The sequence below is a fragment of the Streptomyces sp. NPDC048565 genome (assembly GCF_040650935.1).
GTDB lineage: Bacteria > Actinomycetota > Actinomycetes > Streptomycetales > Streptomycetaceae > Streptomyces.
In genome coordinates, this window is the sequence record NZ_JBEZIH010000019.1 from 108872 (window position 1) to 165113 (window position 56242).

General features: G+C 69.7%; 48 protein-coding genes and 6 pseudogenes (1 of these 54 only partly in view). 30 read left to right on the forward strand and 24 right to left on the reverse strand.

Annotated elements, in window-relative coordinates:
• Positions 1 to 404: 404 nt before the first annotated feature.
• The 4 genes and pseudogenes from AB0C75_RS22955 to AB0C75_RS22970 all read left to right on the forward strand — a co-directional run bounded on the left by AB0C75_RS22955 (position 405) and on the right by AB0C75_RS22970 (position 2921).
• A pseudogene (locus AB0C75_RS22955) lies at positions 405 to 1012 on the forward strand (SDR family oxidoreductase).
• Positions 1013 to 1110: 98 nt separating this feature from the next.
• A pseudogene (locus tag AB0C75_RS22960) lies at positions 1111 to 1471 on the forward strand (NAD(P)-binding domain-containing protein); the annotation flags it as partial.
• Between the two features lie 573 nt (positions 1472 to 2044).
• Positions 2045 to 2395, forward strand: a complete 351-nt coding sequence (locus tag AB0C75_RS22965; protein ID WP_362893552.1) for an antibiotic biosynthesis monooxygenase family protein — start codon at positions 2045 to 2047, stop codon at positions 2393 to 2395.
• 100 nt (positions 2396 to 2495) lie between these two features.
• Positions 2496 to 2921 carry a DUF4267 domain-containing protein gene (locus AB0C75_RS22970; RefSeq protein WP_362893553.1) on the forward strand — a complete coding sequence of 142 codons (426 nt, stop codon included), beginning with the start codon at positions 2496 to 2498 and terminating at the stop codon, positions 2919 to 2921.
• A gap of 420 nt (positions 2922 to 3341) precedes the next feature.
• On the opposite strand, the gene AB0C75_RS22975 is transcribed toward AB0C75_RS22970, so the two are convergent.
• Positions 3342 to 3950 carry a TetR family transcriptional regulator gene (locus AB0C75_RS22975; RefSeq protein ID WP_362893554.1) on the reverse strand — a complete coding sequence of 203 codons (609 nt, stop codon included), beginning with the start codon at positions 3948 to 3950 and terminating at the stop codon, positions 3342 to 3344.
• A gap of 94 nt (positions 3951 to 4044) precedes the next feature.
• Between AB0C75_RS22975 and AB0C75_RS22980 the strand changes: the two genes are divergently transcribed.
• On the forward strand, positions 4045 to 5088 hold the full coding sequence (locus tag AB0C75_RS22980) for an NAD(P)-dependent alcohol dehydrogenase (protein ID WP_362893555.1): 1044 nt from the start codon (positions 4045 to 4047) through the stop codon (positions 5086 to 5088).
• 293 nt (positions 5089 to 5381) lie between these two features.
• Here AB0C75_RS22980 and AB0C75_RS22985 read toward each other — a convergent pair.
• Positions 5382 to 5573: pseudogene (locus AB0C75_RS22985) on the reverse strand (transposase family protein); the annotation flags it as partial.
• 161 nt (positions 5574 to 5734) lie between these two features.
• Here AB0C75_RS22985 and AB0C75_RS22990 point away from each other — a divergent pair.
• Positions 5735 to 6844, forward strand: coding sequence for a hypothetical protein (locus tag AB0C75_RS22990; RefSeq protein WP_362893556.1), 1110 nt, complete (start codon positions 5735 to 5737; stop codon positions 6842 to 6844).
• A gap of 146 nt (positions 6845 to 6990) precedes the next feature.
• Here AB0C75_RS22990 and AB0C75_RS22995 read toward each other — a convergent pair whose 3' ends face one another.
• A complete protein-coding gene (locus tag AB0C75_RS22995; RefSeq protein ID WP_362893557.1) occupies positions 6991 to 8100 on the reverse strand; it encodes a galactosyldiacylglycerol synthase in 1110 nt (369 codons plus the stop codon).
• Positions 8101 to 8280: 180 nt separating this feature from the next.
• Between AB0C75_RS22995 and AB0C75_RS23000 the strand changes: the two genes are divergently transcribed.
• From AB0C75_RS23000 to AB0C75_RS23020, 5 genes are all read left to right on the forward strand, one after another.
• Positions 8281 to 9132, forward strand: coding sequence for an SDR family oxidoreductase (locus tag AB0C75_RS23000; RefSeq protein ID WP_362893558.1), 852 nt, complete (start codon positions 8281 to 8283; stop codon positions 9130 to 9132).
• Positions 9133 to 9180: 48 nt separating this feature from the next.
• On the forward strand, positions 9181 to 10044 hold the full coding sequence (locus AB0C75_RS23005) for a DMT family transporter (RefSeq protein WP_362893559.1): 864 nt from the start codon (positions 9181 to 9183) through the stop codon (positions 10042 to 10044).
• Positions 10038 to 10838 carry a polysaccharide deacetylase family protein gene (locus AB0C75_RS23010; RefSeq protein ID WP_362893560.1) on the forward strand — a complete coding sequence of 267 codons (801 nt, stop codon included), beginning with the start codon at positions 10038 to 10040 and terminating at the stop codon, positions 10836 to 10838. The genes AB0C75_RS23005 and AB0C75_RS23010 overlap by 7 nt, the downstream gene beginning before the upstream one ends.
• A 112-nt stretch (positions 10839 to 10950) precedes the next feature.
• Positions 10951 to 11613, forward strand: a complete 663-nt coding sequence (locus AB0C75_RS23015; protein ID WP_362893561.1) for a response regulator transcription factor — start codon at positions 10951 to 10953, stop codon at positions 11611 to 11613.
• Positions 11610 to 12881, forward strand: coding sequence for an ATP-binding protein (locus AB0C75_RS23020; protein ID WP_362893562.1), 1272 nt, complete (start codon positions 11610 to 11612; stop codon positions 12879 to 12881). The genes AB0C75_RS23015 and AB0C75_RS23020 overlap by 4 nt, the downstream gene beginning before the upstream one ends.
• 161 nt (positions 12882 to 13042) lie before the next feature.
• Here AB0C75_RS23020 and AB0C75_RS23025 read toward each other — a convergent pair whose 3' ends face one another.
• Entirely contained in the window at positions 13043 to 14275 is a 1233-nt protein-coding gene (locus tag AB0C75_RS23025) for an ROK family transcriptional regulator (RefSeq protein ID WP_362893563.1), read from the reverse strand.
• Between the two features lie 206 nt (positions 14276 to 14481).
• Here AB0C75_RS23025 and AB0C75_RS23030 point away from each other — a divergent pair, with 206 nt between their 5' ends.
• The 5 genes from AB0C75_RS23030 to AB0C75_RS23050 are packed head-to-tail and all read left to right on the forward strand — an operon-like array spanning position 14482 to position 20909.
• Positions 14482 to 15969: a sulfatase-like hydrolase/transferase gene (locus AB0C75_RS23030; RefSeq protein ID WP_362893564.1), complete on the forward strand. Its 1488-nt coding sequence runs from the start codon at positions 14482 to 14484 to the stop codon at positions 15967 to 15969.
• A complete protein-coding gene (locus AB0C75_RS23035; protein WP_362893565.1) occupies positions 15966 to 16823 on the forward strand; it encodes an ABC transporter permease in 858 nt (285 codons plus the stop codon). Before AB0C75_RS23030 ends, AB0C75_RS23035 begins: the two co-directional genes overlap by 4 nt.
• A gap of 2 nt (positions 16824 to 16825) precedes the next feature.
• Positions 16826 to 17608, forward strand: a complete 783-nt coding sequence (locus AB0C75_RS23040) for an ABC transporter ATP-binding protein (RefSeq protein WP_362893566.1) — start codon at positions 16826 to 16828, stop codon at positions 17606 to 17608.
• Positions 17605 to 18636 carry an aliphatic sulfonate ABC transporter substrate-binding protein gene (locus tag AB0C75_RS23045; protein WP_362893567.1) on the forward strand — a complete coding sequence of 344 codons (1032 nt, stop codon included), beginning with the start codon at positions 17605 to 17607 and terminating at the stop codon, positions 18634 to 18636. Before AB0C75_RS23040 ends, AB0C75_RS23045 begins: the two co-directional genes overlap by 4 nt.
• The gene (locus AB0C75_RS23050) at positions 18633 to 20909 is read left to right on the forward strand and encodes a DUF4838 domain-containing protein (protein WP_362893568.1); all 2277 of its coding nucleotides are present in this window, start codon (positions 18633 to 18635) and stop codon (positions 20907 to 20909) included. The genes AB0C75_RS23045 and AB0C75_RS23050 overlap by 4 nt, the downstream gene beginning before the upstream one ends.
• A 161-nt stretch (positions 20910 to 21070) precedes the next feature.
• On the opposite strand, the gene AB0C75_RS23055 is transcribed toward AB0C75_RS23050, so the two are convergent.
• Together AB0C75_RS23055 and AB0C75_RS23060 are read right to left on the reverse strand one after the other, a co-directional pair.
• Positions 21071 to 21283: a hypothetical protein gene (locus AB0C75_RS23055; RefSeq protein ID WP_362893569.1), complete on the reverse strand. Its 213-nt coding sequence runs from the start codon at positions 21281 to 21283 to the stop codon at positions 21071 to 21073.
• Positions 21284 to 21305: 22 nt separating this feature from the next.
• On the reverse strand, positions 21306 to 22325 hold the full coding sequence (locus AB0C75_RS23060) for a YafY family protein (protein ID WP_362893570.1): 1020 nt from the start codon (positions 22323 to 22325) through the stop codon (positions 21306 to 21308).
• Between the two features lie 64 nt (positions 22326 to 22389).
• On the opposite strand from AB0C75_RS23060, the gene AB0C75_RS23065 reads away from it, so the two are divergent.
• From AB0C75_RS23065 to AB0C75_RS23075, 3 genes and pseudogenes are all read left to right on the forward strand, one after another.
• Positions 22390 to 22791, forward strand: a complete 402-nt coding sequence (locus tag AB0C75_RS23065; protein ID WP_362893571.1) for a nuclear transport factor 2 family protein — start codon at positions 22390 to 22392, stop codon at positions 22789 to 22791.
• A 21-nt stretch (positions 22792 to 22812) separates the two neighbouring features.
• A pseudogene (locus AB0C75_RS23070) lies at positions 22813 to 23223 on the forward strand (nuclear transport factor 2 family protein); the annotation flags it as partial.
• A gap of 199 nt (positions 23224 to 23422) precedes the next feature.
• Positions 23423 to 24034 (forward strand): chloramphenicol phosphotransferase, encoded by a 612-nt coding sequence (locus tag AB0C75_RS23075; protein ID WP_362893572.1) that lies wholly within the window; start codon positions 23423 to 23425, stop codon positions 24032 to 24034.
• A 128-nt stretch (positions 24035 to 24162) separates the two neighbouring features.
• On the opposite strand, the gene AB0C75_RS23080 is transcribed toward AB0C75_RS23075, so the two are convergent.
• Entirely contained in the window at positions 24163 to 25005 is an 843-nt protein-coding gene (locus AB0C75_RS23080; protein WP_362893573.1) for a helix-turn-helix transcriptional regulator, read from the reverse strand.
• Positions 25006 to 25218: 213 nt separating this feature from the next.
• On the opposite strand from AB0C75_RS23080, the gene AB0C75_RS23085 reads away from it, so the two are divergent.
• Both AB0C75_RS23085 and AB0C75_RS23090 read left to right on the forward strand, forming a co-directional pair.
• On the forward strand, positions 25219 to 25440 hold the full coding sequence (locus AB0C75_RS23085) for an Atu4866 domain-containing protein (protein ID WP_362893599.1): 222 nt from the start codon (positions 25219 to 25221) through the stop codon (positions 25438 to 25440).
• Entirely contained in the window at positions 25437 to 26294 is an 858-nt protein-coding gene (locus tag AB0C75_RS23090) for an oxidoreductase (RefSeq protein ID WP_362893574.1), read from the forward strand. The genes AB0C75_RS23085 and AB0C75_RS23090 overlap by 4 nt, the downstream gene beginning before the upstream one ends.
• A 135-nt stretch (positions 26295 to 26429) precedes the next feature.
• Here the strand turns inward: AB0C75_RS23090 and AB0C75_RS23095 are convergent, their stop codons facing one another.
• On the reverse strand, positions 26430 to 26744 hold the full coding sequence (locus tag AB0C75_RS23095) for a hypothetical protein (RefSeq protein WP_362893575.1): 315 nt from the start codon (positions 26742 to 26744) through the stop codon (positions 26430 to 26432).
• Between the two features lie 401 nt (positions 26745 to 27145).
• Complete coding sequence (locus AB0C75_RS23100) at positions 27146 to 28084, reverse strand: helix-turn-helix domain-containing protein (protein WP_362893576.1); 939 nt, start codon at positions 28082 to 28084, stop codon at positions 27146 to 27148.
• Between the two features lie 210 nt (positions 28085 to 28294).
• Between AB0C75_RS23100 and AB0C75_RS23105 the strand changes: the two genes are divergently transcribed.
• The 4 genes from AB0C75_RS23105 to AB0C75_RS23120 are packed head-to-tail and all read left to right on the forward strand — an operon-like array spanning position 28295 to position 30215.
• Entirely contained in the window at positions 28295 to 28984 is a 690-nt protein-coding gene (locus AB0C75_RS23105; RefSeq protein ID WP_362893577.1) for a DJ-1/PfpI family protein, read from the forward strand.
• A 60-nt stretch (positions 28985 to 29044) separates the two neighbouring features.
• Positions 29045 to 29380 (forward strand): hypothetical protein, encoded by a 336-nt coding sequence (locus tag AB0C75_RS23110; RefSeq protein ID WP_362893578.1) that lies wholly within the window; start codon positions 29045 to 29047, stop codon positions 29378 to 29380.
• On the forward strand, positions 29377 to 29844 hold the full coding sequence (locus AB0C75_RS23115) for a DUF2269 family protein (protein WP_362893579.1): 468 nt from the start codon (positions 29377 to 29379) through the stop codon (positions 29842 to 29844). The genes AB0C75_RS23110 and AB0C75_RS23115 overlap by 4 nt, the downstream gene beginning before the upstream one ends.
• 2 nt (positions 29845 to 29846) lie before the next feature.
• Positions 29847 to 30215, forward strand: a complete 369-nt coding sequence (locus tag AB0C75_RS23120; RefSeq protein ID WP_362893580.1) for a hypothetical protein — start codon at positions 29847 to 29849, stop codon at positions 30213 to 30215.
• Between the two features lie 321 nt (positions 30216 to 30536).
• Here AB0C75_RS23120 and AB0C75_RS23125 read toward each other — a convergent pair whose 3' ends face one another.
• Complete coding sequence (locus AB0C75_RS23125) at positions 30537 to 31238, reverse strand: alpha/beta hydrolase (RefSeq protein ID WP_362893581.1); 702 nt, start codon at positions 31236 to 31238, stop codon at positions 30537 to 30539.
• A gap of 213 nt (positions 31239 to 31451) precedes the next feature.
• On the reverse strand, positions 31452 to 32624 hold the full coding sequence (locus AB0C75_RS23130) for an MFS transporter (RefSeq protein WP_362893582.1): 1173 nt from the start codon (positions 32622 to 32624) through the stop codon (positions 31452 to 31454).
• A 185-nt stretch (positions 32625 to 32809) separates the two neighbouring features.
• Between AB0C75_RS23130 and AB0C75_RS23135 the strand changes: the two genes are divergently transcribed.
• Positions 32810 to 33382, forward strand: a complete 573-nt coding sequence (locus AB0C75_RS23135; RefSeq protein ID WP_362893583.1) for a TetR-like C-terminal domain-containing protein — start codon at positions 32810 to 32812, stop codon at positions 33380 to 33382.
• A 124-nt stretch (positions 33383 to 33506) separates the two neighbouring features.
• On the opposite strand, the gene AB0C75_RS23140 is transcribed toward AB0C75_RS23135, so the two are convergent.
• Positions 33507 to 35000 (reverse strand): carboxylesterase family protein, encoded by a 1494-nt coding sequence (locus AB0C75_RS23140; protein ID WP_362893584.1) that lies wholly within the window; start codon positions 34998 to 35000, stop codon positions 33507 to 33509.
• A gap of 90 nt (positions 35001 to 35090) precedes the next feature.
• On the reverse strand, positions 35091 to 36005 hold the full coding sequence (locus AB0C75_RS23145; RefSeq protein WP_362893600.1) for an MBL fold metallo-hydrolase: 915 nt from the start codon (positions 36003 to 36005) through the stop codon (positions 35091 to 35093).
• A gap of 213 nt (positions 36006 to 36218) precedes the next feature.
• Between AB0C75_RS23145 and AB0C75_RS23150 the strand changes: the two genes are divergently transcribed.
• On the forward strand, positions 36219 to 39044 hold the full coding sequence (locus AB0C75_RS23150) for an AAA family ATPase (protein WP_362893585.1): 2826 nt from the start codon (positions 36219 to 36221) through the stop codon (positions 39042 to 39044).
• A 57-nt stretch (positions 39045 to 39101) separates the two neighbouring features.
• Here the strand turns inward: AB0C75_RS23150 and AB0C75_RS23155 are convergent, their stop codons facing one another.
• The 5 genes from AB0C75_RS23155 to AB0C75_RS23175 form a co-directional block, all read right to left on the reverse strand.
• Positions 39102 to 39677, reverse strand: coding sequence for an XRE family transcriptional regulator (locus AB0C75_RS23155; protein ID WP_362893586.1), 576 nt, complete (start codon positions 39675 to 39677; stop codon positions 39102 to 39104).
• Positions 39677 to 40366, reverse strand: a complete 690-nt coding sequence (locus AB0C75_RS23160; protein ID WP_362893587.1) for a metal-dependent hydrolase — start codon at positions 40364 to 40366, stop codon at positions 39677 to 39679. The genes AB0C75_RS23155 and AB0C75_RS23160 overlap by 1 nt, the downstream gene beginning before the upstream one ends.
• A 270-nt stretch (positions 40367 to 40636) precedes the next feature.
• Positions 40637 to 40981, reverse strand: a complete 345-nt coding sequence (locus AB0C75_RS23165; RefSeq protein ID WP_362893588.1) for a hypothetical protein — start codon at positions 40979 to 40981, stop codon at positions 40637 to 40639.
• The gene (locus AB0C75_RS23170) at positions 40971 to 41708 is read right to left on the reverse strand and encodes a dienelactone hydrolase family protein (protein ID WP_362893601.1); all 738 of its coding nucleotides are present in this window, start codon (positions 41706 to 41708) and stop codon (positions 40971 to 40973) included. The genes AB0C75_RS23165 and AB0C75_RS23170 overlap by 11 nt, the downstream gene beginning before the upstream one ends.
• Before the next feature lie 488 nt (positions 41709 to 42196).
• Positions 42197 to 42832, reverse strand: coding sequence for a TetR/AcrR family transcriptional regulator (locus tag AB0C75_RS23175; RefSeq protein WP_362893589.1), 636 nt, complete (start codon positions 42830 to 42832; stop codon positions 42197 to 42199).
• A gap of 150 nt (positions 42833 to 42982) precedes the next feature.
• On the opposite strand from AB0C75_RS23175, the gene AB0C75_RS23180 reads away from it, so the two are divergent.
• The gene (locus tag AB0C75_RS23180) at positions 42983 to 43741 is read left to right on the forward strand and encodes an SDR family oxidoreductase (RefSeq protein ID WP_362893590.1); all 759 of its coding nucleotides are present in this window, start codon (positions 42983 to 42985) and stop codon (positions 43739 to 43741) included.
• 54 nt (positions 43742 to 43795) lie between these two features.
• Here AB0C75_RS23180 and AB0C75_RS23185 read toward each other — a convergent pair.
• From AB0C75_RS23185 to AB0C75_RS23200, 4 genes and pseudogenes are all read right to left on the reverse strand, one after another.
• Positions 43796 to 44460: pseudogene (locus tag AB0C75_RS23185) on the reverse strand (NAD(P)-binding domain-containing protein).
• Positions 44461 to 44679: 219 nt separating this feature from the next.
• Positions 44680 to 45060, reverse strand: a complete 381-nt coding sequence (locus tag AB0C75_RS23190) for a nuclear transport factor 2 family protein (RefSeq protein WP_362893602.1) — start codon at positions 45058 to 45060, stop codon at positions 44680 to 44682.
• A 27-nt stretch (positions 45061 to 45087) separates the two neighbouring features.
• Positions 45088 to 46011: pseudogene (locus tag AB0C75_RS23195) on the reverse strand (SDR family oxidoreductase); the annotation flags it as partial.
• Between the two features lie 90 nt (positions 46012 to 46101).
• Positions 46102 to 46725 (reverse strand): NAD(P)-binding domain-containing protein, encoded by a 624-nt coding sequence (locus AB0C75_RS23200; protein WP_362893591.1) that lies wholly within the window; start codon positions 46723 to 46725, stop codon positions 46102 to 46104.
• Positions 46726 to 46919: 194 nt separating this feature from the next.
• Here AB0C75_RS23200 and AB0C75_RS23205 point away from each other — a divergent pair, with 194 nt between their 5' ends.
• Positions 46920 to 47831, forward strand: coding sequence for a LysR substrate-binding domain-containing protein (locus AB0C75_RS23205; protein ID WP_362893592.1), 912 nt, complete (start codon positions 46920 to 46922; stop codon positions 47829 to 47831).
• Positions 47832 to 48994: 1163 nt separating this feature from the next.
• The gene (locus tag AB0C75_RS23210) at positions 48995 to 49858 is read left to right on the forward strand and encodes a methyltransferase domain-containing protein (protein ID WP_362893593.1); all 864 of its coding nucleotides are present in this window, start codon (positions 48995 to 48997) and stop codon (positions 49856 to 49858) included.
• A gap of 346 nt (positions 49859 to 50204) precedes the next feature.
• On the opposite strand, the gene AB0C75_RS23215 is transcribed toward AB0C75_RS23210, so the two are convergent.
• Both AB0C75_RS23215 and AB0C75_RS23220 read right to left on the reverse strand, forming a co-directional pair.
• On the reverse strand, positions 50205 to 54257 hold the full coding sequence (locus AB0C75_RS23215) for a beta-ketoacyl synthase N-terminal-like domain-containing protein (protein ID WP_362893594.1): 4053 nt from the start codon (positions 54255 to 54257) through the stop codon (positions 50205 to 50207).
• Positions 54258 to 54311: 54 nt separating this feature from the next.
• Positions 54312 to 56242, reverse strand: partial view of an SDR family NAD(P)-dependent oxidoreductase gene (locus AB0C75_RS23220; protein WP_362893595.1) — the final stretch only. The gene runs 9871 nt beyond the window's last position; only the last 1931 of its 11802 coding nucleotides appear in the window; its start codon lies beyond the right edge, outside the window; the stop codon is at positions 54312 to 54314.

Genomic DNA, 56242 nt, shown 5'->3' on the forward strand with positions numbered 1-56242 from the left:
ACAGCAAGTCACCCTGAAGGAGTTCGACTTCACCGCCCACTCCAAGCTCCCAGCCGCCCCGGACCATCGCGCGCTTCCGACTGGCCGATGACAGCTTCGGCGAACATTGCTACCCGGCCGCCGCCTTCTCGCTTCCCCGGTCCCGGTCTGTCGCAGGGAGGGCGTTGTCGATGAGGACGGCGGCGATGGCGGCGGCGGTGGGGAAGGACTCGGCGTTGAGGACTCGGGTGCGGGCCGAGGCGCCATCGAGGAGCAGCGCCAGTTGCTCGCCGAGCTGTTCGGGGCTGGCGGCGCCGGCCTCACGGGCCGTTTCGGCGAGCCGCGCGGCGATGGCGAGCTTGTAGTCACGTGCTGTTCGTCGAGGAAGGGGTCATGTCTTCATCACGGGTCGGCGGCAGGAAGCGCTGGACGAAGCCATCAAGGTGATCGGCCGGAACGTGACCGCAGTGCGGGGTGACGCGGCCGACCTGGACGACCTGGACCGTCTGTACGAGACGGTCGAGCGGGAAAAGGGCTCGATCGACGTGCTGTGGGCGACTGCGGGTATGGGCGAGCAGGGCAAGCTCGGCGAGATCACCGAGGAGCAGCTCGACCGCGCGTTCTCCCTGAACGCGCGCGGCACGCTGTTCACGGTGCAAAAGGCACTGCCACTGCTCAACGACGGCGCCTCGATCTTCATGACCGGATCGAACGCCTCGCTCAAGGGCTTCCCCGGGTGGAGCGTGTACGCGGGGAGCAAGGCCGTGCAGCAGGCGTGGGCCCGTGTGTGGCTGAACGAACTGAGGGACAGGCGGATCCGGGTGAACGTGCTGCCCCCGGCCAGGTCGCCACCGCCAAGCAGGAGGAGTTGTTCGACGAGGAGACGAAGCGGCAGTTCGAGTCCCTGATCCCACGGGGCGAGATGGGCCGCCCCGAGGAGGTCGCGACGGTCGCGCTGTTCCTCGCCTCGGACGACTCAAGTTATGTGAACGGGCTGGAACTGACCACCGACGGCGGCACCACGGTGATCTGAACGAACACCCAGGCATGTGCTGTGCGTGCACCCCCGCCCACAGCTCGGCAGAAACGAATCACAGCGAAAGTTCGAGAACAGAGAAGAGGGTGAACCTCATGAGCAGCATCAGCATCATCGGTACCGGGGAACATGGCCCGTACCATCGGCGCGCTGGCGGTAGCGGGTGGCAACACCGTCGAGGTCATGGGCCGCGATCACTCCAAGGCCGCTGACCTGGGCAAGGCTCTCGGCGGCGGCGCCACGACGGGGGAGTGGGGCGCCGTCCCGGACGGGGACATCGTCATCGTGACCCTGCTGTTCGACAGTGTCGTTCCGACCGTCGCCCACTACGGAGACGCCCTTGCGGGCAAGGTCATCGTCGACATCAGTAACCCCTTCAATTCCACGTTCAACGGGCTGGCTCACCGCGAGGTCACCTCGGTCGCTCAGGAAGTCGCCAAGGTTGCCCCGGCCGGACGCCCGCCTGCCAGGCGGGCGTCGGTGCAGCCCTGTCATGGCACATCGGATCGCGTACCGCGTAGGCGATGTCTCGATGTCTCGACGATGCAGGTCATCCAGCTACGGAAGTGCCTAGGCGGCGCTCACTGCTGGTACGGCGCGCACACGGTGCCCGTCCACCGTCCGGCTGCTGCTCCTGCGCCTGCTCATGCTCAAGCCCCGCGCCCGCGGGGTCGACGCTGCCGACGGCAGGCCGCCGCGCTGCGGGCGGCAGCGCGGCGGAATCGGAAGACCGGTTGAGTTCCGGACAGAGCGCCGACTGCGTGCTCGCGGTCTGCCCGTTCGCGCCGCTTGCGGTCCTGTACCGACATAATCGGATCCTAGCGTCACTAGACAATCGAGCGACAGTAGGTCTAGCGTTGCATCGTCACCTAGCGGCACTAGGTGCAAGGATTTCATGTCAACGCACCGAGGTCGTCGGCGTGATGGTGGGGGTGGAGTTCTCCGTTGCCTTCGTCATCAACCGATCCTGCGCCTGCTGGTGGCTACCTCCGTCCACCCACTGACCGACAGCGAGAGGAAGTACCGAAGATGGCCAAGCTGCAGAGCCTCGACCCGCAGACGCCGATGTTCGCGCAGTTCAAGGAGGAGACCGGGCCCATCGTCCTGGCCAATACCTTCTTCGTCCCGAAAGAGGCAACTGAAGCGTTCCTGCCTCTCTTTCGGAGGCAGGCGGAGTTCATGAAGGCTCAGCCGGGGTTCATCTCTCTGCGGATGCACAAGGGAACGGCGGGCAGTCAGCTTCTGATGAACGTCGCGGTCTGGGAGTCGACCGAGGCGCTTGCCACAGCGTTCGGCAGCCCGGAGTTCCAGCGTATGGCTGGCGAGTTCCCCGACGACGTCGTCTCGTACCCACACATCTTCGAGCAGATCGACGTATGACACGACGGCTCCAGCCGGGGGAGGGCAGCCGGAGGCGCATTGCCCCTCCGGCTACAGCTACCGCTCACCCAGCTGACGAAGACCCGCAAGGAGAAGAACGATGCAGCTCAAGAAGATCAACACCGTCCTGGCCGCCGTCTTAATTCTCTTCATCCTCTGGTTCGGCACGGAGTTCATCCTGAGCCCGGAGACGACGGCGCCGACCTTCGGTCTGCCTGGCTGGCCGTCCGGCGACGGCGGCGGCTTCCTGGTCATCAAGGGGATCCGCGATGTCGTCCTGGCCCTGGTCCTGGGCGTCCTGCTGGTGACGGGGCACCGCCGGGCGCTGGGCTGGGTGCTGTTGGTGGAGGCCCTCGCCGCGTACGGCGACATGACCACGGTGCTGGCCCACCACGGCTCCGTGTCCACCGCGCTCGGCGTCCATGGCCTGACCGCGACGGTGATGGTGGCCAACGGTCTGCTGATGATCCGCGAGACCCGCAAGGGCGCGGCCGTTCCGGAGATGCCCACCCCGCGGCCCGCCTGACGCCGCCTCACGCGTGTCGGTAGTTGTACACGCGGGCACCCATCGGTGCCCGCCGGGAAGGTGAGGCGTACGGTCTCCGTCCAGCGGGCCGGCGGGTGGGCGGCCCGGTCCCGCTACGACACCGGACGTCTTGTGGTGCGGACATCAAAGTGAATGCCACAGGCCGCCGACCTGTTCGGCGTGCCGCGGGGCGATCGAGGGGCTCGGGCGGGCGGTACGGACCTCGTTCGTCTGCGGCTTCTCGCGGACATCGACGTGCGCCAGGAGATCCACGTGGGTTGTAGGTGGTGGAGAGCCGGAACTCCGCGAACAAGGACTTCTTCCACCGCAAGGGCGGCGATCTGGCGTGGGGCCTGGGCTCCGGTCCTGGTCGGAGCCCAGGCAATGTGCGTGAACGTCACCAGGGGATGTCGGTGGCGGTCAGGAGGAGGATGCGTCTCCTCCGCCGGTCGCGATGGCGCTTCGGACGCAGTCGCGCAGCAGGGCGCGGCGCTGGTCGTGTACGGCATCGGGTTCTTGGCTGCTGGCCGCGTAGACGTTGCTGACCGGTGACCAGGCCATGGACATGGCGATCACCATGGCCATGATGTCGAACGGGTCACCCGCCCGGACCCGCCCGGCGGACTGGGCCTCGGTGATGGCCGTGAGCTTCCGGTCGTCGTAGTGCTGGTGGGTCTCGACGAGGTGCCCGGCAGGCCGGCGCTCCAGTCGTGTCCAGGTCGCCAGCCGGATGAGGTCGGGGCGGCGCAGGTACTCGTCGTAGAGGCGGACGGCCCACTCCGCGAGATCGTCGGCGTCGATGGGTACGACGTTGGTGATCCGCTCCAGCGAGCTGAGGAAGATCGCATCGAAGAGGCGCTCCTTGTCGCCGAAGTAGGCGTAGAGCTGTGCCTTGTTGGTGCGCGCTGCCGCCACGACGCGTTCGATGCGCGCTCCGGCGATGCCGTGCTGGGCGAACTCTTCGGTCGCGGCGTCCAGGATGCGCTGGTAGGTCGCGGCGCCTCGCGAGGTCTGGGGCTGTTCCGGCATGCGCCGATCCTACCAAACAGAAAAGTTGGTTTGCCTCTGGAGTGCGGTCGCGCATACGCTGCAATAGACAGAACAGTCTGTTTTAGGAGTCAGTATGCGAACGACCACCGGATGGCAGGCGGCCGGCCCGACGGCGCCGCTGCGGCGCACCCCGCTGGAACGCCGTGACCTGCGCCCGGATGACATCGCGGTGCGGGTCGACTACTGCGGCGTATGCCACACCGACCTGCACGCCCTGCAGGCGTACGACCAGCAGACAAATGCGCCCCTGGTACCCGGTCACGAATTCACCGGCGTGGTGACCGGGACCGGCCCCGAGGTGACCACCTTCTCGGTCGGGGACCACGTCGCGGTGGGCAACATCGTCGACTCCTGCGGCGTGTGCGCCATGTGTGAAGCCGGACAGGAGAATTTCTGCCACTCCTTCCCAACTCTGACCTACGGCGGCACCGACCGGCAGGACGGGGCGACCACCCTGGGCGGCTACTCCCGCGAGTACGTCGTGCGCGACGCCTTCGCCTACGCGCTCCCCTCCGGCCTCGACCCGGCCGCAGCCGCCCCGCTGATGTGCGCCGGAGTCACCGTCTGGGAACCCATGCGCTCCCTCGGCGTGGGTCCCGGCAGCCGGGTCGCCGTGGCCGGCCTCGGCGGCCTGGGCCACCTCGCGGTCAAGATGGCCGTGGCACTCGGCGCCACCACGACCGTCATCAGCCGCACCCAGGACAAGCGCGACGACGCGCGCAAGCTCGGCGCCCACGACCTCGTCGCGTCCACCGACACCCAACAGATGGCCGCGGCACGCGACACCTTCGACGTCGTCATCGACACCATCTCCGCCCCTCATGACCTCGCCCCGTATCTGAAGCTGGTGGCGATGGACGGCACCCTCAGCCTCCTCGGGTACCTGGGCCCCGTCACCGTCGAGGCCATGGACCTGCTCATCGGCCGCAAGAAGCTCAGTTCCGCGGGCAGCGGAGGCCGCCCGGCGACAGCCGAGATGCTCCAATTCTGCGCCGACCACAGCATCGCCGCCGACATCGAAATACTCCCGTCGTCGCAGGTGGACACGGTGCTCGACCGCCTCCGGCGCAACGACGTCCGCTACCGCTTCGTGCTCGACATGTCCGACCTGGACTGAAAAGACGGCGGTCCCCGGATGAAGCCGACGCGCGTTCTCGATCACGGCCTCCCTGTTCCGTCATGATTCCGCGCCTCGGTTATGCAGTCGTGCAGCCGGTTGCGCACGTCCCGCAGGTCCGTCATCTGCCGGTCGAGGCGGTCGCGTTCGGCCGCGAGCAGCTCCAGCAGTGTGCCGCTTCGCTGTCGCTTCCGCCACCGAGCTCAACCTCGGTGAAGCGTCCCTGGTGGGTGCTCGGGTGGTGGTCACTGAACTCTTCTCGGTAACGCCTCGTGACGTTTTGTGATCTTCGTTCAGGCGGTGCGGCCGTGCTCGAGCTGGAGCAGGACGAGGGCGGCTCGGGCGATGCGGGTGATGGCCGCAGGGTCGAGGCTGACCCTGCGCAGGGCCTTGAAAGTGACCTTCAGCAAGGCGTTGGCACGTTCGGCGACAGCGTGGACGCCTCGGATCACGGCGTTGAATGCCTGGTCGGGCTGGGCGAGTTCACTGCCGTGATCTTCGCAGACCCGTTCCTACCAGGGCTTCACTCGTGCCTGACCCCGAGTCACCATCCCGCCGTCCGGCAAGACCGGCCGACCCGCCGTGCCAACACCGCCTGCACACTTCTCTGACCTCTTCCTGACATCGCGTGACTACTGTCCTGCGCATGCGTATACCATCTCGTCGCCCATGCGGTCAGCAGGGCAGCACCCGCAGGACCCTCCGCCGCGCGATCGGGGCCACCGTCACAGTGTCGGCGGCCGTCGTCGCGCTGGTCACGCCGGCCGCGGCCGCCAACGCCGCACCGCACAACCCGTCGTCCAGCAGCGGCGGCGCGGATGGACCGGACGCCACCACCCCCCACGCCGGCGCCACGACCGCACAGGATCGCAACCGGATCGACGCCTACTGGAGCCCTGAGCGGCTGAAGCTGGCGGGCGCTGTGGTCCCCGAGATCACCCCCATACCCGAGGACGACGACACGCCGGACGACCCGCGGCCGCTTCCCGCGAACACGCCGGACTCCGGGTCCGTGTGGACTCACGGCGGCGCGGTGGAGAAGAACGTCGGCCGCCTGTTCTTTACCTTCTCCGACGGCTACGACGGCAGTTGCACCGCGACGGTCGTCACGAGCGCCAACCGCAGTACCGTCATCACGGCAGCACACTGCCTGAGAGGCGTCGGCGCGCCTTCCGACGACGACACCTGGAACCACAACTTGTACTTCGTGCCCGGCTATCGCAACGGAACGAAACCGCTCGGCGGCTTCAGTATCAGGACCATGGCCACCTCTTCCCGCTGGAACGCCGATCCGAACGCCACCGCACCGTCGGACGTCGCTGCCGCCGGCTACGACACGGGGCTCCTTGTGGCGAACCCCGCGGCCGGGGGGCACCCGATCGAGGACGTCGCCGGAAGCCAGCGAATCGGGTTCGACCAGCCCGTCAAGGACGAGTTCGTCCACACCTTCGGGTACCCGAAGGACGGACTCAATAACCCCGGGGACAAGTACGTCGGATCCCGCATGATCCACTGCGCGGGCACGAGCCACCCCGGGCCCAAGGCTCCCCTGCTGTGGGGTGAGACCTGCGACATGTCAGGTGGCTCGAGCGGTGGCCCTCACCTGGCCCACTTCGACACCCGCACCGGCACCGGCACCGTCGTGGGCGTCACCACCACCGACGAGGAACTCGCGGGCGGGCAGACCCCCACGCTCTACGCCACGCGCCTCGGTGACAGCGCCCACCGTCTCTACGACTGGGCGCAGTCGCGTTAGGACTCCGCTGAAGCACGGTTCGGCTTCTGCCGCCGGGGACCCGCACTATGGGCGGTCCCGGCGGCGTGCGGTCGAGAACAATGATTGCCGCCTCGCTTCCACTTGTTTCAGGCAATGCGAGGGAGACCGCCCGTGTGGGGCGGAGTTCAGCGGGCCACCAGCCGGGCCGCGTCCGCGGTGAAGACCGCACGCCCGGCGGCAATCCTGCGGTCCCGGTCAGGGCCGGGGCGTGCCAGTCGGTCCAGTGAGTCGAGCAGCGTGATGTCGTCGACGACGTATTCGGTGATGCCCGTGTCGGCCATCTCGCGCACGCCCTCTGCCCCGTGGCCCGGAATCGGGCGGTATCCGATGACCGGTACCCCGGCGGCCAGGGCCTGCGTGGCCGTCTGCCCCGCGGCATTGTCGACCAGCGCGCTGGATGCCGCCATCAGGTCGGGCAGGTCCTCGATCCAGCCCAAGGCCAGGACGCCGGGGACTCGGGAGGCGCGGGCCCGCAGCTTGTCGTCCTTGCCGCACAGCAGCACCGGCAGGTGGCCTGCTCCGGCAAGCAGGAGCGCGGTGCCGGTCAGCCTCTCGCCCACACCCCAGGCACCGGCTGATACCAGCACCACGGGCCGGCCCGGGCCCCGTCGCGCCAACTCCCGTGTCCAGCGGTCCGGCGGACGGCCCGTGTGTGTGCGGCCGGCGTCGGTGAAGGCCCGGGGTACGACCGGCCCGCACACTTTTGCCGGGCGTCCGGTCGCGGCGCGTACTCGTGCCGCGGCGGCGTCCGTCGGACACAGATACAGATCGTTGCCCGGATGGAGCCACTGCCGGTGCACGGCGAAGTCGGTGACCACGACCGTGCTGGGCGGGCAGTCTCCATGCGTGGCCCGCAGCCGGCCTGTGACCTGGGCGGCCTGGTGGAAGGTGGAGACGAGTGCGTCCGGGCGCCAGCGGTCGACGACATGGCGCAGGCGGGGCTCAAGGACCGCGGCCAGCGGAGCGGTATCCGGCGCCCAGCCGTCGCGCCGCCCGGCCGGTGCCCCGTGGTCGCGGAAGAACGCCGCATAGACCGCCTGGTAGGCCCATGGACAGTGGCGGAGCGCGGTGCGATAGGCGGCGCGCAGACCTCGGCCTGTGCCGACGGGCAGGAGGTCGAGGAGGTCCACGCACGCGGTCCTGTGGCCGTCGGCCCGCAGCCGCCCGGCCAGTTCGGCAGCGACGGCGTCGTGACCGGCACCCATGCTTGCGCTGACGATCAGAAACCTGCCCATTCCTGAATATTCCTCCGAGGGCGGCCCGGGTGCCAACCCTGTACCGGGGAAGTCGTTAGCCCAGAGGGGCGATGCACGTTTGCCGGTGTGCCGGTTGCATGAAGGATGACTCAGTACGTCCGGTGCGGGCTGGCTCGGAAAGAGGCTCAGCACGTCGGCGGCCACGAAGGACGGAAGCCCATGCGCGCGAGCACCCCACCCCTCGGCAACCTGCCACCCCGCGGCACCCCCGCTGCCGAAGCCGACGTGTCGCCGTCGGCCGCGGCGGGCCGGGCTGCCCTCGGTGGACGGAAGGCCGTGTTGATCACCGGCGCCTCCTCCGGTATCGGCGCCGAAGTCGCTTCCCGGCTCTCGGCCGGTGGCCGGTGGGAGCTGCTGCTCAGCGGACGGGACGAGGGCCGGCTCGGCGAGGTCGCCGCCCGCACCGCCGGGACCGCGCTACCGATGGACCTGGCCTCCCAGCAGGGCTGCCGGAGTCTGGCCGAGGCGGCCCTGGCGCACAGCGGCAGGGTCGACGCACTGGTCGCCGCAGCGGGGTTCGGCTGGGCCGGCGCCTACACCGACATGACACCTGCTGTCGTGAATCGCCTGGTGAGCGTCAACGTCTGCGCCGTGCTTCATCTGGTCAACCTGTTGCTGCCGCAGATGGTGTCCCGTGGGTCGGGCCGACTGGTGCTGATCGGCTCGGTGGCCGGGCGGCTCGGTGTACGGGGTGAGGCGGCGTACGCGGCGACGAAGGGCGCGCTGATCCCCTTCGCGGAGAGCCTGCGCTACGAGCTCCAGGGAACCGGCGTACGACTCTGCCTGGTGTTGCCCGGCCCCGTCGACACACCGTTCTTCGACCGCCGTGACGCCCCGTACACGCGCTCCTGGCCCCGGCCGCTACCGGCCGGGCGGGTCGCGGCAGCAGTCGAGGACGCACTGACCGGGGACCGGGACGAGATCACCGTGCCGCGCTGGCTGGGCTTTCCCGCCCGACTGCAGGGTATGGCCCCGCATGTCTTTCGCAGGCTGGCCATGCGCTTTGGCTGACCGGCTTCCGGCTTCCCGTGCAGCGGAACGAAAGCCGGGGGCTGACACATGATCGCCCTTTCCATCGCACTGGCGCTGTTCGCCGCGCTCGGGAACGCCGCCGCCTCCGTACTGCAGCGCCGCGCCGCAGCGGCCGACCCGCCCGACACCTCCGGCGGGCGCCTCGTCGGCCGGTTCGGCTTCGTTCGCCGTCCGGCCTGGAGCTGGGGGGCGGGACTCCTGATCGTCTCCGGGGCGGCGCAGGCCCTCGCCCTGGCGACGGGGCCACTGGCAGTGGTTCAGCCGGTGATGGCGACGGAGCTGTTGTTCACGCTTGTGGTGGCCGCTGTCGTGTTCCGGTGGCCGCCCGGGGCCCAGGCCTGGGGCGCGTTCGTCGGGATGGCGCTGGGGCTGGCGGCCTTCCTCCTCCTGGCCGGCCCGACGGGCGGCATGGAGACGGCTCCGCCGAAGAGGTGGCTCTTCAGCGCCGTACCCGCCATTGCCGTGTCGATCGTGCTGGTCGTCGTGGGCGCGGGGCTGCGGGGCTCGGCGCGGGCAGCGACGCTGGGGACGGTGACCGCCATCGGCTTCTCCTTCACCGCGGCACTGGTCAAGGACCTGCTCGGTCTGCTCGGCGGATCCGGGGGCGTGTTCACCTCCTGGCAGATCTACACGGCCGCAGCCGTCGGCCTGGGCTCCTTCCTGATGCTGCAGGCCACCCTGCGAGCCGGCTCCCTGGCGGCGTCGCAGCCCGCGCTCACCCTCGGCGACGCGCTGCTGAGCGTCGTGCTGGGTGTGTCGCTGTTCGAGGAGCAGATCACCATCGGCTGGCGACTGCTGCCGGAAGTGGCATCGCTCGGGCTCATCGCGCTCGCCTGTGTGCGTCTGAACAGGTCACCATTGGTATCGGGCAAGGAGGCACGGAGATGGTGAGACACCCTGGTCCGCAGCGTGCGGGCATGATGTCCGGCGTCGCGGCCGGTGCGCTGACCGCGGCCGCCGCGTGGCATGTGGGCCCCGCCGCCACCTGGCTGCCACCTGTACGGAGGATATTCTTCCCCGCACTGGACGGCCGAGGCCGTCCCGACCATGTGGCGCTGACATTCGACGACGGGCCGGACCCGGCCAGCACCCCGTACTTCATGCGCGTTCTCGCCGAGCACGAGGTGCGGGCCACCTTCTTCCTCGTCGGCGCGTCGCTGATACGCCATCCCGCCCTCGGCCGGGCACTCGTGGCAGGTGGTCACGAGGTCGCCGTGCACGGCTGGCGGCACGACCGGCCCCGGTTTCCCACGCCGTCGCGTGACGTACGGGAGGTGGAGCGAGCCGCCGACGCGGTCCGGCGGATCTGTGGGACGGCTCCGCAGTGGTACCGACCGCCCTACGGCATTCTCACCGGCGGCCGGCTGGCCGGCGCCCGCCGTGCCGGCCTGCGACCTGTCCTGTGGTCGACGTGGGGCAGGGACTGGACGGCGAACGCCGATGCCGGCTCCGTGAAGGCATCGGTCCTCAGAAATCTGACCGGCGGCGGCACCGTGCTGCTGCACGACGCGGACGGGTGGAGCGCGCCCGGCGCGTGGCGAGCCACGCTGGGCGCGCTGCCCGGCCTGCTCGCCGAGTGCCGCGGACTCGGTCTGAGCGTCGGCCCACTGGGTGAGCACGGCGTCGGACACGTCGAGGCGCTACCGGGCCGCCGCCGATGCCGCCCGTTGTCCCCGGGGCCTTGAGCCCGCATCTCGGAGCGTCAGCGGCTGACCTGCCGTCACCTTGAGGGTCCCTGACGGCTGAAAGCCAAGACTCTTATGCGTCTGTAACCGTGCGGCTGTTTTCATGAGCGCCATGAGGGTTCTGCTGGCCGAAGACCACCGTGTGCTCGCCCGTACGATCGCGAAGGGGTTGCGTCGTGAGTCGATCGCCGTCGATGTCGCGGCCTGTGGCGACGAGGCCGAACGGATGTGTCTGCTGACCGAATACGACGTGCTCGTGCTCGATCGCGATCTTCCGGTGCTGACGGGCGACGAGGTGTGCCGCCGCCTGGCCTGCCTGACGGTGCGTCCCCGGGTGCTCATGCTGACGGCGGCCGGCGGCACCGACGACAAGATCTACGGGCTGACCGAACTCGGCGCCGACGACTACCTGGCGAAACCCTTCGACTTCGCCGAACTCGTGGCCCGTATCCGGACCCTGTACCGCCGCACGCCGAGACAGCCGGACGCGGTGCTGCGGCACGGCGGCATCCGGCTGGACCGCGTGCGCCGTGAGGTGTTCGCCGACGGCCGTCCCGTGGACCTCACGCCCAGGGAGTTCGACGTCCTCGACATGCTGTTGAAGTTCCGCGGAGAGGCCGTCTCCCACAGGGACCTCCTGCGGACTGTCTGGGACGAGAACCTCGACCCCCGCACCAGTGCCGTCCGCGCCACCGTCAGCAGACTGCGGAGGAAACTCGGCGGTCCCGGCACGATCGCCGTCGACACCGGACTCGGCTACCGCCTCGCCCCATGAACGCCCCCCGACGCATGCCCAGCATGCCCCGTATCCCCCGTATCCCTCTCCGCCGGATCTCGCTCTCGCGTATCCCGTTCCGCTCCCGGCTGGCCCTCGCGTTCGGCGGTCTCTTTCTGCTGGCCGGCACCTCGCTGCTGGCGTTCGTCGTCCTTCTGGCGCGCTACGGGACGGCGGAGAGGACAGCCGGCATCTCCGTCAGCAAGATCCCGGCGGATCCGGACGACACGGCGTCGCCGCCCGAACAGTGGGATTCGGCGGATCCCGGGGGAGCGGTGTCCCAGCCCCATCAGGGGCATACCGGGTCCGGCGGGGTGGACGGTGCGGAGAGCGAGGCGGTCGCCCTGGTCAGGGAGACCGTGCAGGCCGTGCAGACCACGGCACTTCAACAGATGCTCTTCTGGTCGGTCATCGGCCTGGTCCTCATGACCGTCGTCGCGGCACTGACCGGCAGATGGCTGGCCGGCCGTGCGCTGCGTCCCGTCTCCGCGGTCACCGAGACGGCGCTGCGGATGAGCGAGCAGAGCCTTGACCAACGGCTCGGCCTGACCGGCCCGAACGATGAACTGCACCGTCTCGCCGACGCCTTCGACTCCATGATGGACCGCCTGCAGCGTTCCTTCGACAGCCAGCACCGCTTCGTCGCCAACGCCTCCCATGAACTGCGCACCCCGCTCGCCGTGCAGCGCGCCTGCATCGAGGTCGGGCTCGCCGATCCGCTCCCGGGCGACCTCGCGGAGACCCGCGAGGACCTCCTCACCACCAACCGTGAGGCCGAGCGGCTCATCGCGTCCCTCCTGCTCCTGGCGCGCAGCGACCGGGGACTTGAGCGCACGCAGGAGGTGGAACTGGCGGAGCTGACCGACGCGGCCACGGCCGACCTGCGTCACCTTGCCGAGGAGAAGGGACTCGCGCTGCACACAGAGTTCGACGCCCCGGCGCGGGTGACCGGCGAGCCGGTGCTGCTGCGCCATCTCATCTCCAACCTGGTGGCCAACGGGCTCCGGTACAACCGGCCTGACGGCCGGGTGGACGTGACGGTGCACGGCAGGACGCTCACCGTCACCAACACCGGACTGCCGGTCGACCCCGAGCGCGTCGAGGGACTGTTCGAGCCGTTCCGGCGCCTCGGGCAGGACCGTACCGGCACCACGGGGCATGGCCTCGGGTTGTCCATCGTCCGGTCCATAGCCCGTGCACACGGCACCGATCCGCACGCCGAACCGGGTCCTGACGGCGGCCTCAGGGTCACGGTCCGCTTCGCCTGACAGGCCGGGCAGTCCAAGCTCTAGGTCCGGGGCCCCGGGCCGACCCGTGTGCCAAGGGGATAAGGGCGCGGTGAGTAACTGCCCTTGCACGCTTACCGAGATGAACACCCCGGCGGGATGGGATGGGAGCACACCGAGCACGGTGGGACCGTGGCCGGCGTTCACCGGGCGATACCCCCGTCCGGGGCGGCGGGAGCGTCGGCGGCCGGCCGGCCGAGCAGCTCCTCCAGGTTCTGGCCGGTGGTGCGCAGCAGGAGGGCCACCCCGCCGAGCGCGGCCGCCTCGCCGTCGAGAGTGGAACCGCGCACCTCGATGGCGCGAGGGGCGGACGGCAGGGAGAGCGCGGCGAGCTGTTCCCGGATGGGGGTGAGGACGAGGCTGTCCAGGGCGGCCGGCTCCCCGTAGACGACGATGCACTCGGGGTCGACCTGCGCGGCGAGGGCGGCGAGGACCCGGCCGGCGGTGACGGCCGCGGTCCGGATCACGTCGGCCACCTCCGGCACCCCCTCGGTGGCGAGCGCGAGCAGCTCCGCGGCGTCCTGGGCCATCACCCCGCGATCGGCGCAGGCGGCGAGCAGCGCGGGCACGGAGATCAAGCCTTCCAGACAGCCGCGGCCACCGCAGTGACAGGGCTTGCCCTCGGGGTCGCAGCTGGTGTGGCCGATCTCGCCGGCCACACCGTGCGCGCCGTGCACCAGCGCGCCGTTGACGACCAGTCCGCCACCGACCCCCTCCGACCAGCGCAGATAGACGGCGTTGTCGAAGCCGCGGGCGGCGCCCCAGGTGACCTCGGCGAGCGCGGCCAGCCGGGAGTTGTTGTCCGTGAGTACGGGCGCGTCGAAGTGCCGGCTCAGCTCGGCGACGACATGGCCGGCGAACGGCGTCATCGTGCGCGGATCGCCGGAGGCCGGATTCTGCACGAAGCCGGGGAGGCCGAGGCCGATGCCCTGGACGGGGGCGAGGCTGATGTTCTCGCGCCGCACCAGCTCCTCGACGGCGCGGATCGCCTGCGCGGCCCGTTCTGCGGCTCCGCTGTCCGCCGGTACGGGAGCGCTGTAGCGGCCGACGATCTCATGGGCGCAGTTGGCCACCACCACATGGATCCGGTGGCGCTGGAGATCGATACCGATCAGCTCGGCGCCCCGGGAGTTGAGGGAGATCACCAGGGCGGGCCTGCCCCGGCCGCGCGGCTGCTCCGGGTCGGGGGCCGGCTGCTCGACGACGGCATTGCGCTCCAGCAGATGGGACACGATCGCGAACAGGGTGGTACGGGAGAGCCCGACCCGCTCCTTGAGCTCGGTGCGGCTCAGCGCACCCGACCTGCGCAGTTCACCGAGTACGGCGGCTTCGTTGGCCCTGCGCAGGCGTTGCAGGGCGTCGGTGCGTTCCGTCATGGACGCATGGTCGATCGGTCAAGGGGTTTCTGTCAACGCACGGGACGAATTCACACAATGTTTATTCCCAAGGGTTGACGTAAAAAAGTGGTCCTCCATACAGTTCCGGTCAATCGCCCGCGCCGGTACGTCGCCCAGCACGCCTGGACCACCTGCCGGCCGGCTCCCCGGCAGCACAGTGAGCGACCACCGAAAGGGCGGCCCGAGTGGCTCCGCGCAACGTCCTGTTCCTGATGACCGACCAGCACCGGGTCGACACCCTGGGCTGTTACGGCAACCCGCTCGTCGACACCCCGGCCCTGGACGCCCTGGCGGCCGGGGGGACCCGCTTCGACCGCTTCTACACCCCGACCGCCATCTGCACTCCGGCCCGTGCCTCGCTGGCGACCGGTCTCCACCCGTTCCGCCACGGGATGCTGAACAACCCCGAGCGCAACGGCGGCAGCAAGGACGAACTGTCCGAGGAAAGCCCCATGCTCTGGCGCCAGTTGATGGACCAGGGCTATTCCGTCGGCCACGTCGGCAAGTGGCACATCGGCCGCGAGCGCGGCCCCGAGTTCTACGGCATCGACGGCGAGCACCTGCCCGGCGCCCTCAACCCCGTCCACCACCCCTCGTACGAGAAGTGGCTGGAGGACAACGGCTTCCCGCCCTTCGCGGTGCGCGAAGCGGTCTTCGGGACGGCCGCCAACGGCACCGGCCGCGGGCACCTCATCGCAGGCCGGCTCCAGCAGCCCGCCGAGGCCACCATCGAGGCCTTCCTCACCGACCGCACGCTCGGCCTACTTGACCGCTACGCCGGTGAATGGAAGGCGACCGGCAAGCCGTTCATGCTGTCCTGCCACTGGTACGGCCCCCATCTGCCCTACCTGATCCCCGACAGCTACTACGACCTCTACGACCCCGACGACGTCCCCCTGCCCGCCTCGATGGCCGAGACCTTCGCCGGGAAGCCCGAGGTGCAGCGCCAGTACAGCGCGTACTGGTCGTCGGACGGTTTCGACGCCGCCGCGTGGCGCAAGCTCATCGCCGTCTACTGGGGTTACGTCACGATGATCGACCACCAGGCCGGGCGGCTGATCGAAGCGCTGAAGGGACACGGTCTGTGGGACGACACAGCGGTCGTCTTCACCGCCGACCACGGAGAGTTCACCGGCGCCCACCGGCTCAACGACAAGGGCCCGGCCATGTACGAGGACATCTACAACATCCCCGGCATCGTCCGTGTCCCAGGAGCCCCCGCCCAGGTCAGCGATGACTTCGCCAGTCTGATCGACCTCAACCCGACCATTCTCGAACTCGCCGGCGCACCCGTGCCCGACCAGTGCGACGGCACCAGCCTGCTGCCCCTGCTGCACGGGGCCGACGAGGGGGACACCCGTGACGAGATCGTCGCCGAATTCCACGGCCACCACTTCCCGTACTCCCAGCGCATGCTCCGCGACCGGCGCCACAAGCTGGTCCACAACCCGGAGAGCGTGCACGAGCTGTACGACCTGGAGACCGACCCGCACGAACTGCACAACGTGTACGAGGCACCCGCCTACGCACAGGTCCGGCGCGACCTCACCGTGCGGCTCTACCGCGAACTGCTGCGGCGCGGCGACCCCGCGTACACCTGGATGAGCTACATGGCCGACATCGGCGGCGACCGGGCGGCGGACGTCGACGGCGTCGCGGAGGAGGTGGCATGAAGGCCCCGGTCGACGCTCCCGTGGAACACCGCGGCGAGCGCGGAGCCCCGGAAGGCGCGAAGAGCCCCGAAGGTACGGGGAGCGCCAGGAAGAAGCGGCGCGGCACCGGCCGTCTCACCAACGTGCTGCTCGCCCTCGCGTCCGCCGCGCTGGGCCTGCTCACCTGGGCCGCCCTCGCGAACAGCGGCATCGACGGCTTCCCCGGCCCCGCCGTCGTGGCCCGCCGCGCCGGTGAACTCATCGCCGACGGAACCCTTTTCGCCGACGCGGGCGCCAGCCTGAAGCGCGTCCTGATCGGCTACGTCCTCGGAGTCGTCCTGGCGATACCGGTCGGCTTCGTCATGGGCTGGTACCCGGTCGTGCGCAGGCTGATCGAGCCGTGGCTGCAGTTCTTCCGCATGGTGCCGCCCCTCGCGATCATCCCGCTCGCCATCGTCCTCATGGGCATCGACGAGACCCCGAAGATCTTCGTGATCTTCCTGGCCTCGTTCCTGTCGTCCGTCGTCTCCACCTTCCAGGGCGTCGTCGCCGTCGACGTCACCCTCGTCAACGCCGCCCGGGTGCTCGGCGCCCGGGACCCGCAGGTCTTCATCGGCATCGTCGTACCCGCCTCCACCCCGTTCATCCTGGTCGGCATGCGGATCGGGCTCGGCGCCTCCTGGGCGACCGTCGTCGCCGCCGAACTCATCGCGGCCCAGGGCGGACTGGGCTTCCGGATGCAGCAGGCCCAGATCTACTACGACCTGCCGACCATCTTCGTCCAGCTCATCGCGATCGGCGCGATCGGCCTCGCCATGGACCGGCTGCTGCTCCTCGCCGAGCGTCGGCTCACCCACTGGCAGGAACGGCGGTAACCATGCCCACCATCAACTTCCGTGACGTGACCCGCGACTTCGCGGTCAAGGACGGTGACTTCCTGGCCCTGGACCGGGTCAGCCTCGACATCGACGACGGCGAGTTCGTCACCGTCGTCGGGCCCTCCGGTTGCGGTAAGAGCACTCTGATGAACATCGCCGCGGGACTCCTGGACGCCACCGGCGGGGAGGTGACCGTCGACGGTACCCCCGTCCGCGGGCCCGCCCCCGAACGGGGCGTCATCTTCCAGCAGTACGCGCTCTTCCCCTGGATGACCGTCGCCGCCAACGTCGAGTACGGCCTCAAGGTCGCGGGCGTCAACAAGGCGGAGCGCCGCCGCCGGGCCCGAGAGGTCATCGAACTCGTCGGTCTGACCGACTTCGCCGGCTCCCTGCCCAAGACGCTCTCCGGCGGCATGAAGCAGCGCTGCGCCATCGCCCGCGCGTACGCCGTGGACCCGAAGGTCCTCCTCATGGACGAACCATTCGGCGCCCTCGACTCCCTCACCCGGGTCCGGATGCAGGAGTCGCTCCTGGACACCTGGGGCCGTGACCGGCGCACCGTCATGTTCATCACTCACGACGTCGACGAGGCGGTCTTCCTCGCCAACCGCGTCGTCGTCATGGCGGCCCGCCCCGGCCGCGTCCACACGGTCATTCCGGTCACGCTGCCCTACCCACGGACCGAGGAACAACGACTGTCGCCCGAGTTCGCCGAACTGCGTGCCCAGGTGTGGCACGCCGTCCACCACCAGCCGGCCCCGCTCGAAGGAATGGTGTCATGAAGTCGATCCGTGCTGTCGGCCGTCGAACGGCCGGCCTGCTCCTGGCCCTGTCACTCGTGTCCTTCGCCACCAGCTGCGGGGACGGCTCCTCCTCGGATACCGCTGACGGCGGACCGCGGAAGGTGAAGTTCGGCTACATCGCCGACTACAGCGGCTCCGTCGCGCTGGCCGTCGCCCAGAAGCAGGGACTGTGGAAGAAAGCGGGCATCACGCCCGACCTCAAGGTGTTCACGAACGGCCCGCTCCAGGTCCAGGCACTCGGATCCGGGAACCTGGACTTCGGCTACCTGGGCCCCGGCGCCCTGTGGCTGCCCGCATCCGGCCGTGCCTCCATCGTCTCCGTCAACATGCTGGGCCTCGCCGACCGCGTCATCGCCCGGCCCGGCTCCGGAATCGAGAAGCCCGCCGACCTCAAGGGCAAGAAGGTGGCCGTCGCCGAAGGCACCTCCGGCGACATGATCCTCGACCTGGCGCTGAGCAAGGCCGGTCTGAAGCCCGATGACGTCAAGAGGGTCGCCATGGACGCCTCGACCGTCGTCACGGCGTTCTCCTCGGGCCAGGTCGACGCTGCCGCCACCTGGTACCCGCTGATCGACACGATGAAGAAGAAGGTGCCCGGTCTCAAGGAGGTCAGCCGCACCGAGGACTACTACCCCGAGCTGACCTTCCCGAATGTCTTCGTCACCCAGCCGAAGCTCGCTTCCGGAAACCCGGAACTGGTCAAGAACGTGACCGGGGTGCTCAAGCAGGCCGGTGACTGGATCGCTGCGCATCCCGAGGAGTCGGAGACCGTCGCGGCCGACTTCCTGAAGTTGCCGGCCGGTCATCTCAAGGGTTCTACCAAGTACGTGAAGATCCTGCCCTCGTCCGAGCTGACCGAGCTCGGCAAGGACGGCACGGTCGACGGCTGGTTCGACGAACTGGCCGGCGTTTTCAACCGGATGGGGAAGCTGCCCAAGGCGGGCAAGGCCTCGGACTACTACCTGGGCGACCTGTACGCCGAGGCCGGAAAGACGGATCGCTCATGAACGGCTCCACACACTCCGACGGCACCACCGCGGCCGGCGCCATGAGACGGCGCGGATTCCTCGCGGGGGCGGCCGGACTGGCCGGTGCGACCCTGTTGCCTGGGATCACCGCAACCGAGGCCGCGGCGGACACCGCCCGACCGGCCGGCGCCCCGCTCCGGGTGGTCTCCGGCGGCCGGGCCCGGGCCGCCGTGCTCTGGTGGGGCGCCGGCAGCGCCGAGTTCGCCGCCACCGAACTGCGCGACTACCTCCGCAGGATCACTGGTGTCCGGCTGACGCTGCGTGCCGTCCGGGGCCCCGGATCCTCGGCGCCGGAGGGCGTCACCGGTCTGGTGGCCCTGAGCGCGGGCACCGGCGGAACGGGCGGCTTCCCCGCGAGCAGGCTGGCCGACGCCGGACGCGAACTCGTCGATGCGCCGGAGGACTCCTTCACCCTGCTCGGCGACGACACCTGCCTCCTGCTGACGGGTCGCGGCGACCGGGCCCCGCTGTACGCCGTCTACGCGCTCCTGGAGCGTGCCGGTGTGCGCTTCTTCGCTCCGGCGTTCCCGGCGTACGAGGGCCACCACGAGCACATACCGAGCACCCGCACCCTCGAACTTCCGCCCGTACGCCTCACCGACAGGCCGGCCACCGAACTACGCCGCCAGTACGCCGAGGAGGGGTTCAGCCACACCGCGGCGAGCCTGCCGCCGCTGCTCGACTGGATGGCCAAGAACCGGCTGAACACCTTCGTCTACCCGACCGACTACCTGGGCCTGGGTGTCACCACGTACGACGGAGTGCGCGACGTCCTGGTCCGGGAGGCCACCAGGCGCTCGCTCCGGATCGAGACCGGTGGCCACGGCTACGACAGCTTCCTTCCGATGGCCGACCACCCGCAGTTCTACGAGTCCGGCGGCCCGGTCTTCGACATCTACAACCCCGAGGCCCTGGACGCGTACGTGGCCAAGGTCGTCGCCTTCCTGCGGGAGCGCCCGGAGATCACCCTCTTCGACTGCTGGCCGCCGGATGTCGGCGCCTTCCAGAAGCCCGTCCTCGACCGGTACGGCACCGCCTCCAACGCGGAGTCGGTGGTGGTCAACGAACTCGCCCGGGTGCTGCGCGACGAACTCCCCGGCGTCCGCGTCGAACGGATCGCGTACGCGTCCACGGTGCAGCCGCCCGCCCCGGAGTACGCCAGCGACCCCGAGGTCATCGTGGACTTCGCCCCGTACTCCCGGAACTACGACGGTCATCTGGGTGACCCCGCGGTGGGTGCCAACACGGGGCTGGCGAACGCCCTTCGCGCCTGGCGGACCACGCACCAGGGACCATTGGCGATGTACGAGTACTACCGCCGCTACCGCTGGCGCAGCCTGCCGGTGCACCCGCTCGCCACCATCGCGGGCGACGCGGCCTTCGAGTCCGGGCTCGGGCTCGACGGCATCGGCATGTACAGCGAGCCGGGCGACTGGATCACGTACGAGCACGTGCAGAGCCTGGTCGCCGCGCTGGCCTGGGACAGCGGACTGGACGCGGGCGGGTATCTCGACGGCTACCTCCGGGCCCGGTTCGGCGCGGGTGCGGCCGACGCGATGGGGCGCTACTACGACCTGACACGCCTGGACCCCGACACCCAGGCGCCCGCCACACTCGCCACGGCCTACGGGCAGGCCCGAGCCGCTCTCCGGGAGGCGGCCGGGCAGACGAAGGACGCCGCGCCCCGGACCGTTCTCGACCGGCTGATCCGCAACGCGGACATCGCACTGGCCGACATGCGGATCGGTTCGGCCCCGGCGGACAGCGCCGAACTCGTCGCCGCACGACGGGAGTACCGGGCACTGGTGCACCGCAACCGGTTCAACGGCATCTCCTTGCCCAACATGCAGGCATGGTGGCGCTGGAGCGGCCCGGACGCCCAGTCGCCGTACGACGACGCCCGGATCCGCCAGGACGTCGTCGACACCTACGGGAGCCCGGCGGCCGGGTTCGGCGACCCGGGATTCCTGGTGCTGAGCCGCGGCGGCGACTCCGCGGCGCTCGATGTCGAGGCCCAGGACGTCGACTTCACCGGCCACACCGTCCACTGGACGGCCTCCGCACCCGCCGGGGTCGTTCTGGAGCCGTCGAGCGGCACGCTGAAGGTGCGCGGCACCCGGGGCGACGCCGAGCGGGTGGCTGTACGGGCCACGACGGACGCAGCAGTCGGTACGCACCCGATCACGCTGGAGTTCCGGCTGACCGACGGCACCCGGCTGGTCCCCTCCGCGGTCGAGGCCGACATCCGCTGACCTCCGCTGCCCGGCGCGGTGTGGGGCCGCCTCCCCGGCGGAGGGGGCCCCACACCCGAATCGGGCGAAGAGCAAGCTCGGAGCATCGCCCCCGCCTGGACGACGTGGTGCAGCCTCGCGCGGCGTCCCGCACCGTCGAGGTGATCAGTGACCGTAACGGTTCAGGGATTGGCGTGAACCTGCCACATGGTGCGAACGGCAGTGTTACCGTCGATCGGCACGACCAGACTCAGCCCCCAACGGGGGTCACCGTGGCGGGGGACGGAGTCGGCGTGGTAGGTGCCCTCCGCGAGAGAGGGCTCGGCGCTGCCCCACATGGTGCGGAACTTCGCGGCCAGGTCGGGAGTCCGGTAGGTGTCAGCTGTCTGGGACATCGGCTCGGGCATCGGTCACTCATCAGTGATGTTCGGCGGGATCGGGCAGCGTTGACGAAGGTCGGACCGGCCGTCGGTAGATGCGGTCCAGAGCACCGAGAGTCCTGGCCATGTGGTCGCGCAGTTCTGCCGGGGCCAGGACCTCGGCATCGGCGCCGAGTTTGAGGAGTTCGGGAAGGGCCTGTTCGGCGGACTCTATCGGGATGGTCACCTGGACCCAGCCATCGGCATCCGGGGATGTGACGGTGCGCTGTGCGGCGTCGGCCACGGCGGACTCCCAGAGATGAGGCAGCTGATGGAAGGCGCTTGGAGACAGGCGTACGGTGGCCTCGCCCTGGCGGCGGCGCGCGTCGAAGAGCTGCAGATAGTTCTCCCAATGGGCGGCCAGGCCGAAGCCCTCGGGCCGTTCGAACTCTTCATCGAGGAGATGAAGGTCCACTATCCGTGAGATGCGGTAGGTACGAACCCCTTCGTTCCCGCCGGCCACGAGGTACCAGTGACCTGCCTTGAGCACCAGCCCATAGGGCTCTACGACCCGGGTGATCTCGTGAGGTTCGGCCCAGCGCAGGTAGCGCATCCGCATGGCTCGGTTGTCCCATACGGCTCCGGCGACAGCGCTCAGGTACGGCGCGCGGTCGCCCTCCCGGTACCACGCGGGCGCGTCGAGGTGGAAGCGCTCGGCGATCCGGCCGGCACGGTCGCGTAACTCGGAAGGCAGCGAGGTCATGAGCTTCAGCTGCGCGGTAGCTACGACTGAGCCCATGCCCAGGTCGGCCGCGGCCGTCGGCAGCCCGGTCAGGAACAGCGAATCGGCCTCATCCACGGTCAGTCCGGTCAGCCGCGTACGGAAACCGCCGAGCAGCCGATAACCGCCTTCGTGACCGGGCTCGCCGTACAGCGGCACCCCTGCCGCGCTGAGGGACTCCACGTCCCGGTAGACGGTGCGTACGGACACCTCCAGGCTGTCGGCCAGCTCCTGGGCTGTCATCCGTTCCCGGTTCTGCAGGAGCAGCAGAATGGATACCAGTCGGCTGGCGCGCATGCGAAGAAGTCTGTCGCACTCCACTGACACAAGGTGTCAGTGGAGTGGAAATAGCGTCCCGCTCGTGGACATCGACATTGATATCGACCGGTTTGTCGAGAAGTACGTCGCGGTGTGGAACGAGCCCGACTCGGCTGCGCGCCGGAAGGTCATCGGCGAGCTGTGGGACGCGGACAGTACCGAGACCGTCCAATCCGCCCGATACCACGGTCACGACGCCCTCGAAGCCCGGATCGCGGAGGCACACAAGAATCTGGTGCGGGACGCGGGATACGTATTCCGGTCCGCCGGCGACGCGACCGGCCACCACGACACGATCACCTTCACCACCCACATGGCCCCGGCAGCTGGAGGGGGCATCGCCTGGACCGGTCGAATCGTTCTGACCCTTGGCGAGAACGGGCGCATCCGGAACGAGTACCAGTTCACCGTGGACACAGTGGCCGAGACCAAGCCGAGCTCATAACCCACGGCGGAGGAGTTCCTCCGCCGACTGGGCGAGGGCGACCCGGACCGGATCTCCGAACTGTTCGCGGAACACGTCGACTGGCGGCTGAACTGGCCGGCCGGCGGCCACCCGGCGGTGCCGTGGATTCGCCCCCGCTCGACCCGAGCCGATGTCGCGGACCACTTCCGGGAGATAGCCGCCTTCCACGTCCCCGAGGAATCAGCCGGGACGGTATCCCGCGTCCTGACCGACGGTACGGACGCGATCGTGCTGGGAGACATCTGGCAGACTGTGAAAGCCACAGGCCGTCCGTACACAGCCCTTTGCGCGCTCCACCTCACCATCGAAGATGGCCTGATCACCCGATACGCCGTCTACGAAGACAGCCTCACGGTCGCTGACGCCCTCACCGGTGCACCACTGAACAACCAACTGCCGGGAAGGACCTGAAGAACATCCGATATCGACCGTCCAATATCGGATCGCCGTCGTACTCGGGCTGGAACTGTGCCCGGCCGGCGTGGAAGGGGTACGGTCGGAGACGAAGCGCCTCGTCGACCGCGGCCGGGCAGCCGCGCCGGCCAGGGCGGTTCACCCTCGTCGGCGAGCCATTCCGCGGCTCGTGAGCATCGAGACAAGGGGTTCTTGCATGGATGGCGAGCCTCCACTGTGCGTTGTGATCACCGGGCCTTCCGCCGCCGGAAAGTCGACGTTGGCGGCCGCCGTCCAGGACCACGCCCGTGAGCCCCTGCTGCGCTTCGGAGTGGACGAGCTTTACCGAATGGTGCCCGGGCAGTGGGCCGGTGGCGTTGCACATGCCCGATTCGCAGAACGTGGTTTCACCTACCAGGATGTCCCGGCCATGCCTGGGGCGCGCCGGATCAACAACGGTGTCGACGCCATCGCCATGCTCCACGCGATGAACGCGGGGATCGCGGGCATTCTCTGCGCCGGCGTCGGTGTGATCGTCGATGGTCAGGCCTTCGAGCCCGTCGTCAACACGGACCTCGAAGGCCGACTCCTCGACTTGCGTGTACGGGGGTTGGCCCGGGTCGCCTTCATCGAGCTCTCGGTCACCGACGAGCCGCTGGCTGACCGGCAGCGCCGCCACGCTCATCCGGTCGGCCTTTCACTGCATCAGAACAATCTGCCCAAGCAGGCCACCAAACCCGACCTCGTCGTCGAGACGAGCGGTATGTCGGCCGCCAAGGTGGCCGCGTTCGTATGCCGTTGGCTCGACCAGGAGTATCTGGAGGCGTGACCGCGGGCCCGCGCGTACGTTCTCAACGCCCCTGCGGCCTGTGCCCCCGCACCACGGGCGAGAGACCCACCTGTCAACGTCCGTCAGTTCTATAACTAGGGCGCCCCAGGGCGGGCCGCACCGGGGCGTTACTGCTCCGGGGCGGACCCCTGGTGGCGTGTGGCGTGGAGGCTGCCGAGCAGGGTGAGTGCCTGGGCGCCGGGGCTCCCCGGTTCGGCGTGGTAGATCACCAGTTGCTGGCCCGGCGCTCCGCGGACGTCGAAGGTCTGGTAGGTGAGGTCGAGGGGACCGACATCGGGGTGAACAAGTTCCTTGCGGGCATGGGACTTTCCGTGCACGGTGTGCGAGGACCACAGTGCGGCGAACTCCTCGCTCTCCTCGGTCAGGGAGTCGACAAGCTCGTGCAGGCGCCGATAGTCCGGGTCCAGACCCGTGGCGTGGCGCAGCCCGGCGACGACCGCCTCGGCGGCCCGTCCCCACTGGGTGAAGAAGCTTCGTGCGGCCGGATCGAGGAACGTCATACGGGCCATGTTGTCCATGTTCTCGAACGGTGAGAACAGTGCGTCGGCCAGCGCATTCGACGCCAGGAAGTCGTTGGCCGGGTTCAGTACGAACGCAGCGGCGGTCGGGTGTATGTCCAGGAGCTGCCGCAGCGCAGGACTCACCGCATCTCTCGGCTGCGGCCGCTCACCTTCCGGTGCGGTGCCGGCCAGCCGGAACATGTGCTCCCGCGCTGCGTCATCCATCCGCAGGGCGCTGCTGATCGCATCGAGGATCTGAGGCGAGGGGCTGCGCTCGCGGCCCTGCTCCAGACGGGCGTAGTAGTCGCTGTTCATCCCGGCCAGGACGGCGACCTCCTCCCGCCGCAGCCCCGCCACCCGGCGTGCGCCGTAGGAGACGAGCCCGACATCGTCGGGGCGCAGGCGGGCGCGGTGGGCGCGCAGGAAATCTCCGAGGTCGTTGCTGGTCACTTCTTCAGGCTAAGCCGCACTCCACCCGCGTGCCTGGGTGCGCCGTACCCAGGCACGGCTCGTCCTGGCTCCCTCCTCCACGGGCGTCCACGCTGGTGATCAGCACAGCGAGACGAGAAGGAGCACCTGGTGAGGAACAACCAGTCGAGGCCGCCGCAGGAATCTGCGGAGCGCGGGACCGGAGACGCGGATGTCGACGTGGACGTGGTCGGGATGTGGGTGACCGCGGACGGACACATCCGGCAGGAACTGCTGCGCGACGGGCGTTACGACGAGGCGCGTGGCAACCGCCGCAGCGCCTACACCGGCCGCTACACCGTGACGGGCAGCCACCTCGAGTACGTCGACGACACCGGCTTCACCGCCACCGGCGACATCCGCGACGGCGTGCTCCTCCACGAGCACCTCGTCCTGTACAAGGAGAGCCAGGCATGACACCCACCGCCAAGATCCTTCTCGTCACCGGCGTCAGCAGCGGCCTGGGCCGTGCCTTCGCCGCCGCCGCACTGGACGCCGGGCACACGGTCGTCGGCACCGTCCGCAAGGAAGCCGACGCGGAAGCGTTCACCGCTCTCCACCCGGAGCGCGCTCACGCCCGCCTCCTCGACGTCACCGATGACGTTGCTGTCCTCGCCGTTACCCGTGAGGTGGAGAAGACCGTCGGCCCCGTCGACGTACTGATCGCGAACGCCGGGTACGGCCTGGAAGGCACCTTCGAAGAGACGCCCCTGCCTGAGCTGCGCGCCCAGTTCGACGTCAACGTCTTCGGCGCCGCGGCCACCGTCCAAGCCGTCCTGCCCTACATGCGCGAACGGCGCCGCGGGCACATCCTGGCCGTCACCTCCATGGGTGGCCTGGCCTCCTTCCCCGGCGTCTCCGCTTACTGCGGCAGCAAGTACGCGCTGGAAGGCATTCTCGAAGCCGTCGGCAAGGAAGTCTCCGGCTTCGGCATCCATGTCACCGCCATCGAGCCCGGCTCCTTCCGCACCGACTGGGCGGGCCGCTCCATGGTCCGCGCACCGCGGACCATCCCCGACTACGACGAGCTGTTCGAACCCATCCGCGCCGCCCGGCAGACCGCCAGCGGCCAACAGCTCGGCAATCCCGCCAAGGCGGCTGCCGCCCTCCTGCGTATCCTCGACGAACCGAACCCGCCGGCCCACCTCGTCCTGGGGGCGGACGCTCTGCGCCTGGTACGAGCCGGACGTGACGCGATCGACCGCGAACTCGATACCTGGGAAGACCTCACCCTCTCCACCGACTACACCCCCGCCGACGACGCGCCGTAGGTCAGTACGGTGCGACACCGAGCGCGGCATTGACGAGCAGGACCAAGCGCAAGGCGATGCGGATGCGGCGGGCCTGACACAGGCGGCGCGAGCCGTGACGTCGGGAGGTTTCGTGGTGAGGGTGGGACGACAGGGTCAGCAATCACCGACCCTGGACGCTCCACGGACGGCATTGGTCGGGCCAAGAGGAGTATCCGATCCCGCTTCCACGCAGATCTTCTCATCAGGCCAGAGGATTTTGTCGATGTTGATCTTTTCGCTGGTCGTGATGCAGTTTCGCCAGAATCGGTACTGCGTGTCCAACACCTGGTGAGTGTGATTGCCGCAGGGATCAGCCGCCTTCGTGGCAGGCGTCGTTTCGGCAGCGTTCGCCGAAGTGATCATGGTCAGAGCCAGGGTGAACGCTACGGCGCTGAAGCCGAGGATGCGTCGGATGCGCGGTGTCTTCATTTCGCTGTCCTTCCAGACCGTGCCGGCACATGAGCCGCCACGGGTGCGTGTGGCTTCCATAGCGCTACACGGCCCAGTCTTCCCACCGGTGGCGTACTCCCTACGATCTAGGGCTGGAAGGGAGGACATAAGTATGAATCCAGCCATATGTCACGCTGCTGGGTGATGTGGTGCTGCGCTGCGGACAACAGCAGTGGCGCAAGAGCAGCAATCGCCCTCTCGCATGGCGGGGCGGAAGACAGTGCGCCGGCCGGCCGAGTGGACCTGACAGGAATCAGTGGCCGCGCAGCAGCTCGGCGTTCGCTGCCGCGGGGGCGGCCCGGTTCGCAGTCGTACGCGGCAGGGTCACGACGTCCTCGGCCGCCTCGACAGGGTGGTCGAAGGTGGTGGTGCGGGCAGGCTCAGCTGAAGGCGCGGCGGTAGGCGTGGGGGCTGACGCCGGTGGTCTTCTTGAACCGCTCACGGAAAGCGGTCGGCGAGCCGAATCCGACCTGGGTGCCGATGCGTTCGACGGAATGGTGCGTGGTCTCCAGGAGATGCTGGGCCTGGCGGATGCGTGCGCGGTGGAGCCACTGGAGCGGGGTGGTGCCGGTCTGTTCGCGGAAGCGCCGTATCAGGGTCCGGGTGCTCGTTCCGCCCTGAGCGGCGATATCGGCGAGCGCGAGATCGGAGCCCAGGTTGTCCTGCAACCAGGCCAGCAGCGGCTCGAGTACCGATCCCTGAGGGGCGGGCGCGTGATGGTGGACGATGAACTGTGCTTGTCCGCCCTCGCGTTCCAGGGGCATGACGGACAGCCGGGCGGCATCGGCTGCGACGGCTGAGCCGTAGTCACGGCGGATCATGTGCAGGCACAGGTCCAGGCCTGCGGCGGCGCCGGCGGAGGTGAGGATCTGGCCGTTGTCGACGTACAGGACGTCCGGGTCCACCTCGATGTCCGGGTGGGCGGCGGCGAGGAGGTCGGCCGCGACCCAGTGGGTCGCGGCGCGCAGGCCGACCAGGAGCCCGCCGGCGGCCAGAGTGAAGGTGCCCGAGCAGATGGAGGCGATGCGTGTGCCGTTCGCGGCGGCGGTGCGCAGAGCGTCGCTGACGGCGGGATCGAGCGGAGCGGCGGGGTCGGCGGTACCGGGAACGATGATCGTGTCCGCGCCCTTGAGCCCGTCAAGTCCCCAGGGCGCGCGCATGGTGAAGGTGCCGGCGTCGATCTCCGGCCGTTGGGCGCAGACGCGGATCTGGTAGCCGGGGCGCCCGTCCGGGAGGCGGGTGCGGGAGAAGACCTCGATCGGGGTGGACAGGTCGAAAGGGATCACCCGGTCCAGGGCGAGCAGGGCAATGGTGTGCATGGCCAGAAGGTACCTGCCCTCAGTGGCCACGGCCCTGGTCACAGGCCGTGAGTTTTGCTGTCTGGGCAGTTCAGGGCCTTGGCGACGAGCTTGGCGATATTCCGTTGGAGGTTGTCACTAATGCCGCTGGGGGGTCGGTCGGTGCGAGGCTAGCGTCGGAGGCGAGCCCGGCATGGGCCGGATGTCCACCGTCCGCGAAGGAACTTCTGCATGCATGCCCAGATCGTCCTGTTCGACGGCTTCGATCCGCTCGACGTCATCGCCCCGTACGAAGTGCTGTACGCCGGCGGCACCGCCTCCGGCGGCGGCGTGACTGTGGAGCTGGTCTCCGCGGAAGGGCCGTGTGACGTGGTCAGCGGCACCGGGGGCCTGGTGCTGCGTGCCACTGCTGCCCTGGACCCCGCACGCGCGGACCTGATCATGGTCCCCGGCGCCTCGGGACGCGTGGGAGAGCCCGGGGAGGTCCCCGACCACGATGCGGGAGCCGGGGAACGGCAGAGGGACGAGTTCATCCCCGTACTGCTGGGACGCGCGCTGGCGACCGAGCTGCCCACCCTGCTGAAGTCGGCGAGGGACAACCCCGAGGTGACGCTCAGCGCGGTGTGCGGCGGCTCTCTCGTCCTGGCCATGGCCGGGCTGCTGGAGGGCCGTTACGCCACCACCCACCACATGGGCCTGGACATGCTCGATGCCACCGGCGTCCACGCGGTGAACGCCCGCGTCGTCGACGACGGAGACCTCATCACCGCGGCCGGCGTCACTTCCGGCCTCGACCTGGGCCTGTACCTGCTGGAGCGCATGGTCGGCCCCCGGATCGCCCACGCTGTCGAAGAGCTGTTCGCCCATGAGCGCCGCGGCACAGTCTGGTGTCACGAGGGCCCCGTGCCCGCCGGCCTCTGACCACGCATTCCGCCCGCACCTCCAACCGCACCCCCTCATTCCGTAAGGAAGAACAGCACCATGGCCGCAGAAGGCGTCTGGGACCTGTCCATCTCCACCCCCATAGGCAGGATCGAAGCCGTGATCGAACTTGCCCGACAGACCGGTGTCCTGACCGGGGCAGCCCGCGGGGCAGGAGAGAACGTCCCACTCAGCGACATCACCCTCGACGGTGACCGGCTCACCTGGAAACAGGTCGTCACCAAGCCCCTGCGCCTGAACCTGGCCTTCGCGGTGACGGTCGACGGCGACACCCTGACCGGCACGTCCAAGGCCGGACGCCTTCCGGCATCGAAGGTCACCGGCCGACGCCGTGCTGTCCCGGCGGTCGGGGAACACGGGGAACACCGGGCATGACGAAACTTCTGCTCTCCCTGCACGTCCTGGCGGCGGTACTGGCCGTAGGACCGGTCACGGTCGCCGCGAGCATGTTTCCCAAGGCGTTGCGTCGCGCTCACAGCGCACAAGATGACAGCGAGGCGCTCGCGGGCCCGCGCACCTTGCACCGCATCTGCCGCGTCTACGCAGGCATCGGCATCGCGGTTCCCGTCTTCGGGTTCGCCACGGCCAGCGGCCTTGGCGTCCTCGGCAGCGGATGGCTGATCACCTCGATCGTCCTGACCACCGCAGCGGCCGCCATCCTGGGCCTGCTGATCCTTCCCGCCCAGGACAACGCCCTCACCGCCGTACAGACCCCCGGCCCCGGCTCCGCCGTCCACTCCGCTGCCCGACTCGCCGTGCTCACCGGCGTCTTCAACCTCCTGTGGGCAACCGTGACCGTTCTGATGATCGTCCGCCCCGGCTCCACCACAGGAGCGTGACCGTGCACCCTCGCCCTCTGCGCATCGCGGCGCACGTCGAGCTGACCTCGTTGGCCGTCATGCTGGCCAACCTCGCCACCGCCCATCTGAAGCCCATCTCCTCCTTGATGGGCCCCACCCATGGCTGCGCCTACCTGTTCGTGGTGATCGCGACCTGGCGCCTGACGTCGGCCACGACCGCCACCAGGGCCGTAGCCGTCATTCCCGGCATCGGCGGCCTCCTCGTACTGCGGCGGCCCAACCTTCCTGGCGCCGACGACCAACACCCCGAGGACCCCAGCCGGCATCAACAGGGCAGAAGGTCTGTTCCTGCGCCGATGAACAGTGTGGCTTTCGCCAGACGGACACGCTGGAAGGGCTCTCACCGGTGAACGGCGATCGGTCCCGGTCCGCGTACCGGTTGACGAGGCCGATTCCCGCCATTTTGGCCATGACATCCATCTCGGACGGCCACACGTAGCGGTGTGGCGTGCCGCCCGAGCTGATCACCTGACCGTCGGCTTCGGTGTCCGCCGAGTCGCTCGGGTGGTAGTGGGCGGCGATACGGTCCCAGAGTTCCTGCCGCTCGTCACAGCGAACAGCCTGCGACGCGGGCAGCGAACGGCAGCGCCGTCGTTTCCGTCAGCATTCCTGGCTGGATTGATCACCAACTGCCGTCGGAAGTCGTGCAGGGCCCCGGGCCACGCTCGTCCCTACTCGGTACCCACTGTGACCAGAAGCTTCGCCGTGGCTTCGGGGGCCTCCATCGGGAAGTTGTGGCCGCCCAGCTCGACGGGCACGATGTCGAAGCGGTCTCCGTAGCGGTCGACCGCTTCCTGCGTCAGCAGGTCACGTATCGCGAACACGGTGATCGGCTGCACTGTCGGGCGCAGCGCCGCGTCCATGTCCCAGTGCACCAGACCCTCGATGGAACGCAGGCCCGCGGGCTGCCGCACGGAGATCATCTTTTCGAAGTACGCATCCTTGAGAGCCGTGTCGGTCCCTGGCGGCGAACCTGCCTCGACGAGGCCCCGCACCCCTGCTGAGAAGTCCTCTCGGAGTACGCGCAGCGCCGCGTCGGTCTGCTCCTCGCTCAGTGCGGGGAAAAGAGACAGATAGTGCAGCGCGTCGAGTGCGACCACATGCGAGACCGTGCCAGGGAGCAGTCGGCCGACTTCGACGGCGACCGCCCCACCGAGGGAGTGCCCGGCTACGACGCACGTGTTGACCGACTCGGCCTCCAGCACCGCCACCACGTCGCGCGCGAACTCTTCCATGGTCCAGGCATCCCGCGCCGACCGCGACTCGCCATGCTCGGCGAGGTCGATCGCCAGGACTCGACAGTTCTCAGGCAGATGGTCGGTCACCGCGTCGAAGTCATTGCGGTTGGATGCCCAGCCGTGGATGAGAGCCAAGGTCGGCCCTCCCGCCGGACCGCTGGCCGTGTACCGGATCGTTGTGTCGTCCGATCGTCGAACCTCAAGGTTGTTCCTGGTCCTGCTTGCGGTCGCCACAGTGTCTCCTTCTTCCGCATTCGGTGATGCGGTCTTGATCGATGGGAGAGAGGGGAGGGGGAGATGGGGGGACCGAAACGGCGATCGCCGGATCCTCTGCCGCCGGCCGGCGACTCACCTACCCGGGGCCATGGCGGCACGGCGCTCCGCCCGTACCTGGTTCAGGCGCAGGGCAAGGGCGGTAACGATGATCACCATGATCGTGAGTGCGAAGATCTCTGCGGCGGTCCTCAGACCCAGGGCGGTGACGGCGATTCCTCCGAGTACCGCGGGCACGCTGTTTCCCAGATAGCCGATGATGTTCGCCGAGGTGAAGACCGCGCTGCGCTCGTGCGGCTCGGCGATCCGGGCGAAGGTGCCGAACGTCGCCAGCACCGACGCGCCGAAGCCGAGACCCGCGACGACGGTGCCGGCAGCGGAGAGCCAGACGAGGTCCTGCGTCACTCCGACAAGCGATGTGAGGATGCCGAGCCCGAGCACCCCGGACGCGGGGGCCAGCAGCGAGGGCGCGGAACGGGAGCGGAGCAGGTAGACCGCGACCGCACCGCTGCCCACCAGGAGCGTCACGACGCCGCCCCCGACCAGATGGCTCTGCACTCCGAACAACTGGGCCGCGACGGACGGGCCGAGCGAGAGGTACAGCCCGGCCAGGGCCCAGCCGGCGATCATCACCGGTACCAGCGGGACGATGTCCGCGCGCAGGTGCGCGGGCACCGCGACCTGTGGGCGCAGGGAGGCGACGGCTCCCGGCCGGCGCGGCGACGTCTCCGGCATGAAGGTGACAAAGGCCCCGGCCAGCGTCATCGCGCCGAACAGCAGGGCGTAGACCAGCCGGGTCGGGGCGGGGCCGAACTCCACCAACACACCGCTGCCGAGGGCGCCGAGGGCGAGTCCGGCCATGGGGGTCACCGAGGTCACGACACCTGCGCGCCCGCGGGCATGTGCCGGTTCGAGATCGGCCAGGGTGGCGCTCAGGGTGGTGACCGCCGCCCCGGTCGCGATGCCTTGCAGAACTCGGGCGGCGGACAGGACGAACACGTCCCCGGCGGCGAAGAACAGGACGAGCGAGACCATCTCAAGTCCGATCGCCGCGGCGAGCACCGGTCGGCGTCCGAGATGGTCGGACAGCGCTCCGACGACGAGCAGCGAGCCCAGCAGCCCGACCACGTAGAGGGCGAAGACGACGGTCAGCGCCAACGCCGTGAAGTGCCATCGCTGCTGATAGATCACGTAGAGCGGGGACGGTGCGCTGGAAGCAGCCAGGAAGAGGACGGCGATGGCGGCCACGCTGGGGAAAGCGCCTCTCCACGGCGCGCGGTGCGGGCCGACGGCGGAGGGAGTGCCGGTAGCGGTAACGGCGGATTCAGCAGGCATGCGGGCCTCGCAGTGATCTATGCGTTAGTGGCTTCAAGCTAACACAAACGCATTGATCACTGCACTTATAATGCAGTGATCAATGCGATACTGGTCCCATGTCCACTTCGGCCTCCCTCCCACCCCGCTCCGGCAGCCGGCCCGGTGGCCGCTCCGCCCGAATCCGTGCGGCCGTCCACCGAGCCGTCGAGGAACTGCTCACCGATCAGGCCGACGAACTGCTGACGATCCCGGTCGTAGCCGCTCGGGCGGGCGTGCACGCCACTACGGTCTACCGCCGTTGGGGCTCCGTGGGTGAACTCCTCACCGACGTCGCGACCAGCCGTTTCTCCGGCAACATCGTGGTGCCGGACACCGGAAGTCTCCGCGGGGACCTGGAACGGTATGTGTCCGACGTCGTCAAGGACCTCAACGATCCGGACACCCTTCCGCTGGTACGGGCCACCATCGGCGCAGCCGGGGAGCAGGGCGCCGACGCATGCACCGGAGAGCGCCGACAACAGCTCCAGGCCATGCTTGAACGGGAACAGGCCCGAGGTGGTCGGACCCCGACCGTCGAACGCGCCGTGGACGCCCTGCTCGGCCCCCTCTACTACCGGGCCGTCTTCACCAGCCAGGCACTGACCCTCGAATGGGCACGCGCCCTCGTGACACACCTGCTGCCGGACTGACAACGACCGCAGCGGCGCTGGGACTGTCCCGAGTCCGGCCGGCCCGGTGTTCGCCGGCGGTCCATGCGTGCGACCCGGACGTGTCGGAGCCGGACGAGGATGACGACGGGCCGGGCAGGCCGGGTCAGGTCCAGGCCCCTAGTTCCTGGCCGCGGGGGTTGTCGAGCTGGGTCCATTCGGTGTCGATGTGCATCGTGGCGTGGCGCTCGGTGTCGTACGGGTCCCAGCCGGGGTCGCCGTTGGTGGCGAAGCGGATCCAGGTCTCGTGCATGCGGGTGGCGAGCTCCGCGGGGGGCTCGCCGGGACCGAGCAGGGCGCTCGCCCCCTGCAGCTGGGAGAGCCGGGCGAGGTCGAAGACGAAGGGGAGTTCCACCGCATGGGTGGCGCCGAGCTCTCCGTCCAGGGCTGTCGAGCGCCAGGCGAACTCGTAGGCGAAGGTGGCAGATTCGGGGTGGGCGGCGTGCGTGTCGGCCAGGGCGCGGCTGCCCGCGCCGAACAGCGCGTCGCCCATGATGGCGGAGCGGATCTCGCCGAAGGACGCGTAGGGGCGCGACTTGCGGTAGGTCTCGACGAGCTGTGCCGGGTCGGGGTGCGAGCGCGCCGCCGTGTCGGCGACGTCGCCGGCGGTCGAGGTGGCGTACTTGTCCACGGGGACCAGGTAGAGGTTTCCCTCCTCGGTGTTGGTTCCGATGAGCAGGTCGATACCGGCGCCGGTGCCTGCGGCCACGGAGTCGGCGGGCTGGGTGTCCAGGACCAGACTGAAGGGGCTGAGGCCGATCAGCGGATCGTGGTGTGTTCCGGTCCGCAGGTCGATACCGGCGAGCCGGGAGGCGGCCTCGACCAGGCGTTCGTCCGGGATGTTCGCGAAGGCGTCGGCATGGGGCTCGATGCCCAGGGCCTCGGCCGCCGCAGCGGTGACGCGGGCGGCCTGTTCGGTCGTGAACGCGCCGAGACCGCTTCCGCTCTGGATGATCGCCCGCCGGAAGAGGCCCGTGGCTTCCGGGGTGGCGAGGACACCGCCGACCACGGTCGCCCCGGCCGACTGCCCGAAGAGGGTGACGTTGTGCGGGTCACCGCCGAACGCGGCGATGTTCTCCTGGACCCAGTGCAGAGCGGCGACCACGTCGAGCAGGCCGCGGTTGGCCGGGGCGCCGGGTAGGTCGAGGAACCCGGCGATGCCGAGGCGGTAGTTGAGGGTGACGAGGACCACGCCGTCACGGGCGAAGGCGGAGCCCTCGTACAGAGGCGAGCGTGTCGATCCGGCGACGAATCCGCCGCCGTGGACGAAGACCATGACGGGCGTGTCGCCGCCGGCGCCCTCGGGCGTCCAGACATTGACCGTGAGGTAGTCCTCCCCACGGCTCCAGCCGGTGCCGAAGTACGGGGACATGTCCACGCTTCCGAGCGCACGCTCGGACTGGGGTGCGGTGGGGCCCGGCACGGTGGCGTCCCGTAGGCCGTGCCAGGGCTCGTGTGGCTGCGGCGGGGCGAACCGGGCGGTGAGGAGGGGTGGGGCGGCGTAGGGGATGTTCAGGAAGGTGGTGGTGCCGTCGCCCTTGCGCAGACCCCGGACGGTGCCCTGCGCGGTGGTCACGACGGGGTCGAGATGGTGGTTCATGGTGCTGCCTTCCGCGGGCCTCGGCCCTGCTCGGTGTTCGACCCTGCTCGGTGTTCGGAGTCTGCCCGGTGTCGGGAGTCCGCTCGGTGTTCAGTCCTGCTCGGTGTACGAGGCGAAGGGGGCCCAGCCCTTGACGGCGAAGCCGCTGCCACCGCGTACCACTTCGGCGGCGCCGTGGCCGCCCAGGTGCGCGGGGATGACAAGGGCGTTGTTGTCCGCCGCCCACCCCAGGACCTTGCGACGGGTGGCGCGGGCGCCCGCAGGGTCCTCGCAGAAGCAGCTGTTGGCGTCCGGTTCGAGGATCTGCACAGGGCTGTGCAGCATGTCGCCGACGAACACCGCGCGGTCCGTCCCCGAAGTGAGAGTCAGCACGGAGGAACCGGGAGTGTGACCCGGAGCCGTGTCCAGACGTAGGCCCGCGTCGATCCGGTGGCTTTTCTCCCACAGCAGCGTCCGGCCGGCCTGGTGCACCGGGGCCACACTGTCCTCGAAGACATTCTGGTTGCCGCGACCGAGCAGCGGCTTGTGTCCGTTCGCGGGATTCCAGAAATCGAAGTCGTCCTTCGGCATCAGATACGTGGCGTTGGGAAAGGTCGGAACCCACCTCCGCCCTTCCAGACGGGTGTTCCAGCCGACGTGATCGACGTGGAGATGCGTGTTGATCACGATGTCCACGTCATCCGGCTGGACTCCGGCGCGCGCGAGATTGGCCAGGAAGTCAGTTTTCAGGTGGCTCCAGACCGGCGAGTACGGACGCTCCTTGTGATTGCCGACGCCGGTGTCGACGAGAATGGTCCTGCCCTCGCTGCGCAGCAGCCACGTCTGGATCGCGGATTTCACGGTATTGGACCCGGAGTCCAGGAAATGCGGAGCAAGCCAGTCAGCGCCTTCTTCCCACACTCCCTTCGGGCTGTCAGGGAAGAAGGTGTCGGGCGTCATTTCGACGGAACCGTAGTATTCGCGGATTCGGGTGATGGTGATGTTGCCGAGCTCGATCTGTTCCATCGTCATCTTTTCCATCTCGATCTGTTCCATGGGGCTTGCTCAAGAATTCGGAGGCCTCTCCGGAAAGATACGAGCGGCCCCGTGCGCGCGGTATCCGTCATGTGACTGCACCGGTCCGCGAGCGGACCGGATGCCGGACCTGGCCGCTTGTAGCCTGGGGGGTCGGCGAGACGCAGAGCTCCCGCTCGACGGCCACAATTCTCTGGAGACTCCGTGGACGAGCACACAGGCGGCGGAATCGGCGCGGTCACGGGAGTGGAGCCGGCGCCGGGGCCGGGGCCGGACGGCGAAAGGCCGATCGTCGGCCGGGCCACCGAGCTGGCACACCTGCTTCGGACCCTGGACGCGGCATCACCCGACCGGGCCCTGCTGCTGCTCGGCGACGTGGGCACAGGGAAGAGCACGCTGCTGGACGGGGTGGTGCGGCGGGCCGAGGCGAGCGGCGCCCGCGTACTGCGAGCAGGAGGCAGTGAGTCGGAGTCGCGCCTGGCGTTCTCCGCCCTGCACCAGTTGCTGCGGCCGGTACGGGCCGAGACGGACGGGCTGCCGGAGAGGCAACGCGCCGCTCTGCACAGCGCCTTCGGCACGGGGCCCGCCGCAGCGGAGGAAGCGGACCTGATGCTGATCGGCGTCGCTGTGCTGGGCCTGCTCTCGGCCGTGGCGGACCGACGGGCTGTGGTCGTGGTGTTGGACGATGCGCAGTGGTTCGACCGTTCCTCCCTGGACGCGTTGTCCTTCGTGGCCCGACGGCTGGCCGACGAACCGGTCACGATGCTGATCGCGGCCCGCGCCGGCGATCACCTGCCGGGGTTCGACCACCAGGTGCCGACGCTCACTCTGGGACCGCTCGACGAGGCCGCGGCCTCCCGGCTGCTGGACCTCCAGCCGCGGCGCCCGACCGCACGGATGAGGACTCGAATCCTCGACGAGGCCGACGGCAACCCGTTGGCGCTGACCGAACTGACCAGGGCGGTCACCGCACACGAAGCGCCCGCGGGATCGCCGTCCGCGGGATCGCCTTCCGCGGGTCCGCTGCCCCTTACGGATCGCTTGGAGCGGATCTTCGAGGCCCGCCTGAACCGACTGCCGGCCTCGACCACGCGACCCCTGCTGCTCCTGGCCGCCATGGACACCGTCGATTCCACGATCGCCGTGCCGGGCGTGCTGCCCAGCCCCCAGGACGGCGTATGGGCGCCCGCGGTAGAGGCCGGGCTGGTCCGAAGTGCCGGCCAGGGACTCCGCTTCAGCCACCCGCTGGCCCGGTCCGCCGTCTATCACGCCGCACCCGTCGACGCCCGTCGGGAGGCCCACCTCGCCCTCGCCGAGCTCCTGCGCGACGAGCCGGACCGGCGCGCCTGGCACCGCGCCGCCGCAGCCGTACGTCCGGAGGCGGACGTAGCGGCGGAACTCGAGCGGACCGCCGGCCGGGCCCGCCGCCGCGGTGGCCACGCGGCAGCGGCCGAGGCCCTGCAACGCGCCGCGGAGCTCGTACCCCTGCGCGAGGACAGTGCCCGGCTGCTGGTCGAAGCCGCCGCGCAGGCTGTACTCACCGGTGATCTCTCCTGGGCCGAGGAACTGGCCGTCGCAGTACGCGCGCGTACCGAGGACACCTCGTTCCTCACCGAGGTCGCCGCACAGGTCGGACGGCTGGCAGCACTGACCGTGCGCCACTCCGTGGTTTTCTCCCGACTGGCTGACGCCGCCGAGGAGTTGGCGTCCGCGCAGCCTGCCACCGCGCTGGACTTCCTGGCCGGCGCCGCCGTCGTCCGCTTCTACTCCGGAGACGATGTCCAGCGCCGCCGCGTCGAGGCGGTCCTGGAGCACCTCCCGGACGATGCGTCACAGCCATGGCCGCGCGCCTGGGTACGGGCCGTGTCCGACCCCTTCGGCCACAGAGCCGAACTGCTCCCGCTGCTCCCGCGGGCCGCCACCGAGGCACGACGCCATCCCGGCCGGCTCGTGGCGTACGCGATCACGGCCTGGCTGCTGGACGAGACCCCGGACGCCGTCCGCGCCTTCGACGAAGCCTTCGACCGCTGGGGGATGAGGGGGCCGCTGCCGGACGGGCTCAGCGGCGCGGCCGCCTGGAGCTATGTGGAACAAGGCCGGTGGGGGCGGGCGAGGGAAGCCTGCGTCCGCAGCGGCGCGCTCGGTTCCAGGGCCGGTCTCGACCACGTGGTGGCATGTGCGGCCGCCGTGGACGCCACCGTGCTCGCCTATCAGGGGGACGTTTCCTCGGCCCGCGCCCGCGCCGAGGAGGCGCTCTCGTTGATCGACCCGTTGGAGAGCCGTTCGGTAACGGTCTACGCCCGCCGTGCATTGGGCGCCGCGGCCCTCGCGGAAGGCGCATACGAGGTGGCGTACCGCCAACTCCGCGCAGTCTTCACACCGGATGGCGCGCCCGTGCACTACCACGTTTCGTACCCGGCCCTCGCGGATCTGGCGGCCGCAGCCGTGCGCGGCGGCCACCATGAGGAGGCCGCCACGATCGTGGAGCGCTCCGCACGCTCCCTCGGCGGCAACGCCTCGCCCCGGCTGCGCGCACTGATCGAGCGGGCCCGTGGTCTGCTGGCCGAACCCGAGGACGCTGAGCCGCACTTCCGCGCGGCCCTGGCCGATCCGGCGCTGGAGCACTGGCCCTTCGAACGCGCCCAGGCCCGGTTGGACCTCGCGGAGTGGCTGCGTCGCCGTCGGCGTGTCGCCGAGGCCAGAGCACCGCTCACCGAGGCGTTGGAGGCCTTTCGACGTCTGGGCGCCCGCCCGTGGATCGAGCGGGCCAGGACCGAAGCGCGCGCCGCCGGCCTCGACATCACGTACTCCACCCCGGACGCGCTCGCCGAACTCTCCCCGCAACAGCAGCAGATCATCCGGTTCGCCGCCCGCGGACTGACCAACCGCGAGATCGGCGAGAAGCTCTTCCTCTCCCCGCGCACGGTCGGCTCGCACCTCTACCGCAGCTTCCCCAAGCTGGGCATCACCGCCCGCGCCCAGCTACGCGACCTCGTCGAGGACGGTTGTGAGCGCGAGGCCCTGTCGTGAAGGGCGGCTGATGGCGCGTATCCCGGCCACATCCCATGAGGGAGGGCGTCCTGACGGTCAGTTGATGATGGGCGAGGCGATGACGACCGCGATGTCGGCGGGATCGGTGCCGGTGCGATAGATGTGGGGGGCGTCCCCGGCGAAGGCCAGCAGATCACCCGCGCTCAGATTCCGGGGGGTGTCGGCGGGGCCGGCGGTGACATGGCCTGAGGCGACGAGAAGGTGCTCAACGGTGCCTGTCGCGTGCGGGACGCCGTTCAGTTCGGTGTTCGGGGGCATGCGCAGTCGCCAGATCTCCAGACTGTTGCCGCTGCTGATCCTGCGCAGCAGTTCCCGTCCGACCTCTCCCTCCACCGCGGTGGTACCGGGTACGAGTACCGGGCCGGGGCCGGTGTCCCGGGTCAGCAGGTCGGTCAGCGGGATCCGCAGCGCGACCGCGAGCGCGTCGAGCGTCTCGATCGTGGGGTTGCCCTTTCCGGCCTCCAGCTGCGACAGCGTCGCCTTGCTCAGACCCGCGCGCCTGGCCAGCTCCGAACCGCTCATGCCCCTCTGCTCACGGCGTCGCCTGATCTGCGCCCCCACGGCGGCCGCGGTGCTGCTGGCGGGCCGCCGGTCGCCCGGTGCTCCTGCCATCACAGGGGCCTGTGCGAGGCGGTGTACGAGACGCGGATACGGCCCTTCTTGACCTTCAGCGTCGGCAGCGTCACCTCCGCGAGGTCCGCGAGGCTGCGCACATGGGTCCCACCGCAGGGCGCGGTGTGCAGGGTGCCCAGGTGCACGGTGCGCTGCCCCTGCTCGTCCTGCTCCGCGGTGACAGGAAGGTCTTCGGCAATGGCCGCGGCGACCGTCTCGCGCAGGGCGGCGGTCAGCTCCTCCCGGCCCTGCGGGTCGGCCTGCCGGGCATCCGCCTGGTCCGCGGTGAACTCGATCCGCGCCTGACCGGGGAAGTGGTTGCTCGCCACGCAGGTCCACCCCTGGGCCCGGCCCGCTGCCTCGATCAGGTGCCCGGCCGTGTGCAGTGCCGCATGGGTCGTACGCGCCGTCAGGTCGATCCGGGCCTTCACCGGCTGCCCCTCGGTGAAGACCGGCAGCGAGGTTCCCTCCGGTGCCCGAGCCACGATCAGTCCGGACTCGTGATCCCGTACCGGAACGACCTCGCTCCCGTCCAGCCAGCCCCGGTCCGCGGGCTGGCCACCACCCTGAGGGTGGAACAGGCAGTCCTCGACCGCTACCCACGGCGCGCCGTCCCTGCTCCCCACGGCGAGCACCTGCGTGTCGACGTGTTCCTGGTAGGTGTCCCCGAGATACGTGCTGACCTGCATACCAGACTCCATTTCACAAGACGATTTGTTCAGTATAACGAACGAGCCAGCCTGCCTATCGGTAGGAGTCTGTGATCGAGTGGTCGGCAGAGCGAAGTCGGCCGCCCGTTCCAGGACCCCTGGGCGGGCGTCGGCTGCTGTCGGGACGGGCGTGCCCGCGGACCGGGTGTCCTGGCCGACCACGACCAGGGCCGGCGCGGCCGTGGGCCGTGTGCAGCCGGCTGATCGCGGTGATCGCCGCCGCCGCCGCCTCCGTCGTCCGTGCCGTGGTCAGGTGGTCGGCCACGTCCTCCAGCCACAGGACGCCCCGTCCTCGGAGGTGTCGGCGGCGCGGTGGGCCGGTCTGGTGATCCGCGTCGTGAACCGCTCCACGATGCCGGTGCGGTGGACGGCCGTCTCCCGGAGGGCTTCGGGGGTGCCCCGCCGGAAGTCGTCGGCACCGGTTGGCGGCCCGTACGCCTTGTGGGCGACGGTGCGGCCCCTGGCCCTCTCGCCGCCCAGGCCGACCCGGGCTATGGCGGCGCTCGACAGCCGCGGGGTGAGGTCCGCGACGATGTACGCCCGCCGGGCGTCGATGCCGTGCCGGGCATGGCGGACCAGGAGGTCATGCCCCACGTTTCTCCGTCACCGGCAGGCACTCGGCGAGCAGGTCGACGACGTCGCGCCAGGCTCGCTGCGCGTGCTGTGGGTGGTAGCCGGCGCCGGGGACCGTGGGGTGGTCGACCGTCGGGTGGTGGAAGGCGTGCAACGCGCCACCGTAGACCGTGAGGCGCCAGTCGACGCCCGCGGCCTGCATCTCAGCGGTGAACGCGTTCCGTTGCGCGGGTGGCATGATCGGGTCTTCCGACCCGACCCCGGCCCACACCGGGCAGCGAATGCGCGCCGACTCGCCCGGTCGGCCCGTGGTAGTCGCGTTGACAGTCCCGATCGCGCGCAGGCTCACGCCGCCGCGCCCGAGTTCCAGCCCGATGGCGCCCCCGGTGCCGTAGCCGACGGCGGCGATCCGGTCGGGGTCGGTCCGCGGTTCGGTGCGCAACACGTCGAGCGCCGCATGGCCGATGCCCCGCATCCGGTCGGGATCAGCGAGCAGCGGCAGGCAACGGGCCAGCATCTCCTCGGGGTCGCCCAGATAGCGACCGCCGTGAAGGTCGAAGGCCAGCGCTACATATCCCAGTTCGGCGAGGGCGTCCGCCCGGCGGCGTTCGACGTCGCTGAGCCCCATGCCCTCTGGTCCGAGCAACACCGCGGGCCGGCGGTCGACACCGGCCGGTAGCGCGAGGTGCCCGATCATCGTCAGACCGTCGGCCGGATACTCGACCCTACGCGTCGTCATGCTCATCATGAGACCGGACTGTAGTGATCGTCGAGCCCGGTCCGGCGGGTGTTCTGCCAGCGGCAGAGCAGCGCGGGTGTCCCTCCGGAATGCGACGAGGGCCATGTTCTCCCGGATGCCGACGTGGTAGCTGGTCACGTCCACCAGGTCACTGAGATCGAGATTCTCCAGCTGGGGAGCACGGTCGCTCCGGGCTTCGCCACGGCCGGTTCGGGCGTCCGGCCGGCCGTTGCGGCGCAGGCCGGGGCGCCATCGTTTCGTTCGCGTGAGATGAAGTCGTCGGTCGGGTCGGCGGTCGCCGGCGAACCCGACCGGGCTTGGGAGCCGGCCGCATGGGTGACGGAACGATTCCGGCTCGGCCGGTCATGGATCGCCTGTGCCGAGCCCTTCGAATCCGCCTGTCGGCAGACGATGCAGTGACAGGCGCCGCCGAGTGGAGAGTGGAGCCGTCGCGCACGTTGAGCATCGCGCGCCGACGTCAACTTTCCGGCTTCGGGTCAGGCCGGCGGGTCGGGGGTGTATCTGGCGAGCATGGTCTCGACGGCCTGTTCGACGGCGTCGTGGATGTCGGAGGCTGCGGGGTTCCAGTCGGTCAGCAGCATGCGGGGCCACAGGACGTAGTTGGCGATCATGCCGAGGAACTGGTTCGCGGCGCTGGCGGCGTCCGGGACATCAGCGTTGCCCGCCTCGTGCTCGGATTCCAAGTAATGCTGAACGGAGGTGAAGTAGGGCAGTTTGCCGAGCTGGAACTGCATCCGTCCCAGCTCGGGGAAACGAGGCAGTTCGGCGATGACGATCCGGAACAGGGCTGTCATGCCGGGCCGGCCGACCAGGTCGGCGTAGCGGTGGCCGACGGTAGTCAGTCCGGAGCGCAGATCTCCGGTCTGTGGCCGCGCGACAGCGTCGCCGGAGTCACGCTGCCAGGACTCGCTGACGATGGCCTCGAAGAGGGCCGCCTTGGTGGGGAACCGCTTGAACAGGGTGGACTTCGAGACTCCGGCCGCTTCGGCGATCCGGGCCAGTGAGGTGCCGTCGTAGCCACGATTCAGGAACAGCTCTGTGGCTGCGGTGGTGATCGCCTCGCGTTTCTGCTGAGCGAGCCTGCGGTGATGCGCGGAGAGTTCTGCTGCCATGCGGACAGTATGCCGCAGACCCGAGGCGAGTCACTTGACTCACCATGCTGCCCCTGCCTACGGTGCATGGGTAGGCGAGTCGGGTGACTCGCATCCTGTCTGTGGCGTCCGGGGTGAATTCCGGTAGCCCGCGCGGTGGAGGAACAGTTCATGACGATTGACAAGATCGCTTTGGTGACCGGTGCGAATCGCGGCCTCGGACGCAGTGCGGCCATCGCTCTCGCCAGACGTGGGGTGCGGGTCCTGGTAACCCACCGCGGTGATGCGGCCGGGGCCGAGGAGACGGTGGAACAGGTGCAGGCGGTGGGTGGGGCTGCCGCTGTTCTCCGGCTCGACATCAGCGACGTCTCCTCTTTCGCGTCCTTCACCTCCGGACTGAGCGAGCAGCTGGAGCGCTGGGGTACTTCGCGGCTCGACATCGTGGTCAACAACGCGGGGGTGGGGATCTTCGGACCGCTGGAGGACGTCACGATCGACGACTTCGACACGGTGATGGGCACCAACGTCCGGGGCACGTTCTTCCTCATCCAGTCACTTGTGCCGCTGCTGCCCCAGGGCGGCCGCGTCATCAACGTCTCGACGTCACTGACCCGCCACACCAGCCCCGCCACCTCGGTCTACTCCGCCTCGAAGGCCGGCGTCGAAGCCCTGAGCCGCACCCTCGCCGCGGAACTCGGCCCGCGCGGAATCCGGGTCAACTCCATCGCCCCGGGGCCGACCGCCACCGATTTCAACGGTGGAGCGATGCGGGACGACGCCGAGATGCGCCAGGTCCTGGCCGGACAGACCGCGCTCGGCCGCGTCGGCGAACCTGAGGAGATCGGCGACGCCATCGCCGCATTGGCCTCCGACGGCCTGCGCTGGGCCACCGCCCAGCGCATCGAGGTCTCCGGCGGCGCCCTCCTCTGAGCGACCGGGCGGGGGCCCTGAACACGGCCGGATTTTACCGAGGCCCGCGCCAATTCACGGTTGCCGCATCGCGGTGGCCAGTGCCGCGCGGATGGCGTCCTCGCCGGCCGGCCGGCCCTTCTCGTTCGAGGTCGGGCCGTACGGGGCCCCCACACCGGCGTGTCCGTCGCCTGCTGCCAGCTGTCGGCCAGCGGTCCTGCGTCCACCACGCTGTACCCGATGGATTCGATGAACTCGGTCACCGCTGCCTTCGCCGTCGCGGAGTCACCGGCGATCGGCAGGTAGGAACGGTCGGCCGCCCCCGCCGGGCGGGCGAGTGACAGCAGGTGCTTGAAGAAGATGTTGTTGAACGCCTTCACGAGCAGGGCGTCCGGGATGTAACGCAGCAGCAGCCCGCTGGAGGTGAGCGACTTACTGTCAAGCTCGGGGATGTGCCCGTCACGCTCGGGGCCGTAGTTGCACGTGTCGATGACCGTCTTCCCGGCCAGTGGCGCGGCGGGCAAGTTGGGGAATGCCTTGACCGGCACCGTGACCACGACGATGTCACCGGCCGCCGCAGCCTCCCCGCTCGTCGCCGCGGACGCCCGCGGCCCCAGTTCTGCGGCAGTATCCGCGAGCGTTTCGGGACCGCGCGAGTTACTGAGCACGACCCGGTGCCCGGCCTCGATGGCGAGCCGGGCGACGGTACTGCCGATGTTTCCGCTTCCGATGAATCCCACAGTCGTCGTCATGTTCTCAGGCCCCTCCGGTAGATCCGTGTCCCTGTCATATGCCGGACTCCTCGAGTCCCTTGCTGTGCGCGAAGTCGGCAATCCGCACGACCGAAGAGCGCACTCCCCGCTCGGGGAGGCCGAGGCCGACTGACCCAAGCAAGTGGTCCGCCTCGGCCGCGTCCGCCCTCAGGTACCACCGTGAGCTCTTGTGCGAGCACCACGTCGTCAGCCGTGCTTGACCAGGTCGTTGACGGCCTGGGTGTCCTTGTAGAAGGCGTTCGCGCCGTGGATCTTTCCCTCACGCACCGTGTAGTGCTCCACAACCTCCATCGGCAGTCGACGCCCGCTCTTCCGGGAGACGAATACGAGGTCGAGCCGCATCTCCACCACCGCGCCGGCTTCTACGATGGCGTAGTCCCGCACCGTCATTTCTGCCGAAGCGTTGATCGCTTCTTCCAGTCGTGCGAACCCGTCGGGTCCTCGCCACTGCCCTGCCCAGGGCAGGGTCCCGGCCTCCTGCCAGACCGCCTCCTCGTCGACCATCCCCAGGGCCCCACCCAGGTCACCGGCTTGCATGCGGGACACGAACTTCTCCAGCGTCGCCACATCGTTGTTGCCGGCCGAGGTGCCGGCGGGGAAGTAATGACCGTTGTCCAGATCGGCGAGCAGGCTGGGTCGAGCGGGTTCCCAGCCGAGGGTCCGGCGGGTGAGGAGGTTGGACGCCGGGTAGGTCTGCGTGACTACGTTCGCGAGGAACCCGAAGTATCCCGGCGCCATCAGCACGTCCGCGGGAACGCTCACCGCGGGCAGGCCAAGACGGCTGCCAATGGCTTCGGCGATCTCGCGGAACGGGATGCCCCCGTCCTCAACCGCGTGCCAGCACGCGCCGGCCGGCCCCTTCTCCAGCGCCAAGCGGAACAACGAGGCGGCATCGCGGACGTGCACGGCGTTCCACAGGTTCGCACCGTCTCCGGGGTAGCCGGCGAAGCCCTTCTCCTTCGCGAGCGCGATCAGCATGGGGAGGAAGCCGGCATCGGTCGTGCTGTGCATGATGTTGGCAATCCGCACGACCGAAGACCGCACTCCTCGTTCGGCGAGGTCGATCACGGCGGTTTCCACGACATTGCGAACCCGCAGGGTGCCCGTGTGCTCGACGCCGCCGGGAAGGGCAGGGTCCTCCTCGGAGGCCGGCCGGCCCAGGTTCCCGGGTGACCCTATGCTCCCCGCCGCGACCAGTGGCTTTCCGGTTCCCGCGAGTGCCTCGCCGTACGCGAGCATGATCGGGAGCTCCGCAGTGGCCACCGCGTCGAGCCCGCCGGACGGTAGCAGGTCCTGCCTGTGCGCGACGTGGATGACGCCGTCGGAATCCGCAGCGGCCTCCTTCAGCCCGTCGAGGTCCTGAAGGTCGCCGCGACGCACCTTCGCGCCGAGCGCGGACACCGCCGCCGCAGCCGAGTCCGACCGGGCCAGGCCGGTGACCTCGTGCCCGGCGGCGACGAGCTCGGGGATGATGTACGAACCGGAATGGCCGGTCCCGCCAGTGACGAAAACGCGCACTGCTGCTCCATGTGAGGGTAGGGGGAGGGGCTGCTCCTCTCGCGCCCCGGAACGACCGAGGTGGCGTGAGAAGTGGTGGCGCGGGTGCGCTCAGCCGGGAAGGTCGACGCCGAGGGAGAAGTTGAAATTCCCCACGCCGTGGCGGGCCAGGCTGATCATCAGCAGGCCCGTCCCTTCCAGCCAGCGCGCCACCTCCAGGCCGCCGGCGTCCAGCGGGCGCAGCCCGAGGCTCTCGATGAACGCCGACACGCTCGCTTTGGCCCGCGCGTCGTCGCCGGCGAAGAGCACGTCCAGCGGGCCGCCTTGGGCCAGGATGTGGCCGAAGACGGTATTGAACGCCTTCACGACGTGCGCGCTCGCCGGGACGGCCTTGGCGATCTCCTGCGCGCCGGAAGTGCCGTCAGGGGTGACCAGCCCGGTGGCGTCGGCGTTGGAGGTGTTGGAGACGTCGATGACGACCTTGCCGGCCAGAGCGTCCCCGTACTGGGCGATGACCGGCACGGCGCCGGCGTACGGCACGGCGAGGACGACGAGGTCGCCGACCGGGGTGGCGCCGAATGTCCCGGCCGTGGCGCCGCCGCCGAGCGCGGCGGCCAGGTCCTTGGCCTTGGCCGCGTCGCGGCCGATGACCTCGACGGCGTTGCCGCCCTCGATCGCTCGTGCGCCGATGGCGCGGGCGACGCCGCCCAGGCCGATGATGCTGATGTTGCTCATGGTGTGCTGCCTTCTGCAGAGTCGGACAGGACGCCATCCCGACCCCGTTGTCATCAACGGTTGTGTGGTCGCGGCCGTCGGACGACGAGCCTGGACGCGCTCGATTCCTGAGGTTGCCATCGGCCTGATTCGCTGTCCAAGACCTCTTTCAGCGGCCGCGATACCCTGGAGGCATCGCCGGACGGGGAGGCATCATGGATCTGGACCTGCGCAAGTTGCGCTACTTCGTCGCCGTCGCCGACAAGCTCCACTTCGGCCGCGCCGCCGATGAGTTGCACATCGCACAGCCGGTGCTCAGCCGGCAGATCCGCGCGCTGGAAAAGGATCTCGGCACCCCGCTGCTGACGAGGGACAGCCACGGCGTGTCGCTGACCGACGCAGGCAGGCAGCTGCTGACCGACGCCGGCCCGCTGCTGGCCTCCGCGCACGCGGCCCGCCGCCGGGTGACCGCGGCCGCACGGGGCAGCCGGCGGCTGATGGTCGGCTTCCGGGCAGGCGTCGCGGTCGCCCCTGCGGTACAACTGTTCGCCGCCCGGCACCCGGACGTTCCGGTGGACGTGCGACGGATCGAATGGGACGACCAGGCCCCGATGCTGCTCGACGGCCGCATCGATGTCGGCTACGTGCGGATGCCCATCGACGAGACCGGCCTGCGCGTCGCCCCGCTCTACGCCGAGCCACGGGTGGCGGTGCTGCCCACCGGCCACCGGTTGGCCGGCAAGGAGGAAGCCACCGAGGCCGACCTGGCCGGTGAGCCGCTGGTCTGGCATGCCGACACGAGCACACAGCCCACCAGGCACCCGCACCCCGACGCCGGGTACCCGGCGCGCGGGGTGGACGAGACACTCGAGCATGTCGCGGCCGGCCGGGGCATCTCATTCCTGGCCCGTTCGGCGACCGTGTTCTACTCACATCCGGACGTCACCTATGTGCCCGTCCCGGATCTGGCGCCCGACCAGGTGTGCCTCGCGGTGGCGGCATCGCGCAACTCGCCGGTGGTCGACGACTTCTTCACCGCGGCTCAGGCCGCGGCCGGGATCACGGCAGAATGTGGGAACTACGAAATGTGGCAGCGCGGAGGCGAAGCCGCTGCAAAGCACGGTTGAGCAGTTCGACTGACAACAGCAGCGCCAACGGAGAGCGCGCGCTTGACCGCGTCCAGGCGAGGGTGCCGGGAGTGCGCTTTCGTCTCCGGCGAGGAGTTGCCACGTGGCGCCCACGGAAGGGCACAGCTGTGAACCATCCGCAACAAGGGACCGTGGACCGGCATCAGCGACATCGAGATCGCCGTCGCCGAATGCGTCGACCGGTGCAACCATCGGCGCCTGCACGGTGAGCTCGGCCACGTCGCGGCCCGGGGGAGGCGCGAGGAATCCGCGGGCACGGGTCCGGCACGGGTCTGGCACGAGGGTCTTCAAATCCTGTGCCATCGCCGACGCCAATCGTCCGTGGGGACCGTCAACCTACTTTCGGGCCCTTTGTGGTTTGTATGGCTGGGGTTTATGACGTCCCACGAAGTGGTTCAGGGGATAACGGCTGGGGTGTGTGTCCGGGTGGTGCGTGCCCAGTAGGGGTGCCCGTTCCCTGTGCATGTAGGGGGTCACCGCGCAGCCATTCCTGCTGAAAGGCCAGTTCGGGCCCAAGGGGTGCTCGATGGCTTCGGTCCAGCCCGACCCGCGGCGTGTGCGGGAGTCACCGCTCTCGGAGGAGGCAGCCCGGTCCCGGTGCCGGTCAACGGGCCGGAGCAACGGCAGGTGAAGGCACCCGGTCGGCGCCGGGAGTGCTCCAGCCGGTGAAGCGCACCCCGTGACCTGCGAGTTCCGGTCCGTTGATCGGCTGTACCACCCCGCGGGGCGTCACCGGGCAACGCGAGGTCCTGATGTTCCGCAGCTACCACCTGCCGGTCATCCCGTGCCGCCACCCGGAATCCGGGAATACGGAGGCTGCACCGGCACGACCAGCCGCAAGGGTGAAATTCGTCCACCCCTATCGCAGCGACGCCGAATTGGGTACCCCTATTTCTGTGACGCCGAGTCGGCGGCGCCCAACTCGACCCCCTTCCTTCGGTGCTGGACGAAGACCGCCGACAACATCCTCGATACCCTCGCCGCATACTGCACATGAATTGTCGAGTCAGGGCACCAGTACTCCAGCGTCGTTTCGTGAGCTATCCGCCGCGATATCAACTACTATGGCCCGTAGCCCGTTTCCAAGATTTCGGGTCAAAGCCCCACGCTGCTTCTGCGCGGTGTGGACATCCTGCTCGTCCGTGTCGACTGATCATGCCATGGAGAAGAAGGACATGACCGACAAAATAGATATCAAGCCAGAGTTGGTATCGGACTTCTACGACGTGTTCACCCATATGTTCCTGCGTTTCTGGGGTGAGAACTTCCACTACGGATACTGGCTTTCCGACGAGGACGAGAGTTCCGTGGACGTCGCTACGGACCGGCTCACCGACGTGCTCATCGAGCAGCTGGGGCTGCGGCCCGGCCAGCGGATGCTCGATGTCGGCTGCGGTATCGGCACGCCCGCGCTCCGCCTGGCCGGTACGGTCGAGGCGGACATCACCGGCGTCACGATCAACTCGGGACAGGCGCAGGAGGCCAATGCCCGCGCCGCGGCGGCGGGCCTGTCCCATCGTGTCCGGTTCGATCACGCCGACGCGATGGCACTGCCCTACCCGGACGCCTCGTTCGACGTGGCCTGGGCGTTCGAATCGCTCCTGCACATGGACCGCTCCCGCGCGCTGGCGGAGATGGGGCGTGTGCTGCGCCCCGGCGGCCGCCTGGTGATCGCGGACACGTGCCAGCGTGAACCGATCAGGCCGGAGTACCAGGACATACTCGACGACGCGAAGGCGAAGTTCGCCATCGTCGAACTTCCCAGCATCGACGACTACCAGGCGCTGATCACCGGCGCGGGCCTGGAGCTGGACGAACTGCTGGACGTCAGTGAGCACACGAAGCGAACGCTGCAGATCATGGGCGAGGGCGCGAGCGAGCACCGCAGCGACCTGGAGGAGCAGTTCGGTGACGCTGCCCGACAGTTGATCGAGGTCCTGGTGCATCCGATCTCCGCGATGCCAGAGTTCGGCTACCTGGTGGCCACGGCGCGCAAGATGCCGTAGGCGCGGTGCCGGCCGGCGCGCGGTCACCGGTGGTGCCGGCCCGGCCAGGACTCGGTGAGATCAGTTGGCCTTGGGTGTTCAGCGAATAGGGCGGCTGCCGTACCGACTGGAAAGGTGCCGTTGACCTGCGAGGATGCGAGCGTCCCGATCGTATCCGCCGCAGGTCAACGGCACCTTTCTGGTGGTCGGGAGTGCGTGGTGGGCCGTCGGCTGTCCGTAGCGGCTGACGGGGAAGAGGCTGGTCGGGCATGCCGGGGCGGTGCTGCTGCGCCGCTGTGCGGACCGTACGGAACTGACGGCAGCGCCGGCCGGGTTGCTGCCGTCCCGGCACGACCGAGTCGGTGTGTCAGGGACGGGTGGGCCGTCGGGCCAGCCAACCGCTGATTGCTGTGGCGGTGCTCGCGGCGTGCTCGTCGATCATGCTCAGGTGGGTGCCGGGCACATCGATGGCGTCGTGGTCGGGACCCCATTGGACCTGCCGGTGCTCGCCTGCGCGGGGCTGACTGCCCATCCGCCCGGTGGCGCGCAGCAGCAGTGTCGATACGCCGCCGATGCCGGTCGGTGCCCAGTCGTCGAACAGTCGCAGGTGGTGTGCCATCGCGGTCAGTTCGGCGCCGCGCAGCGGCTGCGTCGCCGTCCATGCGGCGTACGCGTCGCCGAGCAGACCGACCTGGATCTCGGCCAGCCCCGTACTGCCGGGCAGGTGGCTGTCCAGCAGTACGAGTGACTCCGGTGCGGTGCCGAGATCCTTGAGCCGGGCGGCTGCCGCGTGTGCGATCCAGCCGCCGGAGGAGTATCCGACGAGGACGTAGGGGCCGGTCACGTTGCTGAGCACCGTCTCAGCGACCGCGGCCACCAGGTCGGTTCGGGCCGGGGGAAGAAGCTCCTGGTCGGCGTAGCCCGCCAACGGCAGCACAGCCATGTTGTGCGTCGTGCGCAGCGTGTCGGCCATCCGAGCGTATTGGTAGACATTGGAGGGAGCCATCACGGACGGGATGCACACCAGGGTCGGACCCGGGAACCCTTGGGAGAAACTGACCGGTTCCCGCATCTTCGGCGAGCCGGTGCCCACGCGCATCCGGGCGGCGACGGCCAACAGCTCCAACCCGTCCTTCACCTGGTTCTGTGCGCAGGCCTGGGCGAAGAGGACCGGCAGCGGATCGGTCGCCGGCGGCGTCGCCCCGCCCGCCCCCGATGGCGTCGGACGCGCCGGTGCGGCGGGGGCCGGTGGTGTTTCGAAGTCCTCGACCGAGGCGAAGCGGTCCGCCAGATGTGCGGCGACGGCGTGCGGCGTCGGCCGGTCGATGACCAGTGTGCGGGACAGCTCCAGACCGGTGACGGCCCTCAGGCGCTCGACGAGCCAGACCGCGGTCAGCGAGTCGAAGCCCAGCTCGGCGAAGCCCCGCTGGGGGTTCACGTCCTCGAACGCGTCGTAGCCCATCAGCCGCGCCACTTGTTCACGCACCTCGGAGAGCAGGATCCCCGCCCACTCCTGGCGCGGGCGATCGGCCATCTTGCCGCGTACGGAGGGAATCCCGGTGACGGTCTCGTCCGGCACCGCGTCCGGCAGCGGCGCGCCCGTCCCGCCGACGACACCCTGGTCGGCCAGCAGGCTCGCCCCCGCCGGCAGGTGATCGACCAGCCAGAAGCGGCGGCGCTGGAAGGCGTACGTGGGCAGGTCGAGCTGGGCGGCGCCGGTGCCCGCGTAGACGGCCCGCCAGTCGACCGGCACACCGCGGACGAAAAGGGCGGCCGCCGCGTCCAGCAGCGCGGCCGGTTCGGCCCGGCCCTGACGCAGTGTCGGCACGAAGGCCCGCTCCGGTGCGCCAGGACCGGCCGGCGGCAGGCAGTCCTGGCCGAGGGCGGAGAGGACACCGCCCGGCCCGAGCTCCAGGTAGGTGGTGACACCGGCCTCACTCAGGCGCACGACACCGTCGTGGAACCGCACCGCCGCACGGGCCTGGGTGACCCAGTAGTCCGCCGAACGCATCCGCTCGCCCCGGTCCGCCTCGCCCGGGGCGAGCGGCACGATCGGGATGCGGGGCGCGGCGTACGAGACGCTCTCGATCGCCGAGCGGAAGTCGGCCAGGATCGGGTCGATCAGCGGTGAGTGGAAAGCGTGACTCACCCGCAGTTCGCGCGGGTGGAGGCCCTGATCGGTGAGTCTCGCCATCACACCGGTGAGCGTCTTCCGGTCGCCGGAGAGCACCACCGAGGTGGGGCCGTTGACCGCGGCGACGGACACGAGGCCGGTCACCTGGTCCAGCATCGGCAGGATGTCTTCTTCGGCCGCGCGGACCGCGACCATCGCGCCGCCGGGCGACATGCTCTGCATGAGGCGCGCCCGGGCGGCGACCAACGCGCAGGCGTCCTCGAGCGACAGGATCCCGGCCACGTGCGCGGCCACGACCTCGCCGATGGAATGTCCCGCGACGAAGTCCGGGCGTATGCCCCACGACTCGACGAGCCGGAACAGCGCGGTCTCGACGGCGAAGAGGGCCGGCTGGGCGAATCCGGTGCGGTCGAGGCCCAGCGGGTCGTCCTCGGCGAACGTCAGGTCACGCAGTGAGCGGCCGAGCGGACGGTCCAGGTGCGCGCAGACAGCATCGAACGCCTCGGCGAAGACGGGGTGCTCCGCGTACAGCTCGCGGCCCATGCCCAGCTTCTGCGCCCCCTGGCCGGTGAACAGGAAAGCCAGCCGTCCGCGCGCCGTGGTGCCTGTCGTGACCGCGGCATGCGGTGTGCCGCCGGCGAGTGCGCCGAGCCCGGCGAGCAGCTCGTCCCGATCGGCGGCCACGATGACGCCGCGGTTGTCCAGGGCGGCGCGCGTGGTGGCCAAGGAGTATCCGACGTCGGTGGGGTCGGCCGGCTCAGCCCGGTTCGTCAGGAAGGTGGCCAGCCGCGCGGCCTGGGCGCGCATCGCGGCCGCGGTGCGGCCGGAGACCGACCAGGGAACGGCCGTGAGCGTGCGGTGCGCGACGCCGTCGCCCTCCCGTCCGGCGTCGTCCTCGGGCACCGCCTCGAGAATGACGTGCGCGTTGGTGCCGCCGATACCGAAGGCGGAGACTGCCGCACGCCGTGGCCGGTCCTCCGTCTCCGGCCACGACCGCGACTCCTGCAGGAGTTCGATGTCGCCGGCCGTCCAGTCGACCTCCGTGGACGGTGGGTCGGCGTGCAGCGTCGGTGCCAGTGTGCCGTGCCGGAGCGACATCACCGTCTTGATCAGACCGCCCACTCCGGCGGCGGACTGGCTGTGGCCCAGGTTGGACTTGAGCGACCCCAGGAACAGCGGACGACCAGGCTGCCTGTCACGCCCGTACGTGGCCAGCAGTGCCTGGGCCTCGATCGGGTCGCCCAGTGTCGTGCCGGTGCCGTGTGCCTCGACGGCGTCGATGTCGCGGGACTTGAGCCCGGCCGCAGCCAGCGCACGGCGGATCACCCGCTGCTGGGACGGGCCACTCGGTGCGGTCAGCCCGTTCGACGCCCCGTCCTGGTTGATGGCCGAGCCGCGCAGCACTGCCAGGACCGGGTGCCCGCGGCGCCGGGCGTCGGAAAGCCGCTCGACCACGACCATGCCGACGCCCTCGGCCCAGGACGTACCGTCCGCGGCATCGCCGAAGGACTTGCACCGGCCGTCAGGAGCGAGCCCGCGCTGGGTGCTGAACTCGACGAACGGGCCCGGCGTGGGCAACACGGAAACGCCACCGACCAGGGCGAGTGAGCAGTCTCCGGCGCGCAGCGCTCCCGCCGCGAGGTGCAGGGCGGTGAGCGACGAGGAACAACCTGTGTCGATGGTCACGGCCGGGCCCTCCAGCCCCAGAAGGTAGGAGATCCGGCCTGAGATGATGGCTCCTGCCAGGCCGCCGAGCAGGAGCCCCTCGAACCCGGTCGGGTAGCGCGCCAGCAGGGCCGCGTAGTCGGTCACACTCGGGCCCACGAACACCCCGGTCTCGCTGCCGTGCAGCGAGCGCGGATCGATCCGAGCCCTTTCGAGGGCCTGCCACGATGTCTCCAGCAGCAGTCGCTGCTGTGGATCCATCGCGGTGGCCTCACGGGGCGAGATGCCCCAGAACTGCGCGTCGAAGTCCGCGACGTCGGTCAGGAAGCCGCCCTGCTGGGTGTAGCTGGTGCCCGGGTGATCCGGATCGGGATCGTAGAGCGAGTCGAGGTCCCAGCCCCGGTCGTGGGGGAACGGGGTGATCGCGTCCCGCCCGGTGACCGCCAGCTCCCACAGGTCTTCCGGTGAGCGGACGCCGCCCGGATAGCGGCAGGCCATGCCGACGATCGCGATCGGCTCGTCGACCCGCCGCTCAAGCTCCTCCGACCGCTTGCGGGCCCGCACGAGGTCTGCCGTGACGAGATTCAGGTAGCGCCGCAGTTTGTGCTCGTTGTCGTCCATCTGCTCCTCGACCTCTCGTCCGGCGCCGCGGCAAGTCCCCTGTGTGTACCCGGATCACTCGTCCTGGCGGCCGAGCTGCGTGTTGATGAAGCTGAACAGTTCGTCGTCGGAGGCCGCCGTCAGCAACGCCACGTCGCCCTCGGCGCTCGCGTCCTGCGTCGGGCCCGACAGCCGGCTGAGCAGGTCGCGCGCCCGGCTGACGAGGATGTCGCGCACTTCCGTCTCCCCGGTCGGCAGCGCGGACAGCGATGCCTCCAGCCGGTCGAACTCGGCCAGTGCCGCGTCCGTCGGCGATGGCACACTGGCGGCCACCTCGGAGCGCAGGTACGAGGCAAGGCTCGTCGGATTCGGGTAGTCGAAGACCAGCGTCACCGGCAGCCGCAACCCGGTTGCCGCATTGAGCCGGTTGCGCAGCTGGACGGCGATCAGCGAGTCGAAGCCGACGTCCTTGAAAGCCCGCCTGCGATCGATCTCCTCCGGAGAGTCGTGGCCGAGCACGGCCGCGACGTGCGAGCAGACCAGATCGAGCACGGCCGGTTCCCGATCCTCCTCGGGCAGCGCGGTGAGCTTCTCGATCAGGGCCGCGCCGCGTTCGACCGAGGTCTGGGACTCCGCCGTCGGCAGCTGGCGAACATCCGGCAGGTCGGCCAGCAGCGGGCTGGGCCGCAGCGAGGTGAAGCGGGAGTGGAACCGGGCCCATTCGACTCGTGCCACGACCGGGCAGGGCTCGTCCTCGGCGACGATCCGGTCCAGGGTCGCCAGTCCGAAGTCGACCGGCAGCAGGGGCAGACCCCCGCGGCGCAGCGAGTCGGCCATCTCCGCGTCCTCGGTCAGCATTCCGGCCTCCCACGGGCCCCACGCCACCGAGATGGTGTGGCCGCCCCGGTCGTGCCGCTCCCGAGCCAGAGCGTCGAGGTACGCGTTGGCAGCCGAGTACGCGGACTGGTTGCCGACACCCCAGGTCGCCGAGATGGAACCGAACAGCAGCACCGTCTGGATGCTGTCGTGGTCGAGCAGCTCGTCGAGGTGCGCCGCACCGAGCACCTTGGCAGCCAAGATGTCGCCGAACTCGGTCAGCGTCGTGTCGGCGATCGATCCGCCGTCGAGGCTGCCCGCCGCATGTACGACCGCGGTCAGCGGGAGCTCGGCGGGAACGGAGGCCAGCAGTTCGGTCACGGCGGCCCGGTCTGTGACATCGCAGGCCGTCACCGAGACCGAGACGCCCCTGGCAGCCAGTTCGTCGACCAGTCGCCGGGCCCCGGCCGCGTCTGCGCCGCTGCGGCTGGCAAGCACCAGATGTTCGGCACCGCGGTCGGCCAGCCGGCGGGCCACTTCGGCACCAAGGCCGCCCGTGCCGCCCGTCACGAGCACGGTACCGCTCGGCCGCCACTCGGACGGCTCCTGCTCGGGCGCTGCCGCTCTGACCAGACGGCGGGCCAGGACGGCCTGGGACCGTACGGCGACCTCGTTCTCGCCGTTGCCCGCGAGGACACCGGCCAGTTCGGCGACCGCCTGGTCGTCCACCGTCTCCGGCAGATCGATCAGGCCGCCCCAGAGCCGCGGGTGTTCAAGGCCTGCGACACGTCCGAAACCCCAGACCAGCGCCTGGGTGGGCGAGCCGACGCGGTCCTGGGGACCGGCCGCCACCGCGCCCTGGGTCACCGCCCAGACCGGGGCGTCGAGCCCGGCGTCGAGCAGCGCCTGGGTGAGCACCACCGTGCCCGCGAGACCTTGCGGCAGCGCTGACGACTCTTCGCACGGCATCTCGTCCTCGGCCAGCAGCGACAGCACCCCGACCGGGCTCGTGCCGTCCGCCGCGAGCTCGCCGAGCCGCTGGGCCAGCGCCGCCCGGTCGAGGTTCCCGCACGGAACGGTCCAGGTCACCAGGCCGGGCGCGTGGGCAGCGAGGCGGCGCACGGTTTCCGCGGCCCAGCCATCGGCCGGCTGCCCCTCGGCGACCACCGCCAGCCAGGTACCGACGATCG

Excerpts from the sequence above, each read along its gene's own strand:
- AB0C75_RS22965 (WP_362893552.1), top strand. The coding sequence starts at position 2,045 with ATGGCCAAGCTGCAGAGCCTCGACCCGCAGACGCCGATGTTCGCGCAG.
- AB0C75_RS22970 (WP_362893553.1), top strand. The coding sequence starts at position 2,496 with ATGCAGCTCAAGAAGATCAACACCGTCCTGGCCGCCGTCTTAATTCTC.
- AB0C75_RS22975 (WP_362893554.1), bottom strand. The coding sequence starts at position 3,950 with ATGCCGGAACAGCCCCAGACCTCGCGAGGCGCCGCGACCTACCAGCGC.
- AB0C75_RS22980 (WP_362893555.1), top strand. The coding sequence starts at position 4,045 with ATGCGAACGACCACCGGATGGCAGGCGGCCGGCCCGACGGCGCCGCTG.
- AB0C75_RS22990 (WP_362893556.1), top strand. The coding sequence starts at position 5,735 with ATGCGTATACCATCTCGTCGCCCATGCGGTCAGCAGGGCAGCACCCGC.
- AB0C75_RS22995 (WP_362893557.1), bottom strand. The coding sequence starts at position 8,100 with ATGGGCAGGTTTCTGATCGTCAGCGCAAGCATGGGTGCCGGTCACGAC.
- AB0C75_RS23000 (WP_362893558.1), top strand. The coding sequence starts at position 8,281 with ATGCGCGCGAGCACCCCACCCCTCGGCAACCTGCCACCCCGCGGCACC.
- AB0C75_RS23005 (WP_362893559.1), top strand. The coding sequence starts at position 9,181 with ATGATCGCCCTTTCCATCGCACTGGCGCTGTTCGCCGCGCTCGGGAAC.
- AB0C75_RS23010 (WP_362893560.1), top strand. The coding sequence starts at position 10,038 with ATGGTGAGACACCCTGGTCCGCAGCGTGCGGGCATGATGTCCGGCGTC.
- AB0C75_RS23015 (WP_362893561.1), top strand. The coding sequence starts at position 10,951 with ATGAGGGTTCTGCTGGCCGAAGACCACCGTGTGCTCGCCCGTACGATC.
- AB0C75_RS23020 (WP_362893562.1), top strand. The coding sequence starts at position 11,610 with ATGAACGCCCCCCGACGCATGCCCAGCATGCCCCGTATCCCCCGTATC.
- AB0C75_RS23025 (WP_362893563.1), bottom strand. The coding sequence starts at position 14,275 with ATGACGGAACGCACCGACGCCCTGCAACGCCTGCGCAGGGCCAACGAA.
- AB0C75_RS23035 (WP_362893565.1), top strand. The coding sequence starts at position 15,966 with ATGAAGGCCCCGGTCGACGCTCCCGTGGAACACCGCGGCGAGCGCGGA.
- AB0C75_RS23040 (WP_362893566.1), top strand. The coding sequence starts at position 16,826 with ATGCCCACCATCAACTTCCGTGACGTGACCCGCGACTTCGCGGTCAAG.
- AB0C75_RS23045 (WP_362893567.1), top strand. The coding sequence starts at position 17,605 with ATGAAGTCGATCCGTGCTGTCGGCCGTCGAACGGCCGGCCTGCTCCTG.
- AB0C75_RS23050 (WP_362893568.1), top strand. The coding sequence starts at position 18,633 with ATGAACGGCTCCACACACTCCGACGGCACCACCGCGGCCGGCGCCATG.
- AB0C75_RS23055 (WP_362893569.1), bottom strand. The coding sequence starts at position 21,283 with ATGTCCCAGACAGCTGACACCTACCGGACTCCCGACCTGGCCGCGAAG.
- AB0C75_RS23060 (WP_362893570.1), bottom strand. The coding sequence starts at position 22,325 with ATGCGCGCCAGCCGACTGGTATCCATTCTGCTGCTCCTGCAGAACCGG.
- AB0C75_RS23075 (WP_362893572.1), top strand. The coding sequence starts at position 23,423 with ATGGATGGCGAGCCTCCACTGTGCGTTGTGATCACCGGGCCTTCCGCC.
- AB0C75_RS23085 (WP_362893599.1), top strand. The coding sequence starts at position 25,219 with ATGTGGGTGACCGCGGACGGACACATCCGGCAGGAACTGCTGCGCGAC.
- AB0C75_RS23090 (WP_362893574.1), top strand. The coding sequence starts at position 25,437 with ATGACACCCACCGCCAAGATCCTTCTCGTCACCGGCGTCAGCAGCGGC.
- AB0C75_RS23095 (WP_362893575.1), bottom strand. The coding sequence starts at position 26,744 with ATGAAGACACCGCGCATCCGACGCATCCTCGGCTTCAGCGCCGTAGCG.
- AB0C75_RS23100 (WP_362893576.1), bottom strand. The coding sequence starts at position 28,084 with ATGCACACCATTGCCCTGCTCGCCCTGGACCGGGTGATCCCTTTCGAC.
- AB0C75_RS23105 (WP_362893577.1), top strand. The coding sequence starts at position 28,295 with ATGCATGCCCAGATCGTCCTGTTCGACGGCTTCGATCCGCTCGACGTC.
- AB0C75_RS23110 (WP_362893578.1), top strand. The coding sequence starts at position 29,045 with ATGGCCGCAGAAGGCGTCTGGGACCTGTCCATCTCCACCCCCATAGGC.
- AB0C75_RS23115 (WP_362893579.1), top strand. The coding sequence starts at position 29,377 with ATGACGAAACTTCTGCTCTCCCTGCACGTCCTGGCGGCGGTACTGGCC.
- AB0C75_RS23135 (WP_362893583.1), top strand. The coding sequence starts at position 32,810 with ATGTCCACTTCGGCCTCCCTCCCACCCCGCTCCGGCAGCCGGCCCGGT.
- AB0C75_RS23140 (WP_362893584.1), bottom strand. The coding sequence starts at position 35,000 with ATGAACCACCATCTCGACCCCGTCGTGACCACCGCGCAGGGCACCGTC.
- AB0C75_RS23145 (WP_362893600.1), bottom strand. The coding sequence starts at position 36,005 with ATGGAACAGATCGAGCTCGGCAACATCACCATCACCCGAATCCGCGAA.
- AB0C75_RS23155 (WP_362893586.1), bottom strand. The coding sequence starts at position 39,677 with ATGGCAGGAGCACCGGGCGACCGGCGGCCCGCCAGCAGCACCGCGGCC.
- AB0C75_RS23160 (WP_362893587.1), bottom strand. The coding sequence starts at position 40,366 with ATGCAGGTCAGCACGTATCTCGGGGACACCTACCAGGAACACGTCGAC.
- AB0C75_RS23170 (WP_362893601.1), bottom strand. The coding sequence starts at position 41,708 with ATGATGAGCATGACGACGCGTAGGGTCGAGTATCCGGCCGACGGTCTG.
- AB0C75_RS23175 (WP_362893589.1), bottom strand. The coding sequence starts at position 42,832 with ATGGCAGCAGAACTCTCCGCGCATCACCGCAGGCTCGCTCAGCAGAAA.
- AB0C75_RS23180 (WP_362893590.1), top strand. The coding sequence starts at position 42,983 with ATGACGATTGACAAGATCGCTTTGGTGACCGGTGCGAATCGCGGCCTC.
- AB0C75_RS23200 (WP_362893591.1), bottom strand. The coding sequence starts at position 46,725 with ATGAGCAACATCAGCATCATCGGCCTGGGCGGCGTCGCCCGCGCCATC.
- AB0C75_RS23205 (WP_362893592.1), top strand. The coding sequence starts at position 46,920 with ATGGATCTGGACCTGCGCAAGTTGCGCTACTTCGTCGCCGTCGCCGAC.
- AB0C75_RS23215 (WP_362893594.1), bottom strand. The coding sequence starts at position 54,257 with ATGGACGACAACGAGCACAAACTGCGGCGCTACCTGAATCTCGTCACG.